Genomic DNA, 57,671 nt, shown 5'->3' with positions numbered 1-57,671 from the left:
TGCAGGTGGTCCAATTATTCCTGCAAACTTTAAAGCAGATACGCGTGGTTTAGGTGTAGTAAAGGAAAACATTGAAAAAGCAAAAGTTGTAGGGCGTATGATTGCTAGCGATTATTCGTGCGCGATGGTAACGGCTCAACTTTTAGAAACAGATCCTCAAACACAACAAAAATTAGACACATTAGCTTTTGCACAAAAGCTAGAAAGTGATTTAAGAGAGCCTTTAAGTACAGACAAAGTAAGTATTCATATTATTGGCTTTGCAAAAATGGCTGGTGATATAGCTGAAGGCGCAAAAGGGGTAGTCGTATTTTTTGCCATTGCTATCGCCTTTACCTTTATTATGGTTTGGCTATTTTGTGGCAGTTTAAAGCTAACTATTTTGCCTATCGCGTGTTCTATTATTGCCGTTATTTGGCAATTAGGCCTGCTTTCAAGTTTAGGGTTTGGCCTTGATCCTATGTCTATTTTGGTGCCATTTTTAGTCTTCGCTATTGGCGTAAGTCATGGTGTGCAGATGATCAATGCAATAGGCAAAAAAGTAGGTGAAGGGAAAAGTACTAGGATTTGCTGTCAATCAAGTTTTAGAACGTTACTTATTCCAGGTGGTATTGCACTTTTATCAGACACTGTTGGCTTTTTAACATTATTGACCATTGATATTGGTATTATCCGTGAGCTGGCAATAACAGCCAGTTTAGGTGTTGCGGTTATTATATTTACTAATTTAATTTTATTGCCTGTTTGGGCTTCTTACATGAAATTTGAAGGCAGTGTGCATATTCAATCAGGTGATGCGGATAAACCAAATCTGCTTGATGCGATTCGTGACATACTCGTTAAAGCAACCGATCCTAAAGTTGCTAAAATGATTATAGGCTTTACTTTGGTGTTATTTGCTTTGGGCTATTGGCAAGCAGATAAAATGCGCATAGGTGATTTACATGCCGGAGCACCTTCCCTTCATCAAGACGCTCGCTATAATCAAGATACTTTCTTAATATCAGATAAATATACAATTTCATCTGACATTTTAAAGGTCATTGTTGAGGCCTATCCTGCAGCGTGTACTGAACATGATGTTATGGAGCGTATTAGTCGCTTTCAATATAAAGTTGAAAATGTAGCCGGCGTGCAATCAGTTGTTAGTTTGAGTTCCGTTGCGCAGTCAGTGAATGCAGGCTATAACGAAGGTAACCTTAAGTGGCAAAGTCTTCCACGAAATTCTGCTAGTTTAGTGCAATCCACTTCAAGAGTAGAAACGAGTACGGGTTTACTCAATGGTGATTGTTCTGTTATGCCTGTTATTATCTTTTTAGATGATCACAAAGCACAAACGATTGACCGCGTAATTGAAAACGTTAAACAGTTTTCAATAGAAGAGGGCACTGATAAATTAGCCTTTAAATTAGCGTCAGGGCCGGTTGGGGTAATGGCTGCAACAAATGAGTCAGTATCTGAAGCACAAATACCAATGATGATATACGTTTATGGTGCAGTAATTATTTTATGTTTATTAAGTTTCAGAAGCGTAAAAGCAACGATTGCTGTGGTATTACCACTTTATATTGTATCAACACTTGCTCAAGCACTTATGGTTCAACTAGAAATAGGCTTAACGGTTTCTACATTGCCGGTGATTGCTTTAGGAGTCGGTATTGGTGTTGATTATGGCATCTATATCCTGTCATCAATGATGGGGCAGCTTAAACAAAACGTGCCACTGAGTGTTGCTTATCGCAATGCATTGGTTGAACGTGGTAGTGCCGTGTTATTTACGGGTATTACGCTTGCAATTGGTGTTAGCACATGGATTTTCTCTGATTTGAAATTTCAAGTAGACATGGGAATACTGCTTACCTTTATGTTTTTAGTAAATATGTTAGGTGCAGTACTGTTATTACCTGCGATTGGAAGTTTACTCTGGACTGACCAGAAGAAATAAAGTGAATAATTTTGCTCCTTAATGGCCAGTAATGGCCATTTATATCTATAATTTGTGAATAGATGACCAAATAGCTGAAAAGCTTAAAATGTTTTCATCGAAAAGGCTGTTTATTAGCTGTAAAAGGGTTAGAATTTAGCTGACTCCACGCTAATAAATGGCTGTACAAATATTCTGCCACTAGGCAGTAATAGATTAAGGAACATACAATGACACGAAATGAAGGCCAAGCCTCGGTTATCCTAGATAATGTTTGTAAGCTGATCCAAAAAAAAGTTCACGCTGATAATGTGTTACTCGTTGAAAAATTCGCCAAAGCCTTGTACAGCAACATGTCTAAAGAGGATTTGGCTAATCGTAACGATAGTGACTTATATGGCGCTGCACTAAGCCTTTGGAATTCGCTAGAAAAGAATACAACTGATAATGCTGTTATCCGCGTTTTCAATCCCGAAGTGGCTAAAGATGGCTGGCAGTCATCGCATACAATTGTTGAAATTATTGCTAAAGATATGCCTTTTTTAGTAGATTCAGTGCGTATGGCCATGACTCGTGAAAATATCGCCTCTCACTTATTACTTCATAGCCCACTTAAAATTCAACGTGACAAAAACACGAAAATATCGGGTTTATCTAATTTAAAAGCAGAGCAAGAATCGACGTCGACTAAAACGGTTTTCTTTATTGAAATTGATCGTCAAACAGATTCTTCTGTAATTGAGTCTTTCAAAAAAGAATTAGAATCAGTACTTGTTGATGTATCCGTTGCAGTTGAAGATTGGCAGCCTATTCGTAAAAAATTAATTGCGGTCACCAAAGAGCTACCTAAGCGTCGCCACAATAAAAATGAAAACGAAGTTGCCGAAACGGTAGAGTTTTTAGATTGGTTAGTTAAAGATAATTTCACACTAATGGGCTATCGCGAATATGAATTAAGCCCTGTGCAAGGTGATTACCAATTAAAAGGCAAAATGGACACTAGCCTTGGCTTGATGAAAAATTCAACTGAAGAACACACACGATTATTATCAGAATTACCAGAAGTAGCACGCCAAGAAGCGCGTAGCAGTAATTTATTAATTTTAACAAAAACCAATTCACTTTCTCGTGTACATCGCCCCGCTTATATTGACTATGTTGGTATAAAACGTTTTGACGATGAAGGGAATGTAATTGGCGAAGACCGTTTTATTGGGTTGTTTTCTTCAAGTTTTTATAATAATAGCGCCGCGGATGTCCCTGTATTAAAGAGTAAGATTAACCGCATCATGGAGATATGTGACTTTGCTAAAGGCACGCATGCTTACAAAGCGGTTTTAAATATTTTAGAAACCTATCCCCGCGACGAGCTAGTTCAAGCGCGTGAAAACGAACTACTTGAAGTTGCCATGGGGGTTTTACAAGTACAAGAGCGTGACATGTGTCGCTTATTCGTTCGTAAAGATGCTTACGGCCGATTTTTCTCATGTATGGTTTATGTTCCTCGAGAACGTTACAACACAGCGCTTCGTCGTGAAACGCAAGATATTTTAGGCAACGCATTTAATTCTGACAACAAAGTCGAATTTACTACTTACTTTTCTGAGTCAACACTGGCGCGTACCCATTACACTGTTCGTGTGACCGATAACAATATTGAATATAACGTGAAAGACATCGAAAATAATTTAATAGAAGCTGCGCGTACTTGGGAAGACAAGTTGCAGTCTGCGCTTTTAGAATCAGCTGGTGAAGCACGCGGTAACGATTTAAACCGTAAATACTGTAATGCGTTTGCACGTTCATATAAGGATGAAGTGCTTCCCAGTGCCGCAGTTGTAGATATTGAAAAACTAGAATTATTGACCGACGAAAATAAACTAGAAATGTTGTTTTATCGTCCACAAGAAGAAGCTAATAGCAATATTGTACGATTAAGCTTATTCCATAAAGATGAGCCAATTCATTTATCTGATGTTATGCCAATGCTTGAAAACTTTGGTCTACGTGTTGTTGGCGAAACGCCATATTCAGTTAAAACCAGTGATGGTCGTATTAATTGGATCATGGATTTTTCTATGCTAATAGACAGCAAAGGAATGGCTGACTTTGATAAAATTTCAGCACGTTTTCGCGCTGCATTAACAAATGTTTGGGGCAACCGTCTAGAAAACGATGGTTTTAACCGTTTAGTTTTAATGGGTGGCCTAGCAGGTCGTGAAGCTTCTATTTTACGTGCTTATGCTAAATATATGCGTCAAATTGGTGTTACGTTCTCGCAAACGTATATTGAAAGTACTTTTGCTAATTACCCAAATATTGCTGCGCAAATAGTTAATTTGTTCGCTAAAAAGTTCTCAATTAAAGCCCCGGCTAGTGCTAAAACACTTGAGAAATTAATAGCACAAATTTACCTAGAACTTGAAAATGTTGCCAACCTTGATGATGACCGAATTATACGTTTATACGTTGATATGATTGTTGCAACGCTTCGTACTAATTATTATCAAAAAGATGCACAAGGTCAGTTTAAATCTTATGTCTCATTTAAGATTCAACCTAGTCTAATTCCTGATGTACCATTGCCACTTCCTGCATTTGAGATTTTTGTTTACTCCCCACGTGTTGAAGGCGTGCATTTACGTTATGGTAAGGTGGCTCGTGGTGGACTTCGTTGGTCTGATCGTCGTGAAGATTTCCGTACAGAAGTCCTTGGTCTGGTAAAAGCGCAACAAGTTAAAAATACAGTAATTGTACCTGTTGGCTCTAAAGGTGGTTTTGTATGTAAACAGCTACCGACTGAACGCGAAGCGTTTATAAAAGAAGGCCAAGAATGTTATAAAATATTTATTCGCGGCTTATTAGATATTACAGATAACATTGAACGTGGTGAAATAATGCCAGCTCGAGATGTTGTTCGTCATGACGAAGATGATGCTTACTTAGTAGTTGCGGCTGATAAAGGGACAGCCACCTTCTCAGACATTGCAAATGGTATTGCGAATGAATATAACTTCTGGCTAGGTGATGCGTTTGCTTCAGGTGGTTCTGTTGGTTATGACCACAAGAAAATGGGTATCACTGCTAAAGGTGCATGGGAATCAGTTAAGCGTCATTTCCGTGAAATGGATATCGATTGTCAAACTACCGACTTTACAGTGGTCGCCATAGGCGATATGGCAGGGGATGTGTTTGGTAATGGTATGTTGTTGTCTAAACATATTCGTTTACAAGTTGCATTTAATCATATGCATATTTTTATTGATCCTAACCCAGATGCAGCGACATCTTACCCAGAGCGCGAACGTCTATTTAATATGCCGCGCTCATCTTGGGAAGATTATAACAAAGACCTTATTTCTGCAGGTGGAGGTATTTTTTCTCGCGCGGCTAAATCAATAACATTAAGCCCTGAAATGAAAAAAATGCTTGGCACTAAAAAAGCAAGTATGACACCAAACGAATTAATGAAAGCATCATTAATGATGAACTTCGATTTACTGTGGAATGGCGGTATCGGAACGTACATTAAAAACTCTAAAGAAACTGATGCAGATGTTGGAGATCGTGCAAACGATGCACTTCGCATTAATGGTAATGAGTTGGGTGCAAAAATTATAGGTGAGGGCGGTAACTTAGGCGCAACTCAACTTGGCCGTATAGAGTTTGCAGCAAAAGGCGGGCGTGTCAACACTGACTTTATCGATAACGTAGGGGGTGTTGCGTGTTCTGATAACGAAGTTAACATTAAAATTTTACTTAATGGCTTAGTTGCAGAAGGTGATTTAACCCGTAAACAACGTGATGAGCTACTTTATTCAATGACTGATGAAGTCTCTGAATTAGTGCTTAAAGATTGTTATCGTCAAACGCATACGATTTCAATTACGCAATCGAAGGGCACGTCTACTCTTAAAGAAAAAATACGTTTTATTCATGCGCTTGAAAAAGACGGCAAGCTAAACCGTGCTATCGAGTTCATTCCTAGTGATGAAGAATTGGCAGAACGTGCAGCCGCAGGTAAAGACTTAACTCGCCCTGAGCTTTCAGTGCTCGTGTCTTACGCTAAAATGGTATTAAAAGAGTCTTTAGTAAGTGATGAAATTACTGAAAACCCATATTACCGCCAGCTGCTCGTCAAATCGTTTCCACGGCCATTACGTGAGAAGTTTAACGATGCGATGAACAACCATCCACTTCGTAAAGAAATTATTGCAACTAAACTTGCTAACAATATCGTTAATGATATGGGTTTAAACTTCATGGTACGTATGCATGAAGAAACTGGCGCAAGCGAAGCTGAAATAGCAATGTGTTATTCAATTGCCAGTGAAATTTTTGAAATGCGCGATACATGGTCTTCTATAAGCGCATTAGATAATAAGATACCAGCAGCTGTACAAACTGAGATGCTTTACCAACTTCGTCGTACTGTGCGTCGAACTACACGTTGGTTCTTACGTCATCGTAATAAGGCGCAAACGATTGAGCAAGGAATTGAGTATTTTGCACCAACATTCAAAGATTTAAGTGAAAACTTAAATACTTATATCGTTGAGAAAGAAAATGATCGCATAGTACAAGAAGCTAATAAGCTAATTGAAAGTGGTGTACCGGAAGCTATCGCTAAGCGAATTGTGGCATTATCAAGTTTGTTCTCGGTAATGGACTTAGCGGAAATTGCGAATAGTTCGGGCCGAGGTATCTCAATGGTATCTAATACGTACTTTAAACTTGGTGCGCGAATGGGTCTGCATTGGTTCTTAGATCAAATTACCCATCAACCGGTTGCAAACCATTGGCAAGCGCTTGCTCGTTCTTCTTACCGTGAAGAGCTAGATTGGCAACAACGTACGTTAGCTGAAGTAGTATTAAATAGCTTTGAAGCTGATGAAAAAGATGTTGATAGTCAAATAGATGAATGGATGGATAACCAAGAGTTATTATTACTTCGTTGGAAACAGATGTTGGCTGAATTTAAAACTTCACAAAGTCATGATTTTGCTAAGTTCTCTGTAGCACTTCGTGAATTAATGTTATTGAGCCATAATTGTAATACTTCAGGCAAATAATTTAGCCTTTCATTTGTTTTTATTTCACAAAAAATAAATGAATTGATTATTTTGTTATACAATACCTCAGCCTTGTCTGAGGTATTTTTTTGTCTGTATTTTAATAGAGGATTATATTCATGTTTTACGATTTAGCTCGCCGTTTTATGTTTACCCGTGATGCGGAGTGGGCGCATGAGTTTGCTCTAAGTAACCTACGTCGCTTCGCTAACACACCGTTAAGTGCCGCTTGGTCGCAAAGTATTGCAGACAAACCAGTTAATTTTTTAGGCCTTGAATTCAAAAACCCAGTTGGGCTTGCTGCAGGGCTTGATAAAAATGCTGAATGTATAGATGCATTTAGCCAAATGGGCTTTGGTTTTATCGAAGTCGGTACGGTTACACCGCGCCCTCAAGTGGGTAATGATAAACCTCGTATTTTTAGGTTGCCAGAGTCAAATGCAATTATTAATCGCATGGGGTTTAATAATAAAGGCGTTGATAACTTAATCGCTAACGTAAAAGCGGCAAAGTACAGTGGGATACTCGGTATCAATATTGGTAAAAATAAAGATACACCTAATGAGCAAGGTAAAGATGACTACATTTATTGTATGCGTAAAGTATTTGAGCATGCCTCATACATTACGGTAAATATTTCATCACCAAATACCCCTGGACTTCGTGATTTACAATATGGTGCAGCGCTTGATGATTTACTGCAAAGCCTTAAAAGCGAGCAACTTGATCTAGCAGCTAAACACAATAAGCAAGTTCCGATGCTGATAAAAATTGCGCCGGATCTGGATCAAATACAAATAAAGCAAGTAAGTGAGTCACTTTTAAATAATAAAATTGATGGTGTGATTGCAACTAACACTACACTTGAACGAGCTGCAGTTATGGGGCAGCAATATGCAGAAGAGGCCGGCGGTTTGTCAGGTCACCCTGTTAGAATGCGCTCTACAGAGGTCGTAAGCGAATTAAAGCGTTTAACACAAGGTAAGTTGCCAATCATCGGAGTAGGCGGTATTGACGATGCTACATCTGCAAAAGAAAAGTTAGATGCAGGCGCAAATTTAGTTCAAGTTTATACTGGGTTCATCTACAAAGGTCCACAATTGGTAAAGACGATCGTTAACGGCTTATAAGGATCAGTTATCTAAGCTTTTGATCGTTCGATAAATGTTCTAAACAAATATTTAAAAAATGGTCAGAAGCCGTTATACTCTAAGCAACGTCTAATTATTTTAATAAACCCAAGGAGGAGTAAATGTTACAAGCATCAAAGCAATGGCAGTGGATTGCTTGTCCTGATAAAAACCGTTTATTACTTGATTTAAATGACGATATGCAATTATGTACGCCTTATAAGTTAAGACAGTTAACGGATTCTGTTTTTAAGAATCCACGCTTTAGCCTCGAAGATGCGGCATTTTACGAGCAAGTTTATAATTACCTTGATGGATTTGAATTGTGGACTGCGGCTCAAGTTTGTCAAATATCGCTAAATGCGACCGCTGTTAAGTATCACTTAAAGCCCGTTTTAGCAAAAAGTTGGTTTTTTGAAGAATACACCGGGACAGAGCCAAGCGTAGAGGCAATAGTAAAATTAACATCTAAAGCGCAATCGGGTGATTTCTTAATTGTAGAGCACTGCTCTGATGCATCTATTTGTTTGAATTTAAGTGAAACATTTAAATTGGACGAAAACTTATCTTTAGCACAATTTGAAGTAATCCGTATTTTGAATAATCGAGTCCACCCCATCCTAAATCAGCAATACCAAAGTCAAACCGCCTAAGGTCTGCTGATCTTTGCGGATTGAAATTTGTTCAAACTAGGGGCTATTTAATCGCGGCGCGAGATTTGTAACCTAGTGGGCTCGGTAACTGCTCCTTCGTTACCATACTGGCTTACATCCATGTAAGAATAAGTAAAACCGAGCAAAGCTTCCGCGTCCTGCTCACGCCCCTTACCTACATCCACTTAGGCAACAAAGAGTAAATAGCCCCTAGGAAGAACCGTTTGGGCAGCGCCTGTTTGGCATTAATGCTACGTTATCGCCCATTTATGGGGAATGACCACACTGCATAGGCTCTGCCTTGCCTAAATACCAAACAGACTGCTGCAAATTTAACCTTGAAAGTTCAACAGACCCTCATCAAATTTAAGTTTTTAAGCGTGTCTTTATGGCGTGTATGTCACTCAACCTATGTTATAATCCTGCGCAATTAGCTATTAAGGGTTATTACTTTGCAATTTATCGCACTTACTTCTATCGGAATCGAAAATTTATTGGTTGATGAATTAACAGAACTTGGCGCAACTGTGTCTAAGCAAACTGTTGGTTCTGTTCGTTTTGAGGCTGACTCATTACTGGCGCAAAAGGTTTGTTTATCAAGTCGTTTTGCAACGCGTGTGCTTATGCTTATTGAAGAAAAAGAAGGCGTAGATGACAAAAATAGCCTGTATAATTTTGCGCGATCGCAACCTTGGCAAGAGTGGTTTGGACCTACTCAAACATTCGCTGTCGACTTCAACGGTACCAATGACTCATTAAAAAACACACAATTTTCTGGTCTTGTAATAAAAGATGCGATTGTTGATTATTTTAATGATTTATACGAGCAGCGTCCCAACGTTGATAAGCAAGACGCTAACGTACGTGTTGTTGCACGACTAAATCGTTACGGCGTTTCTATGTATATTGACTATTCTGGCCCTCGTTTGTCTGAACGTGGTTACCGTCAAGGCCAAGGTAAAGCGCCAATTAAAGAGCATTTAGCGGCTGCACTAATTAAGCGAAGTGGTTGGCTTGATAATGTAAAACAGCCTTTATTCGATCCATGTTGTGGTGCGGGTACTATTTTAATCGAAGCGGCCGGCATGGCACGAAACGAAGCGCCGGGATTATTCCGTGAAGGCTTTGCTTTTGAACGTTTACCCAGTTTTAGAGCCGCTAAGTTTAAAGAACTTAAAGAAGAGTTACTTGCTAACATTACCGACCCTAAATTGTGGTTAATTGGCCACGATTACGATGAACAAGTTTTAAGTAAAGCGATTGATAATGCCAAACGGGCTGAGCTTGATGATGTTATTAAGTTTAAGCAAAGTGATGCCACTAAGCTTACAGCCGTTGCTAAGTTACCTGGTGTGGTAATTTCAAACTTACCTTATGGTGAGCGTATTGGTTCTATGGCTGAGCTTGTTGATTTACACCGTAATTTAGGTGTTGGCTTTAAAAAGCACTTTAATCATTGGAAACTTGCCTTATTGGGTATGGACGAGAGCTTATTTAAACTTTTAAAACTTGTGCGTCTTAAGCGTTATAAGTTTAAAAATGGCCCACTTGATGTTGAACTCAACTTATATCAATTAGATGATAAGCAAGTAAGTTTGACCACCGATGATAAAAAAGCGCTTAATTTTGAAGGCTCTACGTCATTCGCAAATAGATTGAAAAAGAATAAGCAAGGCTTAAAAAACTGGCTTAAACAAAATAAAGTAGACGCTTATCGTGTTTATGAAGCGGATATCCCTGAGTACAATGTTGCTGTAGATATTTACGGTGATTCAGCGGTTATTTTTGAATATGCAGCGCCTAAAGAAATTGATGAAAAAACATCAGAAAAACGCCTGCAAGACGTAATAACATTGACTTCGCAACAACTTGATATCTCGCCTGAAAATATTGCTGTAAAAGTGCGTAAAAAGCAAAAGGGTGAAGACCAGTATACGGCCATGTCTAAACAAAACCGAACTATGGTAGTTGAAGAGTTTGGTGCTAAGTTTAAAGTTAATTTATTTGACTACTTAGACACAGGTTTATTTTTAGATCACCGTTTAATGCGTCGTTATATTCAAGAAAATGCAAAAGATAAACGCTTTTTAAACTTGTTTGCATACACAGGTACTGCCTCTGTGCATGCTGCACTTGGTGGCGCTAAAGCAATTACAACAGTTGATTTATCTAAAACCTATTTAAAATGGGGCCAAGATAACTTCGATTTAAACAATATCAGTAATACACGTTACCGTTTTGAACAAGCAGATTGTTTAAAGTGGTTAGAGCATGCGACAGCACAATATGATTTGATATTTTTAGACCCTCCAACGTTCTCAAACTCAAAACGTATGAAAGACGCGTTTGATGTGCAAAGCGATCACATTAAATTATTAACGTGGGTTAAAAAGATTTTAAGTCCATCAGGTACTTTGATTTTCTCTAATAACAAACGTGGTTTTGTAATGGATGAAGTTGGCCTGATTGGTTTAGGTTTAAAAGCCGTTAATATCTCAGATAAAACACTATCACCAGACTTCAAACGTAATAAAAAAATCCATAATAGCTGGCTAATTACGCATGGCTAAATGGATTTTATATCATACTGATGGTTGCCACTTGTGCGAGCAAGCTGAGCAACTTATCACTGATGTACTAAATGACAACAGTGAGTTATTACTAATCGATATTATGACTGATGAGCAGCTTATTGCTGAGTATCAAATTACTATTCCTGTATTAAAAAGTGAAAAAGGCGAGAAATTATATTGGCCTTTTACTTTACACTCTGTGCGCGAATTTTTAGCACAAGCAGAATAAGAGCAAATAAGAACTATGGATTTAATTAGAATTTTAAAAGCACAACTTGCTTTTGGTACACATGCTTTGCTTAACAAAGCAGATGCGGTTATAGAAAGTGGCGAAAGAGTGTGTGTTGTTGGTCGAAATGGCGCGGGCAAGTCAACGCTGCTAAAAGTACTTGATGGACAAGTTGTTTTAGATGATGGCGAAATAAATCAACTCGGTGGCATTCGAATTTCTCGCTTAGAGCAAGATCCACCAAAAGGTGCAAGTGGCACTGTATTTGATTACGTTGCGCAAGGTATGCCAGAAATTGCTAACTTACTCATTGACTTTCATCATGTTAGTAACGAATTGCAAACACAGTGTACTGATAAGTTATTAAACAAGCTTGAACGTTTATCAAACCAACTTGAAGCCGCTGATGGCTGGCGCTTTGATAGCCGAATTCAATTAGTCTTAACACAATTAGAGCTAACGCCAGAGGCTAAACTTGAGTCCCTTTCTGGTGGTTGGTTACGCAAAGTGGCACTTGCGCGTGCACTTGTAAGTGAGCCTGATTTATTGCTACTAGATGAGCCGACAAACCATTTAGACATGGCAAGTGTCATGTGGCTTGAACAGTTTTTAAAAGAATTTAAAGGCGGCATTGTATTTATATCACATGACCGTGCGTTTATTCGTGCTGTTGCTACGCGTATTTTAGATTTAGATCGCGGTAAACTTATTTCTTACCCAGGTGATTACGCGACTTATCTAGAGCAAAAAGCGCATGATTTAAAAGTAGAAGAAGCGCAAAATGCATTATTTGATAAGCGTTTAGCAGAAGAAGAAACGTGGATCCGCCAAGGTGTTAAAGCGCGTAGAACACGTAACGAAGGGCGTGTTAGAGAGTTAAAGCAGCTACGTAATGAGCGTAAACAACGTGTTGATCAAGTTGGTAAAACTGACTTTAATATTGAAACAGCAGACCGCTCTGGTAAATTAGTATTTGAAGCTCAGCACCTTTGCCATGCATTTAAAGACAAAGTTATTGCTGATGATTTTTCGACACTTGTTATGCGTGGTGACAGAATCGGCTTAGTAGGTCCAAATGGTATTGGTAAAACAACACTATTAAAACTAATGTTTGGTGATTTAGAACCAGATAGCGGCATAACTAAGCAAGGTGTTAATTTAGAATTTGCTTACTTTGATCAGTACCGTGAAAAACTTGACGAAGAAGCAACAGTTCAAGATAACGTTGCCGAAGGTAAACAAGAAGTGATGATGGGCGGTCGTTCACGTCATGTTTTAGGTTATCTGCAAGACTTTTTATTCCCGCCAGCACGCGCTCGTACACCGGTTAAAGCACTCTCTGGTGGTGAAAAAAATAGACTGCTATTAGCTAAACTGTTTTTAAAACCATCTAATATACTTGTTCTCGATGAGCCAACGAATGACTTGGATATAGAAACATTAGAGTTACTCGAGGACATTATTAATCAATACCAAGGTACAGTGCTGATTGTAAGCCATGACCGAGAATTTATTGATAATACATGTTCTAGTGTATGGGCATTTGAAGGCAATGGTAAAGTAACAGATATCGTTGGTGGTTATAGCGACTATGAAGCCTATGTTAGTTACTTAGCTGAACAAGAAAAAAAAATTCAGCAACAACCAGTAAAAAAAGTTGAAAAAGTAGTAACTCCAGCTGCCAAACCTGCAGCTAAGACAAATAAACTCTCTTACAAATTAAAACTTGAATTAGAGCAACTACCGAATAAAATGGAAAAACTAGAAGCTGAAATTGAAGCTCAACAAGCTGTAGTGAGTGACGCAGACTTTTTTAAACAAGAGAGTGATGTAACAACTAAAGCATTGAACCATTTAGCACAACTTGAGTCTGACCTTGAAGCTGCCCTTGAGCGCTGGGAAGAACTTGAAGAATTACAGAATCAGTAGTAAGGACTAAAATGAAATATAAATTACTCGCTGCCAGTATTTTAGCGACATTAAGCACTTCAGCAATAAGTGCGACATATCAATTAACTGAGTTAGGGTCTTCTGAAAACGCTAAACACTCTTACGTTACCGATGTTAGTGAAAGCGGCCATATTATTGGTGTCGCTAATGGTTCATATAATTTACCAATTGATACAAGCTATATAGATTTTTCAGAAAGTATTATCAAGAATAGTTACAGTAATACAGAAGATGCATTTGAGTTAAGCGATAAAGTAATTACCTTTACGCTTGATGATATCGAAAACAATGATGCTGTTGCGACTAACTCTGACGCTCATAGTTTTATGATTAGCTTTTTATCATCGATTTCTACAAATTTTGAGTATCAGAAAATAAGTTCATTAATAGGCGTTAATTTTAATGATTCTACTTTAACAGAGCAGCCTTTATTTGATATAGCTTCAGTTGATTACGATGGATTAACACGCTCTACTACGAATTTGTATAATGCTGTTAGCGAAGATGGTGTTTCAGTTGGTTGGGGCAGTGCACCCTACGATAAAGTTTTATTCACTCCTGATGGAGATGACGAAGCTGAAACATGGTTCACTCATGAATTTATTGAACGAGGCATCGTAATTGGCGCAGATGGTTTACAAGTTCCGTTAATCCCTGAGTTTAATGAACATGGCGGTACAAGTCGTGCTAACGATATTATAAAGACAAACAGCGGATACACGGTTGTTGGAAATATATCAATAGATATTCCAGCGGATAGGTTAGAAAATATTGAAGATAGTTGTGATAATGAAGATGAACCTATATCAGTATGTGTTAATTTATTAAATTCTAATATATCACGAGGCTTATTTAATAAGCGTGCTGTAAAATGGGAACTTGATGAATCGTTAAATATTACTTCTGTCGAAGAGCTTGGTTTAGCACTGACACCTGATGAAGGTGAAACTGAAGATGATGCATTTATAAGTACTGCACTTGCGGTTAATAGTAATGGTGTTGCTGTAGGTTCATCGCATACGCGATACTACAAAGATGATGACATTATATTAACCATGCCCGTTTATTATAAAGATGGTGCGGTAGTTGATTTTATAAATCAAGAAGATGATTGGCAAGGCGGTAAAGCATTAGCAATAAGTAATAATGATGTTATTACGGGTTATGCTATTAAACGAATTGAAGGAACACTTCGAAATAAGTTTTTTTATCATGATATAGCAACAGGCAATACGGTATTTCCTACTGACTATTTTTCTAGTTCAAGTTCTTATGGTAATGATATAAATAGCCAAGGTTATATTGTTGGGGAAGGTGAGGTAGGTGTTTCAGATAGCTCACGTCGTAAAGAGGCATTTGTATATAAGATTGGCGAAGATAAAATAACCAACCTAAATGACTTATTACCATGCTATGAAACTGATGGTGAGACAAATTATGCTTATACAATGGCTGAAGCTAAAGTAATTAACGAAAATAATGAGATTTTTGGTGTAGCAACCAAAACAGTTGAAAAACGTGATTCGTTAGGTGGAATTGTTACTGATATTGAAGGCAATATTGAATTTGAAAGTGTCGCAGTTGCAGTAAAGTTAACTCCTATTGCTAATGGTGAAGTTGAAAACTGTGCACCTCCTGAAGCAGAAGTTTATGAACGTAACTCTGCGAGCTTTCCTTGGTTCACATTATTATTACTCCCCTTAGTTGGCATAAGACGTATATTCCGTTTTTAATTAACTAAAGTGATTCGCATAAAAAAATCCCAACTTCATTAAGTTGGGATTTTTTTCGTCTATAGTAATTAGAGCTTATAAATATTTGGTTATTTGTTGCGTGTTGCCCACGCTTTGACTACCGAACGTCGCCAAATAATATCTATACTAAAGTAAGCAATTATGCTCGCGATAGAGGCGCATACCAATGAGCCAATTAAAAAAGCGGGTCCAATAGTTTCTATACTTTCTAGAAACCAAGCCCAGCTAGGTTCAAAGGCAAAGTGTTGCTCTGGCTGGTTTAAAATTAATGTACCAACTAAATACGACCCGTAGAATATAGGGGGCATAGTTAATGGATTTGTAAGCCAAACTAAAGCAACCGAAATAGGTAAGTTAACTCTAAATACAATAGCTCCAGCTGCGGCTAAGACCATTTGAAAGGGAACAGGGATGAAAGCAAAAAATAGCCCAACAGCAAATGCTCCTCGAGCGGACCGTCTATTTAAGTGCCAAAGATTTGCATCTTGCAAAAGGTGCCCAAAAATTCTTAGATATTTATGATGTCTAATTTTATTTGGATCAGGTAAAAATCTTTGGATCGTTTTTTTAGCCATTTAAAGCAACCATTTACATCAGTGTGGATAAGTCTTGGGTTTGTAATTGGCTGTATCGCAACCGTATTTTATTATCAAACTCTCGAATTTATAATATTCACAATATCAGTCCTTATTGTGAGTTTGTATTTTAAGCCGTTTTTAAATGTATTGTTAGGCTTTATTTGCGCTATTTGCTGTGTATCACTGCATTATTATACTTTTTATAATTTTGAAAGCCCAAAACAGGATGAAAAGTATGCATATGCAGCTGAGCTAATTGTCGAAGATATAATTTCAAATAAGCAACCTCAATACATAAGAGTAAAAATAATAGAATTTGATACTGCTCAATACGCATATTTTAGGGCACCGAGTGCAATGCTGAGTGTGAATTCTGAACAAATACTTTTTGTTGGTGATACTTTTAAAGCAACAATAGCTATAAAAAACTTTCGAAGTACTAAAAATTTTAATGTATTTGATAACGAGAGATATGCTTTTACACAACGAATATTTTTTAAAGGAAAAATACTCAATAAAGAACTTATTGTTGCGCGTAATAAAAAACACAGCCACCTTATAAATTATAGGGAATATATAAAAAGGACTTACAGTAATACAAAACTTAAATGGCTATATTATGCACTATTAACGGGTGATAAGTCGTTAATGAGCTTTACAGATAAGCAATTAATGCAATCATTGGGGTTGAGCCATTTACTGGCAATATCCGGATTACACATCGGGTTAATATTTGGTTTTTGCTATATAATTACGCGATTTTTATTTAAACAAATAAAATACGCTGGTAAGCAGACTAAAAACCTGTCTGTTATTTATAGTCTAGTTGGCTTTATTGGATCGTTTATCTATGTATATTTGAGTGATTTTTTAGTTTCAGCTACACGCGCCTTAATCATGCTTGGGTGTTATTTAGCACTCTACTTTTTGGCAAAACAACCATTACGTTGGCGAAGTATTTTATATGCACTTGTTATTCTGCTTATAATTAATCCTTTTAATGTATTAAACGCTGGGCTGTATTTCTCGTTTATTGCTGTGGTTATTATATTTCTAGTTGTTAAGCAAATACCGATTTTTAATACATCATTTCTAAATAAGGTCGTTGCATTAACTGTCGTTCAAATTGCTTTATTTATTGGTTTATTACCACTTTCATTATACTTCTTTAATGGCGTGAGCTTAGTTGGTTTAGTACTGAACTTAATTGCTATCCCATTACTTTCTTTAGTCGTTATGCCTTGTCTAATTATTATCACATTTATTAGCAGCTTACTTGATATAGGCATAATTATTAGTGTTTTTGATGAAAGCTTAAGTTATTTATTCGAATGGCTATTGAAAATACCTAGTTATATTCGTTGGTTAAATATAGGTAATATTGACGCTATTGTTGTTGTTTTTTCATACATTACTATTTCGATTTTTTATTTAGTCCCATATAAATGGCTAGCAGGTATCCCATTAAGTGTCATATTGTTTAACTACTTAATAGTGGATAAGCCAAAATGGCAATTACATGTTTTTGATGTAGGACATGGATTAATGGTGCTAATAGAAAAAGATAAACATGCACTAATTTATGATTTTGGGCCTAGTTATTTTAATCGTTTTAGTCGTACCCGTAGTATTTTACTGCCCTTTATTGAGTCAAACAATCTTACTGTATCAACAGCTATTTTAAGTCATGAAGATAACGATCATGCGGGCGGTGTAGATCATTTTATAAAAGCAGGCTACGAAACTCGTTTTACCACATTTCATCCCAATAACTTACAAGACATTTGCAAAGTAACCAAAATAGATATTTTTGGCCTTCAAATTGAAAGCTTTAAAACGTTAAACTTCAAAAATGAGAATGATGATTCATGCGTTATTCGTGTTGCTGATAAAACCCACAGTGTCTTATTAACGGGTGATATATCTAAACAACGAGAGTTGCAATTATTGCAAGAGAACTATTTTTTAAAAAGTACCGTTATGCTAAGCCCACATCATGGGAGTGATACATCGTCTAGTAATGAGTTTATAAGTGATGTAAATCCTAAAATTGTTATTCATTCTAGTGCTTACAAAGGACAATGGCACTTCCCGAAGGAGGAGGTTGTTGATCGTTACGACAAAATAAAGGCAACTCAATATGTGACAGGTCAACAAGGACAAATAAGTATTGAATTTTACAATGATAATGTTCGAGTAAAAGCGGCTCGCGAGGATGAAAGTTACTGGTTTATCAAAAATTGACGTTTTGTTTTAGTGTGCCTAAGGATACAATAGAGTCTGTAATTGTATGAAGAGAGTGTTATGGATCAAAGTACTACACAAATTTATAAACGGTTAATTTCTTACGTCGGTGCATATAAGAGTGTAGCCTTCGTCGCTATTATAGGAATGATTGGCTATTCAGGAATGGACGCGCTATTTATTCAATTAATGAAACCATTTATTGATGAAGGTTTGAACCAACGAAATAGCGATGTATTAAAGTATGCTCCATTTGTTGTTATTGCACTGGTGATTGGGCGTGGTATTTTTAATTTTATGTCATCGTATTGTTTGAGCTATGTAGGTTCACAAGTTGTACGATCTTTACGCCAAGAGTTATTTGAGCACATATTGCATTTACCCGTTTCTTTTCATGACAAAAACTCCACGGGCGATTTAATTTCAAAAATCACTTTTGACACAGAGCAAGTTCAACAAGCAATAACTAAAGCGCTACTTATTGTTGTACGTGAAGGGGCCTTTGTCGTCTTTTTACTTGGTGTAATGTTTTATACCAGTTGGAAGCTCTCACTTATATTTCTAGTCATCATCCCTCTCGTCGCTATTATTGTAGCGGTTGTATCGAAACGTTTTCGTCATATTTCTAAAAGTATCCAATCAGCTATGGGGCAGGTTACACGTAGCTCTGAACAAATGCTTAGCGGACATAAAGTAATTCACGGGTTTGGTGGACAAGAGCAAGAAATAAATAAATTTTCTAAAATTAATAATCATAACCGTCAGCAGCGCATTAAAATGGATGCGACAAAAGCCTTAAGTGTATCCATTATTCAAATACTCGCCGCAAGTGCTATGGCTGTTATTTTATTGGTGGTATCGATGCCTTCTATGATTGATACTATAAGCTCTGGGGATTTTGTTGTTTTGATATCATCAATGATGATGTTGCTGCGCCCACTTAAACAATTGGCTAATGTTAATAGCGATATGCAACGTGGCATTTCTGCATCTCAAAGTATATTTTTAATACTTGATGAAAATGTAGAGAAAGATACTGGCACAGTCGCTGTTGATAAAGTTAAAGGGTTAATTGAAGTAAAAAATGTAACCTTTAAGTACCCAACTAAAGATGAAGCCGTATTAAACGATTTGTCGCTAACGATTAAAGCGGGTGAAAGTATTGCCTTAGTAGGGCGCTCAGGCTCGGGTAAATCAACTATTTCTAATTTATTGCCACGTTACTATGATTTAGATCTGCCGAGTGAAATATTACTTGATGGCATAGCCCTGCAGGATTATAAATTAACAGACTTGCGTCGCCAATTTGCTTTGGTTTCTCAGCAAGTCGTGTTATTTAACGATACGATTGCCAACAATATTTGTTATGGCATAAAGCATGATGTAACTAATGACGAATTAGTACAAGTAGCAAAACAAGCGCATGTTTGGGAGTTTGTTAAAGATCTTCCAGAACAATTAAACACCATGGTAGGTGAAAATGGCGTAATGCTTTCTGGTGGTCAACGCCAGCGAATAGCTATAGCGCGTGCAATATTAAAAGATGCACCTATTTTGATTTTAGATGAAGCAACATCAGCACTTGATACAGAGTCTGAAAAGCTTATTCAGCAAGCGTTAGAAACGCTAATGAAAGACAAAACCTCAATTGTTATTGCGCATCGCTTATCTACTATTGAAAACAGTGACCGAATTTATGTTATTGATAACGGTCGTGTAATAGAAAGTGGCGATCACAATAGCTTATTAGCAAATGATGGTACGTATTCAGCCCTTTGCAAAATGCAGTTTGGTGATCAGGCGTGAGCAAAATAGAACAAAGTTGGTATAAACCATTTGGTCTAATTACTTTATTGTTATTACCATTGAGTGCTCTGTTTTGGATTGTATCGACATTTCGAAAATGCTTGTACAGCGCTAAAATAATTAAAGCGTTTGAGTGTAAAACGCCTGTTATTGTAGTCGGCAATATAAGTGTAGGCGGCAATGGTAAAACACCTTTTGTTTTGTGGTTGTATGAGTATTTGACCGAGCAAGGTTTATCAGTGGGTATTATTAGTAGAGGCTACGGTGGGCAATCAGATAATTACCCGCTGTTAGTCACTTCAGTTGTTAACGCCCAACAGGCTGGAGATGAGCCTGTACTTTTATACCACCGTTTAAAATGCCCAATAGCGGTTGGTCCTAATAGACAACACAATATCGATTTATTAGAAAATAACTATACGCTAGATGTCATTATTTCTGATGACGGAATGCAGCATTATAAAATGCCACGTAGCATTGAGTGTTGTATTGTTGATAGTGAACGCCGTTTTGGTAATGGCTTTGTTATGCCAGCAGGGCCACTTCGCGAAACAACTAAACGCTTACAAAATGTGGATATAGTAATTGAAAATGGTGGTGAGGCTAATAATAGCTACACGCTAAAAGTAAGTAACTTACGATTAGTTAATTCAAGTGATGATGTAAAACACACAGTGACTCATGCACATGCAATAAGTGCAATTGGTAATCCTAAACGGTTTGAAAACTCACTTGAAGCACAAGGCATTACGTTATTATCGACTCATCATTTTAGAGATCATTATGCTTATACCGCCGATGATTTTGCCCAGTTTGGCGATGATTACATTATACTGACCGAAAAAGACGCCGTTAAATGTCAGTCCTTTGCCAAACCTAATTGGTATTATTTACCAGTAGATGCACAACCTACCGATAGCGTTATAAATAAACTAAATTCATTATTAAAAGAAAAAGGAATACTCAATGGCCTTTGATACAAAACTACTCGAGATAATTGCTTGCCCAGTAGGCAAGGGTAAATTACGTTTTGATAGAGAAAATAACGAACTAATTAGCACGGCAGCTAAACTTGCTTATCCTGTAAAAGATGATATTCCAGTATTGCTTGAAAATGAAGCGCGTGAGTTATCTTTAGAAGAGGTTGAAAAGTGGAATTCGTAGTTGTTATACCTGCGCGTTTTGCATCAACCCGACTACCAGGAAAACCACTTGCCGATATATGCGGTAAGCCAATGGTTCAACATGTTTACGAAAAAGCATGTTTATCAGGTGCTAGCAAAGTTATTGTAGCAACCGATCATCAAAAAGTATTTGATGCAGTAAGTTTATTTACTAGCGACGTAGTAATGACTCGCGAAGATCACCAGTCTGGTACTGAACGGTTAGCAGAAGTAGTTGATTTACTTAAACTTGATAACGATACAATTGTGGTTAACGTACAAGGCGATGAGCCATTACTTGCACCAGAAAACGTATCTCAAGTTGCTGCGCTATTAAGTGATTCAACAGCACCAATGGCAACGTTAAGTGTTGCTATTGAAGAGCGTGATGAAGTATTTAATCCTAATGCCGTTAAAGTGGTGAGTGATATAAATAAAAATGCCCTGTATTTCTCTCGTGCAAGTATACCGTTTGATAGAAATACAATGATGGATGATAGCACGGCTCTTAATTTATCACCGTTCCAACGCCATGTAGGTATTTATGCGTACAGAGCGGGTTTTATTAAACAATATATAGAACTGAGTGTATCACCACTTGAATTGCTTGAATCGCTTGAGCAGTTACGTGTTTTGTATCATGGTTATAAAATCAAAATAGAACAAGCTCAAATAGCTCCCCATGCAGGTGTCGATACGCCCGATGACTTAGCTAAAGTGATAGCGCATATTAAAAGTAAAAACGTGTGAGTGAGCAAGTAAGTAAGATATTAAACGTTGTTTATACACATAACGATTTTTATATTTTAGAAAAGCCAGCAGGTCTTAATTTTCATTCAGAGGAGGGGCCTGGTTTTGTTGTGTTAGCCGAACAACAATTATCGCAAAAGCTTTATGGCGTTCATCGTTTAGATAAAGTGACATCAGGGCTTATTATTTTAGCAAGAAACAAAGCCTCTGCAGCCGCCTTTACTGTTATGTTTACTGAGCATGCGATTAATAAATTTTATTTAGCGATTAGTGATGCTAAACCTAAAAAGAAGCAAGGGTGGATAAAAGGCGATATGGCTAAATCTCGCCGTGGCTCATTTAAGTTACTAACGAGTACACTTAACCCTGCAATCACCCGATTCTATTCTCTGAGTTATAAGCCAGGATTTAGAGGGTATATTTTAAAGCCTTATTCAGGAAAGACGCATCAATTAAGAGTGGCACTAAAAAGTGTGGGCGCAGCTATTTTTGGCGATGCAATGTATTCAGGCACGCCTTCTAATCGTACCTATTTACATGCATATGCGTTAAGCTTTTTATGGCAAGGTGAACAAATACAGCTAACTTTATTACCCGATAGTGGTGATGAGTATTTGGCGTTAATTAAACATCAAGATTTTCAAGCATGGCAATCGCCATGGCAACTGGATTGGTAAATGAGCGAAAAAGTTACAGATATACGTTTTGGCGGGATCAAACGTCTATATGGTCATCAACAGTTTGATTGGCTTCAAGAAGCACACTTTTGTGTAGTAGGTATTGGTGGTGTAGGAAGCTGGGCGGCTGAAGCGCTCGCGCGTACTGGTGTTGGTAAAATAACATTGATTGATTTGGATGATATTTGCGCCACTAACGTAAATAGGCAAATTCATGCGTTAACGGGCACTATTGGTCAAGCTAAAGTCGATGCAATGAAAGCGCGCTGCGAGCTTATTAACCCAGAATGCCAAATTAATGTAATAGATGATTTTATTACACTTGATAATATTCAAGAACATATTCAAGATTTTGATTATGTGATTGATTGTATTGATGCGGTTAAAGAAAAGGCGGCATTAATAGCGCATTGTAAACGTAATAAACTCCCTATAATTACAACCGGTGGTGCTGGCGGGCAAACTGATCCTAGCCAAATAACTTTTGGTGATGTAGCTAAAACTACGCAAGACCCATTACTTGCAAAAGTGCGCTATATTTTGCGCAAGCAGTATAATTTTAGTAATAACCCTAAGCGTAAGTTCAATATTGATTGTGTTTACTCAACAGAGCAATTGGTTTACCCAGGAAGCGATGGCAGTGTATGTCATGCTAAGCAAAGTGCTGATGGCTCGATGAATATGGACTGTAATAATGGTTTTGGATCTGTGACTATGATCACAGGAAGCTTCGGCTTTTTTGTTGCGGCAAAAGCTGTTCGAAAATATTTGGATAAAAAGCAGCGTCTACTTACAACGCTTGATTGTGATAGAGCTTAGAGCACTTTTTGTTGTGCCATGGTTTTTATTTTTTCAATCATGGCTTTAATTCCATTGCCACGAGAAGGGCTTAAGTGACTAATTAAGCCTAATTTTTCAAACTCTTCATACGCATCAATTTTAATTACCTGCTCTGGTGTTAAACCGTTATACAGCGCTAATATTAAGGCTAGTAAGCCTTTTACAATACGTGTATCTGAGTCACCTATAACGACTAAAGAGCTCTCTGTTAAATCAAACTCTACAAACATCCACACTTTACTTTCGCAGCCTGGTACAAGGGCATCATCAATTTTCAGCGATTCTGGTAATATAGGTAATGTTTTACCCAACAGCATTATTTCACGATATTTTTGCTGCCAAGCGGGTGCATTTTTTATAGATTCAGTGACTTTTTTAAACGTATTTGTCATGAGTTATCCTAATTAATTCTATTAAAGTGACGTTTAATCCAATAAAGCGATACATTTTTTAAGCGAATGGATAAATATATCTACATCTTCAAAGGTATTGTAAAAGGTTAAACTAGCTCTAACTGTTCCATTAACGCCTAAATGTGCCATTAAAGGTTGTGTACAATGGTGTCCGCTCCTTACTGCAACCCCATATCCGTCAAGTAAAGTTGCCAAATCGTAAGGATGTTCATTATTAAAGTTAAAACAGAGCGTACCAATATTGTCAGATAGGTTGCTATATATTGTAATACCCTCAATCATTACCAATTTTTTTGCTGCATAATTAAATAATTTTTGCTCGTAGCGCTGAATTTTACCGTGGTCTAATTCATTTAAATAGTCTAATGCAGCACTAAAGCCTAAAACGCCGGAAATATTCGGTGTGCCGGCTTCAAATTTTGCAGGTGCTGGGCGATAAGTACTGTGGGTTAAATATACTTTATCGATCATTTCACCGCCTGATTGATATATATCTAAGGCGTTTAATTCCTCATATCGACCATAAAGTACACCTAAGCCTGTTGGACCAAGCATTTTATGGCTTGAGCAGACATAAAAATCACAGTTTAATTTCCGTAAATCAGGCTTTAAATGCAGTGCACCTTGCGCACCATCGACTAAAACAAGTGAATTTACCTCTTTTGCTACTCTAATCAATGGCGATAAGTCAGTGATATTACCAAGTGTGTTAGATACTTGTGTAATAGCTAATAGGGTAGGCCTTATTTGTTTTATAAAGTCACAGCATTCTAGCGTGTTTAATGTGCCATTTTTATTAAGCGGCAGCGATACTAACTTAGCTCCTGTTTGTTGACTCACTATTTGCCAAGGCACTATGTTTGCGTGATGCTCAAGTGGAGATATCATTATGGTATGACTTTTATCTAAACGCTTTTTTAAGCCGTTAGCGACCAAGTTTATTGCCTCTGTAGCGCCTTTTGTCCAAACAATCTCGTTGCTGAACACATTAAAATACTGAGCCATTTTATCTCGTGCTTGCTCGTATAAATTAGTAGCTTGTTCGCTGAGCGAGTGACGGCCACGGTGTACATTTGCGTTTTGAGAAGTATAAAACTCAGTAATTGCATTAATAACTGATTGAGGCTTTTGCGAGGTTGCAGCTGAGTCTAAATAAACAAGCGGGCAGCCGTTTATAGTTTGATTTAAGGTAGGGAAGTCACTTCGAATTTTATTTATGTCAAACTCTAAAACAGTCATTAGCTTCATCAATGTAGTCATTTTAAGGCGAGAATTGTAGACACTTTTTTATTATTCTCAAGTAACAAATAATAAAAAAGGCCGCAAAGCGGCCTTTTAAAATATTCAAACAATACTAAAGCGGATTAGCGCTTATCAGTTGATACGTAGTCACGTGCTGTGTAACCAGTATAAAGCTGACGAGGGCGGCTTATCTTATGACCAGGTTGAGATAACATCTCGTCCCAGTGAGTGATCCAACCAACAGTACGTGCCATTGCAAAAATAACAGTGAACATACTTGTTGGAATACCAATCGCTTTTAAGATAATACCTGAGTAGAAATCAACGTTAGGGTACAATTTCTTCTCTACGAAGTACGGGTCTTCTAGCGCGATTTTCTCAAGTTTCATTGCAATATCAAGCAATGGATCTTGGATATTAAGCTCAGCTAAAACTTCATGACACGTTTGACGCATTACTGTAGCGCGTGGGTCAAAGTTTTTGTAAACACGGTGGCCAAAGCCCATAAGGCGGAACGGGTCAGCTTTATCTTTAGCTTTTGCTACATATTCATCGATACGGTCAACAGAACCGATTTCTTCTAACATGTTTAAACATGCTTCATTAGCGCCGCCGTGAGCAGGGCCCCAAAGAGAAGCAATACCAGCAGCAATACAAGCGTATGGGTTAGCACCAGACGAACCTGCAAGACGTACTGTAGACGTTGATGCATTTTGTTCATGGTCAGCATGAAGCATGAATATTTTATCCATTGCTTTAGCTGTTATAGGGTTAACTTTGTATTCTTCAGCAGGTACAGAGAACATCATATGTAAGAAGTTTTCTGCATAACTTAAATCATTACGTGGGTATACAAACGGTTGGCCGATGTTTGTTTTATAAGCCATTGCAGCAATAGTTGGTAACTTAGCAACTAGCTTAACTGCGCTTGTTTTACGTTGTTCTGCATCAGTAATATCAAGGTCTTCATGATAAAAAGATGATAACGCACCCACTACACCACAAAGCATTGCCATTGGGTGAGCGTCAAAGCGGAAACCTTGGAAAAAGTTAGCAATCTTCTCGTCAAGCATAGTGCTTGTAGTGATTTCATTCTTAAAAACTTCGTATTGCTCTTTAGAAGGTAATTCACCATTTAACAGTAAATAACATAACTCAATGTAGTTTGAGTCGTCAGCTAATTGTTCGATTGGGTAACCACGGTGAAGTAAAATGCCTTTACCACCATCAATGTAGGTGATTGCAGATTCACAAGAACCAGTCGACATGAAACCTGGGTCATAAGTAAAGTGACCATGTGAACCTAACGTACGTACGTCGATTACATCTTGGCCAGCAGTGCCTTGATAAATTGGAAGTTCGATTGGATCTAGCCCATCAATTTGGACTGTGGCTTTTTTATCTGCCATCGTTATGTATCTCCTATTAAGATATCTATTCTGATTTTTAGATTTTTAAAGTTCTGAAATCTGTTTTAAGCACATCTTCGCATTTTAACGTGAAAGAGGGGTGTAAAGTCAATTTTTATAAACATTATGCATATATGTATAATAAATATTCTGTATTAATTAAATATAATACCATTGGCTAATTCGCAAACATCTATAAATAAACAAGAATTGTAAAAAGCCCTGTGGGTATATATACTAACAGTGGTTTTAAACCGCATTGTATTTGGGTAAACATTTTTTTACAGCTTAACTTTTGCTTAAATGTGAACTTTAACTGTTTTAATACGTTTACTTTGATAGTTCCACCAGTAATATTTGGTGGGTTTTTAGAAAAGCAAGTAGATGAGCTCCACTGCGAGCAAGATGGGCAAGTAACTGTGAAAAAGCAAAGACCTGTAAATCTAGATCTAACAACTATATCTATGCCGGCAACGGCTAAAGCGTCAATATTCCACCGCGTCACCGGTGTTGCATTGTTTTTTGCTTTAACGTTTGTCATTTGGGCTTGGTCTGAGTCTCTCTCTTCAGCTGAAAGTTTTGAATTCGTCAAGGGTCTGTTTAACGGATTCATTGCCAAATTTATAGCTTGGGGCACTGTTTCTGTATTAGGTTATCACCTTATTGGTGGTATCCGTCATATGATTATGGATATGGGACATTGGGAAGAACTTGAATCAGGTAACCTCAGCGCTAAAGTTTCAATGGCTCTTGGTGTTGTGTTTGCCGTATTGGCAGGGGTGTGGATATGGTTTTAAATCAAGCAACTCTTAAACGTGATGGTGTACAAGATTTCGTATCTTTACGTACCACGGCATTAATAATCAGCGCGTATGCGATTTTTATTATCGGCTATTTTTTAGCGACGCCAGAAGTCACTTTCGAAGCCTGGACAGGCCTCTTCTCTAACCTAGCAATGAAAGGGTTTACATTAATTACCCTTGTCTGCGTTATGGTTCATACCCGCATTGGCCTTTGGCAAGTTCTTACAGACTATGTTAAGTGTGCGAAGTTACGTGCTGTTTTAGGTTTTATATTAAACCTAATGGCCGTTGCGTACGTAGCTATTGGTCTAATTGTATTATGGGGTGTTTAAGTGAAATATTCTGTTCGTGAATTTGACGCCGTAGTAATTGGTGCAGGTGGTGCAGGTATGCGTGCCGCTCTAGCAATTACTGAATCTGGCAAAACGTGTGCATTAATTTCTAAAGTATTTCCAACTCGCTCACACACTGTATCTGCACAAGGTGGTATTACAGTAGCGCTTGGTAATTCACACGAAGACAACTGGGAATGGCATATGTACGATACCGTTAAAGGTTCCGATTTTATCGGTGACCAAGACGCAATCGAATACATGTGTCAAACAGGCCCAGAAGCTATTACTGAATTAGAAAACATGGGTCTACCATTTTCTCGTTTTGAAAATGGCCGTGTTTACCAACGTCCTTTCGGTGGTCAATCGAAAAACTTTGGTGGTGAACAAGCCGCGCGTACAGCCGCTGCAGCTGACCGAACTGGTCACGCGCTATTACACCTTCTTTATCAACAAAACGTAAAAAACAAAACAAATGTATTCTCTGAATGGTATGCACTTGATTTAGTTAAAAACGATAATGGTGATGTAGTAGGGTGTACTGCAATTGAAATTGAAACAGGTGAAATTACTTATTTCAAATCTAAAGCTGTAGTGCTTGCCACTGGTGGTGCAGGTCGTATATTTGCATCAACAACGAATGCCCACATTAACACTGGTGATGGTGTTGGTATGGCAACACGTGCTGGTATTTCTATGCAAGACATGGAAATGTGGCAGTTCCACCCAACGGGTATAGCTGGTGCTGGCACGCTAGTTACGGAAGGTTGTCGTGGTGAAGGCGGTTATCTTTTAAATAAAGATGGCGAGCGCTTCATGGAGCGTTATGCACCAAACGCGAAAGACTTAGCGTCTCGTGACGTTGTTGCGCGTTCAATGATGACTGAAATCCGTGAAGGTCGTGGTTGTGATGGTCCTTGGGGTCCTCACCTTAAGTTAAAACTTGACCACTTAGGTGAAGAAACACTTAATTTACGACTTCCAGGCGTATGTGACCTAGCTAAAACATTTGCTCACGTTGATCCTGCTAAAGAGCCAATTCCAGTAATCCCAACGTGTCATTATATGATGGGTGGTGTTCCTACTAACGTAAATGGCCAAGCGCTACAAATCGATGCTCAAGGCAAAGAAACAGTAGTTGAAGGTTTATTTGCAGTAGGCGAGATTGCCTGTGTATCTGTACACGGTGCAAACCGCTTAGGCGGTAACTCGTTACTTGATTTAGTTGTATTTGGTCGTGCTGCTGGTAACTTCTTAGGTAAGTACCTTAAAGATGTTGAAGTATCAAAGTCAGCTTCAGAATCAGACTTAGAAGCGTCTCTGGCACGTTATAATCGTTGGGAAAGCTCAACGGCTGGTCAAGGTGAAGATCCAGTTCAAATCAAAAAAGACCTACAGCAATGTATGCAGCTTAACTTCTCGGTATTCCGTGAAGGTGATTCAATGGCTACAGGTCTTCAAGAACTTAAAGAAATTCGTGAACGCCTGCAACATGCTCGTCTTGATGATAAATCATCAGACTTCAATACGCAGCGTATCGAATGTCTTGAACTAGATAACTTAATGGAAACAGCTTACTCAACTGCAGTAGCTGCAAACTTCCGTACAGAAAGCCGTGGCGCACATTCTCGCTTTGACTACCCAGATCGTGATGACGAAAACTGGTTATGTCACTCAGTATTTAATCCTGTAACGGATGAAATGAGCAAGCGTGATGTAAACTATGCGCCTAAAACGCGTGAAGCTTTCCCACCTAAAGCACGTGTTTACTAGGAGATAGACGATGGCACAAGTACAATTTTCAGTTTATCGTTATAATCCAGATGTTGACAACGCTCCTCGTATGCAAGAATACACCTTGCAAACAGAGGAAGGTCACGACATGATGGTGTTGGATGCACTTATTCTTTTAAAAGAACAAGATCCTACATTATCTTTCCGTCGTTCATGCCGTGAAGGTGTGTGTGGATCTGATGGTGTTAACATGAATGGTAAAAATGGTTTAGCATGTATTACTCCTTTATCTACGCTACAAAAAAATGGCAAAGGTAAAATCGTAGTACGTCCATTACCAGGTTTACCTGTGGTTCGTGACCTTGTTATTGACATGAGTCAGTTCTACACTCAATACGAAAAAGTAAAACCTTATTTAATTAATGATCAGCCTGCTGCAGGCGAACGTCTTCAAACCATCGAAGAGCGTGATAAATTAGATGGGCTTTATGAGTGTATTTTGTGTGCATGTTGTTCGACATCGTGTCCTTCGTTCTGGTGGAATCCAGACAAGTTCATTGGTCCAGCAGGGCTTCTTCACGCTTACCGTTTCTTGGCTGATAGCCGAGATACAGCAACTGAAGAACGTTTAGCGGATTTAGACGATGCGTTCAGTGTGTTCCGTTGCCACAGTATCATGAACTGTGTTAGCGTTTGTCCTAAGGGTCTTAACCCGACTAAAGCAATTGGGCAAATCAAATCTATGTTATTAAACCGAGCGGTTTGATTACTTAGTAAACGTAAGATGGCTAATACAGATTATTAGCCATCTTGTTATGATAACTATTAATTTCTGCGCTAAAGAAAAGGGCTTATAAATGCACGAAGGTGTGATGAAGGCATGGCTAGAATCTTCACATTTAAACGGCGGTAACGTTGCTTATGTAGAAGAGCTTTATGAAGCGTATTTAGACGATGCGACTTCTGTGCCAGAAGAATGGCGAGAAGTGTTCGAACAATTACCTAAAGTTGATGGTGTGGATGTTGAAGTAAAACATTCAGAAGTTCGAGCGCAGTTTGCACAGCTTGCCAAAAACAAACATAGAGAAGTAGTGGTAGCAGAGGGTAGTGGCGGTGACCTTAAACAGGTCAAAGTTCTACAACTTATTAATGCTTTCCGTTTTCGTGGACACCAAAATGCAAACCTAGATCCATTAGGTATTTGGGAACGAGAACGTGTACGAGATTTAGAGCTAGATTACCACGACTTATCAGCAGCTGATTTTGACCGCGAATTTAATGTAGGATCGTTTGCCGTTGGCCGCGATACTATGCCTTTAGGTGAACTATACCAAGCACTAAAAACTACATATTGTGGTTCGATTGGCGCCGAGTATATGCACATCACATCGACAGAAGAAAAACGTTGGTTACAACAGCGTTTAGAATCTGTTCAGTCTAGGCCTAAATTCGAAAAAGAAGAAAAGCTGCGTATCCTAAAAGGATTAACGGCAGCTGATGGTCTTGAAAAATATTTAGGGGCTAAGTTCCCAGGTGCTAAGCGTTTCTCACTTGAAGGTGGCGATGCATTAGTTCCAATGTTAAAAGAGCTTATTCACCGCGCTGGTGAAAGCGGCCAACAAGAAGCTGTTATTGGTATGGCTCACCGTGGTCGTTTAAATGTGCTTGTGAACGTACTAGGTAAAAATCCATCAGAGTTGTTTGATGAGTTTGCTGGTAAACACAAAGAAACATTAAGTTCTGGTGATGTTAAATACCACATGGGTTATTCATCTGACTTTGCTACTAAAGGTGGCAATGTTCATATGGCGCTTGCGTTTAACCCGTCTCATCTTGAAATTGTAAATCCAGTAGTTATGGGCTCAGTTCGTGCTCGTTTAGATCGCTTAGGTGATAGCTCTGGTATTAAAGCGCTACCAATCACAATTCATGGTGATTCTGCGGTTACAGGTCAAGGTGTTGTACAAGAAACATTTAATTTATCACAAACTAACGCGTTTAGTTGTGGTGGTAGTATTCGTATTGTTGTAAATAACCAAGTTGGTTTTACTACATCAAAACAAGACGACGTTCGCTCTACTGATTACTGTACTGATATTGCTAAAATGGTTCAGTCACCTATCTTCCACGTTAATTCTGATGACCCTGAAGCAGTTGCATTTGTTACTCAACTTGCACTTGATTTCAGAAACCAGTTTAAGCGTGACGTAGTAATCGATTTAGTGTGTTACCGTCGCCATGGTCACAACGAAGCTGATGAGCCTAATGCTACGCAGCCTTTAATGTACCAAAAAATTAAAAAGCATCCAGTTCCACGTTTAATCTATGCCGATCAACTTATTGCTGAAGGTTCTTTTTCTGAACAAGAAATAAAAGCCTTAGCCGATGAGTATCGTAACGCATTAGATGAAGGAAATTGTGTTGTTTCAGAAATTCAGCCAGAGACATCACATTCTTCAGATTGGGCAAAGTATGTTGGCCATGAATGGGATGTTGATTACGATGCCAGCGTACCTGTTGAAGAGCTTAAGGCACTTGGTGAGAAAATTGCTTCTTATCCTGAGCAATATAAAGCACAGTCACGCGTTAAAAAGATTTACGATGATCGTAAGTTAATGGCTTCTGGTGAGAAGCCTCTTGATTGGGGTATGGCAGAAACACTTGCTTATGCAACAATTGCAACTGAAGGTACTGACATCCGTTTGACGGGTCAAGATTCAGGTCGTGGAACATTCTTTCATCGTCATGCTGTTGTTCACAGTCAATCAGATGGTGCTACTTATACACCTCTACAGCACTTAAGTGAAGATCAAGGTACTTTCCAAGTATTCGACTCTGTTTTATCTGAAGAAGCTGTCGTTGCTTTTGAATATGGTTATGCAACAGCTGAGCCTACGTCATTAGTACTTTGGGAAGCGCAATTTGGTGACTTTGCCAACGGTGCACAAGTTGTATTTGACCAATTTTTAAGTTCTGGTGAGCAAAAGTGGGGCCGTTTATGTGGTCTGACAATTTTGTTACCACATGGCTACGAAGGTCAAGGTCCAGAGCATAGTTCAGCACGCTTAGAGCGTTTTCTGCAACTATGTGCTGATCACAACATGCAAGTATGTGTTCCGTCTACTCCGGCACAAGTTTACGCTATGCTTCGTCGTCAATCAGTTCGACCACTTCGTCGTCCACTGATTGTTATGACGCCTAAGTCGTTACTGCGTCACCCTCTTGCTACTTCATCGCTTGAAGAGCTTTCGCACGGTGTTTTCCATAATATGATCGACGAAGTTGATGATATTAACCCTGAGAAAGTAGAACGTGTTGTATTTTGTAGTGGTAAAGTTTACTACGAGCTATTACAAGAGCGTCGCAAACTTGAACAAGATAATGTTGCTATTGTTCGTGTTGAGCAGTTATATCCGTTCCCACACGACGAAATGCAAACAATTATGGAGCGTTACCAACACGTAACTGATTTTGTATGGTGTCAAGAAGAGCCACAAAACCAAGGTGCATGGTACTGTTCACAACATCACTTTATTGATGCAATCCCACAAGGTGCTAAATTAAAATATGCAGGGCGTAAAGCGTCTGCATCACCAGCGTGTGGTTACATGTCAGTACATACTAAAGAACAACAAGCGCTCGTTGCCGACGCGCTTACTATAGAAAATAAAGGATAAGCAATGAGCACAGAAATTAAAGTTCCTGTTCTTCCTGAGTCGGTTGCAGATGCTACCGTTGCTACATGGCATGTAAGTGTTGGCGACAAAGTAACTCGCGATCAAAACTTAGTAGACATTGAAACAGATAAAGTGGTTTTAGAAGTTGTTGCACAGCATGACGGTGTAATTACAGAAATATCACAAGAAGAAGGTGCAACCGTACTTGGCGATCAAGTTATGGGTTTACTTGGTGATGCTGATGCAGCGCCAGCAAGTGAAGGTTCATCTAAAGAAGAATCAGCACCCGCTAAATCAGAAGACGCGCCAGCGGCGCAATCAGCACCAGCACCAGAAGGTAAAGAAGTGGACATTAAAGTACCTGTACTTCCAGAATCAGTTGCAGACGCAACAATTGCTACATGGCATGTACAACCAGGTGACGCAGTAACACGCGACCAAAACTTGGTAGATATTGAAACAGATAAAGTTGTTCTTGAAGTAGTAGCTCAAGAAGATGGCATCATGGGTGATATCATTCACAACGAAGGCGATACTGTACTAGGCGAGCAAGTAATTGGTTCGGTTAAAGCAGGCGGTGCACCAGCGGCTCCAGCTGCAAAAGCAGACGCAGCGCCAGCAGCAGATTCAAGCGAAAGCTCTGATGTGTTAACACCATCAGTTCGTCGTTTAATTGCTGAGAAAGGCCTAGACGCTTCTAAAATTAACGGCACGGGTAAAAATGGCCGTGTAACTAAAGAAGACGTTGATACATTCTTAAAAGCACCAGCACCAGCGGCTAAAAAAGCAGAAGCTTCAGCTCCTGCAGCACCGATGGGCGACCGCACTCAAAAACGTGTTCCTATGACTCGTTTACGTAAAACGATTGCTACACGCCTTCTTGAAGCTAAAAATTCAACTGCAATGTTAACAACATTCAACGAAGTGAACATGGAACCAATCATGAGCCTTCGTAAGCAGTACCAAGAAGTATTTGAAAAGCGCCATGGTATTCGTTTAGGTTTCATGTCTTTCTACGTGAAAGCGGTAACTGAAGCACTTAAACGCTTCCCTGATGTTAATGCATCAATTGATGGTGACGATATTGTTTACCATAACTATTTTGATATCAGCATTGCAGTATCTACTCCACGTGGACTAGTTACTCCGGTACTTAAAGATTGTGACAAACTATCTGTTGCTGAAATCGAAAAGGGTATTCGTGAATTAGCACTTAAAGGTCGTGATGGTAAGCTAACGCTTGCAGATATGACTGGCGGTAATTTCACTATCACTAATGGTGGCGTATTTGGTTCATTACTATCTACACCTATCATTAACTTGCCACAGTCTTCAATCTTGGGTATGCATAAAATTCAAGACCGTCCAATGGCTGTAAATGGTAAAGTTGAAATACTACCTATGATGTATTTAGCACTTTCTTATGATCATCGCATCATTGATGGTAAAGAATCTGTTGGTTTCTTAGTAACTATTAAAGAGTTACTTGAAGATCCAACACGCTTATTGCTAGATGTTTAATCTAGTTGTATGAAATGTAAGCTGTGAATGAACATTCACAGCTTTTTTTTTGCGCCTTTGGTCGTACTGGGGTTTTCATGTTAAGCCTTGGGATCTATACTAGGTGCGCAATTTGGGATAGTTGTTTATTTTCAAAAATATTCAGCTCTTTTAGTATAAAAAATTGGATAAAGCATCATGAATTTGCATGAGTATCAGGCAAAACAACTTTTTGCCGAATATGGTTTACCAGTTTCTCAAGGTTTCGCTTGCGATACACCTGAAGAAGCTGCAGCAGCTGCTGAAAAAATCGGCGGTGATATGTGGGTTGTTAAAACTCAGGTTCACGCAGGTGGACGTGGTAAAGCTGGCGGTGTAAAGCTAGTAAAAACTATCGACGAAGTAAAAGCGTTTGCAGCTAACTGGTTGGGTAAAAACCTAGTTACTTACCAAACAGACGAGAAAGGCCAGCCAGTAGCTAAAATTTTAGTTGAAAGCTGTACTGACATTGCTAACGAATTGTACCTAGGTGCAGTAGTTGACCGTGCATCTCGCAAAGTAGTTTTCATGGCGTCTACTGAAGGCGGCGTTGAAATTGAAACTGTTGCAGAAGAAACACCAGAGCTTATCCACAAAGCTGAAATCGACCCGTTAGTAGGTCCTCAAGCTTACCAAGCACGTGAACTAGGCTTCAAATTGGGTCTTAACCCAGTACAAATGAAGCAGTTTGTTAAGATCTTTATGGGTCTTGGTAAAATGTTTACTGATTTTGATTTCGCACTACTTGAAATCAACCCGTTAGTAATTACAGACGAAGGTAACCTTCACTGTCTTGACGGAAAAATCGGTATTGATGGTAATGCACTTTACCGTCAACCTAAAATCCGTGAGTTCCACGATCCATCTCAAGAAGATGCACGTGAAGCACACGCAGCAAGCTTCGAGCTTAACTACGTTGCTCTAGATGGCAATGTTGGTTGTATGGTTAACGGTGCAGGCCTAGCAATGGGTACTATGGACATCGTAAACCTACACGGCGGCAAACCGGCTAACTTCCTAGATGTTGGCGGCGGCGCGACTAAAGAACGTGTTTCTGAAGCATTCAAAATCATTCTTTCTGACGACAATGTTAAAGCTGTTTTAGTTAACATCTTTGGCGGTATCGTTCGTTGTGACATGATTGCTGAAGGCATCATTGGCGCAGTTAAAGAAGTTGGCGTAAACGTACCTGTAGTTGTACGTTTAGAAGGTACTAATGCTGAACTAGGTCGTGAAGTTCTAGCTAAGTCTGACCTTAACATCATCGCTGCTGAATCACTAACAGACGCTGCTGAGAAAGTTGTTGCTGCTGCGGAGGGCAAATAATGTCTGTATTAATCAATAAAGATACAAAAGTTATCTGTCAAGGTTTCACTGGTGGCCAAGGTACTTTCCACTCTGAGCAAGCGCTTGAGTACGGTACACAAATGGTTGGTGGTGTAAGCCCTGGTAAAGGCGGTCAAACGCACCTTGGTCTTCCTGTATTCAACACAGTTCGTGATGCTGTTCAAGAAACTGGCGCAACTGCTTCAGTTATCTATGTACCAGCTCCTTTTTGTAAAGATGCAATTTTAGAAGCTATCGATGCTGGCATCGAGCTGATTGTTTGTATCACTGAAGGTATCCCTACACTTGATATGGTTGACGTTAAAGTTAAACTAGATCAAACAGGTACTCGCATGATCGGTCCTAACTGTCCAGGTGTTATTACTCCTGGTGAAACTAAGATTGGTATCATGCCTGGTCACATCCACAAACCTGGTAAAGTAGGTATTGTTTCTCGCTCTGGTACTTTAACGTACGAAGCGGTTAAGCAAACTACTGATGCTGGTTTTGGTCAGTCTACGTGTGTTGGTATTGGTGGTGATCCAATTCCAGGTACTAACTTTATCGACGTTTTAGAAATGTTCGAAAAAGATCCACAAACTGAAGCAATCGTAATGATTGGTGAAATTGGTGGTACTGCAGAAGAAGAAGCTGCAGAGTACATCAAAGCTAACGTAACTAAACCTGTAGTATCTTACATTGCTGGTGTTACTGCACCAGAAGGTAAGCGTATGGGTCACGCTGGCGCAATCATCGCAGGCGGTAAAGGTACTGCTGATGAGAAATTTGCTGCATTAGAAGCTGCGGGCGTAAAAACTGTACGTTCACTTGCTGAAATCGGTAAAGCACTTAAAGAGAAAACAGGCTGGTAATTGCTTGTTCCCTCTGAAAAGGCCCGCTTATGCGGGCCTTTTTGTTATTGGGTTAAATTTAGAATGGATAACTAATGTGCTGAAAGAAGCGCACAGACAAATCTTGTCGTTGTTTATTTATAGCAAGCTCTTCACATAAAGCGTGAACCGTTTTTTCTACTTGGTTCATGAAGCGCCCATACCCAATCTCATGCTTATCTTGGTTTGTCGCAACGACAACGAAATGGATGGTTTCTACTAGTTTAGTTTCATCATAAAAATATTTAATCTGACTTTCATTTGATTCAACATCAAAACTTAATTTCTGCAATTCTACATTGCCTTCATTTTTATCTATTTTACTGTTACGGATAATTGGTATTGCACCATTGGCAACCATTGCGCCATGCGTTAGTTTATTAATTTCACATGCGCGTTTAAAGCTATCAGCAAAGTAGTCATAAAACTTTTTAAAATCCTGATCGTTTACCATTGTTTGAAACTGTGTTTTGATTGCACGAGAAATTGGAATAGTAAAAGTCGTGTAAGTCATTTCAGCATAGTCACCCGGTATATTGCATTGCCTCGACTGATAACGAGGGTAGAGGCTTCTTAGCTTATAACCATAACTTTCTTTATTGCCTTTGTCTTTAGCAAACAAATCGTAAGTAAGATGCTGGTGATCGCGAAGTTTAAATTGAGGTTGATTTAGAAATAATTGCTCTTGTAAAAGGGTCAATACTTTTTGTACTTTATTGTGAAACAAAGCTGAATTCGCACGTAAGTCTTCACCGGTGGCTAAAAAAAGTAAACGTATTTTTTTACTTTTCGTGTTTGGTGTGTAATAAAGTTTATGCGCTTCGTGATAGCGAGGATTATAAAAAAACAGCATCTGCTTATCCGTTTCTAACTGGTATGACTCATCATGAAATCGTACAACCGGTAGCTTATCGTTGGCAAGTAAATGTACATTATGAAGCTCATATTCATCACAACATGCAAATAGTTGACGCGCAATGCGCTCATAGCAACAATCTATAGTGCTAAAACTACTGTAAAACGCTTCACTAGGTGTTATTTCAGCCAATAAATAGTGATTAGCGCGTGCGTTTGTTGGAATATATACGCGGTGTTGATTAAGTGTAGCCATCTTCGGATCCTTATAAAGTAGGTTATTCGATTACTATAATCGGTTTTGATGACTTAAATATTGCGTTAAAACAAATTTTATTCATAAACAATGGAACCTGTGGATTAAAGTTAATCAATATCTAAAATAAACCTTAATCTATTGCTGTATGTTAGTGTATGTTTTTGTAATAATGCATTAGTTTTGTTATTACGTAATATTAGAGGATCACACTCCTATGGCGGAAATTGAGAATCGCCCAAGTAACTTTATTAGAACCCGAATTGATGAAGACTTAGCAAGCGGGAAACATGCTACAACGCATACACGTTTTCCACCTGAACCAAATGGTTTTTTACATATTGGTCATGCAAAATCAATTTGCTTAAATTTTGGTATCGCAAAAGACTACAACGGTTTATGTAACCTACGTTTTGACGATACAAACCCTGAAAAAGAAGACATTAACTACGTAAATTCTATTAAAGAGGATGTACAGTGGTTAGGTTTTAATTGGGATGGCGATATAAAGTATTCTTCTAACTATTTTGATACTTTATATGGTTACGCAGTTGAGCTAATAAATAAAGGCTTAGCGTACGTTTGTTTTTTAACTGCAGACGAAGCGCGACAGTACCGTGGTACATTAAAAGAGCCAGGTAAAAACAGTCCATATAGAGACACGTCAGTTGAAGAAAACCTAGCGTTATTTGAAAAAATGCGTGCTGGTGAATTCAAAGAGGGTGAATGTGTTCTGCGTGCTAAAATTGATATGGCAAGCTCATTTATGGTGCTTCGCGATCCAATTATTTACCGTGTGCGTTTTGCTCACCATCATCAAACAGCTGATAAGTGGTGCATTTACCCTATGTATGACTTCACACACTGTATTTCTGATGCGCTTGAAGGTATTACACATTCGTTATGTACATTAGAGTTTCAAGATAACCGCCGTTTATACGACTGGGTACTTGATAACATCAGTTTAGAATGTCACCCGCAGCAAATTGAGTTCTCACGTTTAAATCTTGAATATACAATTATGTCTAAGCGTAAGCTTAGTGATTTAGTGGTTAATAACCATGTAGAAGGGTGGGACGACCCACGTATGCCTACAATTGCAGGTTTACGTCGTCGTGGCTATACACCAGGTTCAATTCGTGAATTTTGTTTGCGTATTGGTGTAACAAAACAAGAGAATATGGTCGAAATGGGCATGCTTGAAGCGTGTATCCGTGAAGACTTAAACGAAAATGCACCACGTGCAATGGCTGTACTCGATCCTGTTAAAATAGTTATTGAAAACTACGATGCAGACAAGGTTGAAATTTTATCTGTGGCTAATCACCCAAATAAAGAAGAAATGGGTCGTCGTGATGTACCGTTTACGCGTGAAATTTATATCGAACGTGAAGACTTCAAAGAAGAAGCAAATAACAAATTCAAACGTTTAGTACTTGATAAAGAAGTACGCTTACGTGGTGCTTATGTTATTAAAGCGCAGCGTGTTGAAAAAGACGAAAATGGCGAAATCACAACTATCTTCTGTACTTACGACAGCGAAACACTTGGTAAAAACCCAAGTGATGGACGTAAAGTAAAAGGCGTTATTCACTGGGTTTCAGCACCAGAGTCTATCACTGCAGAAGTGCGTTTATACGACCGTTTGTTTAGCGTACCAAACCCAGCAGCTGCTGATGAGTTCGAAACAACACTAAACCCAGAGTCATTGGTTGTTTTGCCAAACGCTAAATTAGAGCCATCGCTTGCTGATTCTCAAGCAGAGCAGGGCTTTCAGTTTGAGCGTACGGGTTATTTCTCTCGTGATTCTAAATCAGAGAACGTTGTATTTAACCAAACAGTGGGTCTTCGTGATTCATGGTCTAAAACACAGTAGCTACGTTTAATAATGAGCCTGTATTTATACCGGCTCACTATATACTATCGTAATTTAGACACAAAAAAACCTGCAATTAGCAGGTTTTTTATTGCTTTAAAAAGCGCTATTAGCTGTTTGCGTCGCTAAACTCTTTACACGCTGCTTTATCATTACACTCACCGTATAAATACAAAGAATGATTTGTAAGGGTAATCCCATTTTCTTCAGCAATCTCAAGTTGACGACGTTCAATCATATCATCTTCAAACTCTACCACTTTGCCACATTTCAAACATACTAAATGATCGTGGTGCGTACTTCCAGAGAGTTCAAATACTGATTTTCCACCTTCAAAGTGATGACGGCTTACAATACCTGCATCATCAAATTGGTTAAGTACGCGGTATACAGTCGCAAGACCAATTTCTTCACCTAGATCCAAAAGAATTTTGTAAACATCTTCAGCACTGATGTGTTGGTTATCTGGAGATTGTAAAATCTCTAATATTTTAATACGCGGTAAAGTTACTTTTAAACCGGCTTTTTTAAGTTCCAAGTTATGATCAGTCATTAAATCTGTCTCAATTTTATTTGGTTATACTAGACATCTTGCAAAGATGTACACGACACATTAGCAATAAACAGGATAACGTGCCTAAGCGTTAAGTGCAAAGAACAATTGATTTATATTGCTATTAAAGCTTAAATCGCTAACTGTTTGATAGTTATTTAAACAGCTCGCGATATATGTAGAAAATTAGTCAGCTAATTCACTTAAACACATTTCTTCATACACTTGAGCCGACCATGCTTTAACACGTTGCTCAGTTAGCTCTGGTTGACGGTCTTCATCGATACCCAAGCCTACAAAGTGCTTCTCATCAGCCATGCCTTTAGACGCTTCAAAGTCATAGCTTTCGCTTGGCCAATGGCCCACAATAATAGCGCCACGCTCAGTAACTATATCGTTGATCATGCCCATTGCATCTAAAAAGTACTCTGCGTAATCTTCTTGGTCTCCACAACCAAAAATAGCCACAAGCTTACCTTCGAAGTCCACTTCCTCAAGCTCAGGGAAAAAGTCGTCCCAGTCACATTGCGCTTCGCCGTAGTACCAAGTCGGAATACCGAATAAGATTAAATCAAATTCAGCTATCTCTTCTTTAGAGCTTTTTGCAATATCATGAACAGCCACTAGCTTTTTACCCAATTCTTTTTGGATCATTTTTGCTACGTGTTCTGTGTTACCTGTGTCACTTCCGAAAAAAATGCCTACACTTGCCATGGATTTAAAACCTTTTATGTATCAATAGCCAATCTTTCTTGTAAAATCGTTTCAATCAGCGCACTGCGGCTAATATTTTGTGCATCTGCCATATCACTTAATGCTTGATATAACTGTGATGAAACTTTAAATTCAACACGTTTTAAACCACGTGCTTTATCTCTTTTTATTTGATTACGTTTATTTACCTTTAACTGCATATCCCGTGAAAGGGGATTGGTTTTAGGCCTGCCTGGGCGTTTTTCGTATTCAAATAAATCGAGTGTAGTTCTATCTGTTTCTGACTTCGCCATGCTTAACCTACACCTGCGCCTTGCCAAAATACTTGAATAAGCCCTTTAGCAATAAAGCCTGAACAACCTAAAAAGAGCACGCCCCAGACAATGTATTGTCCGAACTTTGGTACATTACCACTTTTTAGTACGTCTTTAATTGCCATGCCGATGAATATGAAAATACCGGCTAAGCCAAAATACAACCCTAGGGTATCAAATTCGTTAATTAACTGACTGACCATCAACGTATAACCTTTAAATTAAACGGCGCGTACTATAGCATATAAATATTGATATATTTAGTGCGCAGAATCAAAAACACGCGATTAAAATTACTTTAAATCGCAGTTAAAAAGTCATTTATCGCTTTATTAACAGCAAGGGGCTTTTGAGCATGAAGCCAATGACCTGCTCCATGAATAATTTTAGCCTTGGTGTTTTTAAAGCGTGTTGTAATTGCAGTACGATGTTCGGGCAAAATATAGTCAGAATCGTTGCCTTTAATGAAAATAGTATCGCATAAACAAGAATTGTTTTCATTAACATTGGATGTGATTGTCGAATATTTTTCATTGAGCACATTTAAGTTAAATCGCCACGCAAAACGACCTTCTTCATTTTTAGCGAGGCTTTTAAGTAAAAATTGTCGAACTCCAAGCTCTTCGATAAAAGGCTGCATAATTGCATCAGCTTGTTTTCGATCGTCGATTGATTGTGCTGAAACTGCTTTTAATGCTTGCAGTATTTTTGTGTGGCGAGCGGGGTAACTAACAGGTGCAATATCAAGTACAACCAATTTATTTACCAGCTCAGGATGGGTAAGTGCTAATTCCATTGCCACTTTACCACCCATAGAGTGGCCAACTAAATGGGCCTTGTCTATGTTTAAACGGGCTAATAACTCAACAATATCTTGTGCCATTGCTGGGTAATTCATTTCATCGCTATGAGGTGACAGACCATGGTTACGCAAATCAACGTTTATAACATTAAAGTGTTCACTTAATGGCTTTGCAATAACATTTAAGTTTTCTAATGATCCAAAAAGCCCGTGGATCAAAATAACGTTAGGACCTTGCCCTTGTTGCTTGTAATTTAACTGCATACTAGCCTCCTGAAAATTTGGCCATAGTTTGCCGAGCATTGCTCTAAAAAGCAAAAAATACAGCGACTATTTATTCAATTGGGCTTTTGTTTGTTAAATCAACAACAATCAAGTAAATATTAATATGTTTACGGGAGTGCTTGTTGTAACTCGCATTTCTGATTGGTTTGGGTATAATCACACGGGAGAAAGAAATGTGACCCGTAATGACAGGAATAACATGAAACAAATCGACATAGACGACGAATTATATCAATATATTGCAAGCAATACGCAAAGTATTGGTGAAAGTGCATCCACTATTTTACGTCGTTTATTAAATCTGAGCGGCGAAAAAATTCTAACCGCAAACGTAGAACTAACTCAAAACAATCAAACTGCGACTACGTCCACTGCTACATTAAAAAGCTCAGACCCAACGGCTGCTGAGACTACAAAAAAACAAACACCTGTAGCTCACGCACCTGTGCAGCAAAAAAGTGATAATATTTTTAATGTACTAAATAAAGAAGAGCTGGCAATGCAAAAGGGCGTTGTTGGACGTTTTTTGTTTATTTTAAGTGCATTTTACCGTACACATAAAACTGACTTTTCGGCTGTATTAGATATAAAAGGCCGCGACCGTGTTTACTTTGCTACCAGCAAAGAAGACTTAGTTAATAGCGGCAGTAGCATGAATCCTAAAAACATAACTGATAGTGAATATTGGGTTATGACGAATTCTAATACAACGCGTAAAAAAATGATGCTTCATGAAGTGGCTCTTTGCCTTGGTTACAGTGCAGAGCAAGCTGAAAAAATTCGCGATTACCTGTAAGGAAATATAATGGCTATTCACTCAGGCGCAGGTAAAACTGCTCCACAATCGGCACTGGTTAATGTTCCAAAATTAGTATCTGCCTATTATTTAAATGAACCAGATCTTGAGCAGAACCCTGAGCATTGCGTTGCTTTTGGTACATCAGGCCACCGTGGGTGTTCTTACGATGTTAAATTTAACGAATCACACATTTTGGCGATTACTCAAGCTATTTGTGATTACAGAAAACAAAATGATATTTTTGGTCCGTTATTTTTAGGTAAAGATACGCACGCATTGAGTGAGGCTGCATTTAATTCAGCTATTGAAGTTTTAGTTGCTAACGAAGTGCAAGTGATAACGCAAGAAAACGGTGACTTTACACCAACACCTGTAATCAGTCATGCCATCGTAAGTCATAACAAGCTACACCCAAATGAGCTTGCAGACGGGATTGTAGTTACCCCGTCGCATAACCCTCCTGAAGATGGTGGCTTTAAGTACAACCCACCTAATGGCGGACCTGCTGATACCGACGTCACTAAATGGATTGAAGACAGAGCTAATCAACTTTTATTAGAAGATTTAGTTGAAGTTGAGTTATTCCCATTCGCTAAAGCATCGCGTTCAGGTTTTATCCGCTACGAAGATTTAATGACTCCTTATATTGATGATTTAGCAAATATCGTTAATTTAAAAGCAATTAGCGATGCAGGTATCAAAATTGGTATCGATCCACTTGGTGGTTCGGGTATTAATTTTTGGCCTGTTATTGCTAAAAAATATAATTTAGATTTAACCGTTGTTAATGATGTTGTTGACCCACGTTTTGCTTTTATGCCACTTGATAAAGATGGCAAAATTCGTATGGATTGTTCATCACCTTATTCAATGGCGAATCTTATTGCATTAAAAGATGATTTTGATGTGTCTATTGGTAACGACCCTGACTACGATCGCCACGGTATTGTAACGCCAGATGGTTTAATGAATCCAAACCACTTTTTAGCAGTGGCAATCGATTACTTACTTAAACACCGTGATTGGAATGAAACCGTAGAAATTGGTAAAACATTGGTTTCTAGCTCTATGATTGACAAAGTAGCTGCTCGTAACAGCCGTAAAGTTAAAGAAGTACCCGTAGGCTTTAAATGGTTTGTTGAAGGCTTAAGTAAAGGCAAACTTGCGTTTGGTGGCGAAGAAAGCGCCGGTGCGGCATTCTTACGTTTTGATGGCTCTGTATGGTGTACAGATAAAGACGGCTTCATAATGGGGCTACTCGCTGCAGAAATACTTGCTGTGACAGGTAAAACGCCATCAGCGCTTTATAAAGAATTAGAACAAGAGTTTGGTTCTCCAATTTATAAACGCCTAGATGCACCTGCTACAAGCGGTCAAAAATCACGTTTAAAAGCATTGAGTGCTTCTGATGTTAAAGCAGATACACTTGCTGGCGAGCCTATTTTGCAAAAATTGACTCATGCACCAGGTAACGATGCGGCAATTGGTGGTTTAAAAGTGGTCACTGAAAATGGCTGGTTTGCAGCGCGTCCATCGGGTACTGAAGATATTTATAAAATATACCTTGAATCATTTAAAGGTGAAGCGCATTTAGCGTTACTTGAAAAAGAAGCTAAAAAGCTTGTAGATTCAGTTATAAGCTAACTTAATCTAATAATTTTAAAACGGCTGATTTATTCAGCCGTTTTCGTTTCTATACCTTGTGTATTTATAAAAATATATGCATAAGAGTCTACTCTCACATTATTTTTAAAGGGCTTATTATATGTCAGCCAATCCATCTTACTTAAATGAATTAAAACAAACTGGCGATTTTTTAACGCTTAGTCGTGACAACGAATGGCATTTAGATGCAGGTGAGTTTGTTTTAGATAATGGGACTCGTGTAAATATACACGATACCGGTGTAATTGAGTTTCAACCTGCTGTTAAAACAAGCAAAGATGTAATTTATTCAAGCGCTGTACACGGTAACGAAACTGCGCCAATTGAAATTTGTGATACGCTCATTAAACAAATTATAAAAGGCGAGCTGATACTTAAGCAGCGTGTTTTGTTTATTTACGGTAATCCACAATCAATTAATATTGGCCTGCGTTTTGTAGAAGAAAACTTAAATAGATTATTTAATGGTCACCATACAGTTGAAGGTGTACCAATGAATAATGAGCGAAACCGCGCTGCAAAGCTTGAGCAGTACGTAAGCGATTTTTATGCCCGTGGTGAGCAAGGCAGCAGCCGAAGTCATTACGACTTACACACCGCAATTAGAGGCTCTAAAAACGAAAAATTTGCTGTGTATCCATTTTTACATGGTAAGCCATGGAAAAAGTCGCAGTTACAATTTTTATTGAGCTGTGGTGTAAATACCGTGCTTATGATGAAATCTCCTGCAACAACATTTAGCTATTATTCGTCATTTATACACGGTGCTGACTCTTTTACGGTAGAGCTGGGTCAGGTTAAACCATTTGGCCAAAATGATATGGCCCGCTTTGAAAAAACAAAGCAAACCTTAACTGCATTAATTAGTCAAAATGAAGTTAAATATCCTGAATTTAATGCAAACGATTTTGAATTGTTTGCAGTGCACCGCACAATTAATAGAACGCAGCACGATTTTAGTTTTCCTTTTTCTGACGATGCTGAGAACTTTACTGGCTTTGCGAAAGGTGAACCACTTGCAACCGACGGTGATACAGCGATTTACGCTGACGTTGAAGGAGAGGCTATTATTTTTCCAAATGCGAGCGTAGCATTAGGGCAAAGAGCACTCCTTACTGTTATTCCAATGGATATTGATAGTAATTTCATCTAATTTAACTCATCAGACCACTAGTAACTTAAAGTTAACTATATGATTACTATTAATTAAAGTAACCGTATCGTTAACTTGCCACTTATTTAGCCAGTATTTGCTTTTGTTTCGTCCCAGATTTGTTGAATAACACTTTACGTTAACGTAAAGTGTTGGCAGCTTTAATTAAAGATAGTGCAGATGTTGCAAAGTTTAACCAGCAACAATCACCCACAATAATAATTTAAAGGGGCACTGTTTTACCGACAACAAAAGAAGGTAGGTTATGAGTAATCCAAATAACGTATCGCTGAATATTAACCACGCGCTTGAATTTATTGATGGCCAAGCACTTAATATTCCAACCCTTAGTATTTTAACTGAGGACGGCGACATCCATCCTAGTGCAACCGCACCTGACATTTCAAAACATACCGCTATTAAGTTATATGAAACAATGCGTTTTATACGTTTGTTAGATGAACGTATGCAAGGCGCGCAGCGCCAAGGCCGTGTTAGTTTTTATATGCAATGCCTAGGCGAAGAAGCCGCAGTTACAGCCTCTGCTGCTGCACTTGATCAAGACGATATGATCATGGCGCAATATCGTGAACAAGCTGCATTGCATTACCGTGGTTTTACACTTGATCAATTTATGAACCAAATGTTTTCAAATGAATTGGATTTAGGCAAAGGTCGCCAAATGCCAATCCATTATGGCTCTAAAGCGCTAAACTACATGACGATTTCATCGCCATTGGGTACGCAAATACCACAAGCAACGGGTTATGCATATGGCCAAAAAATAAAGCACATCGACGCTAAAACAGGCGAGCTTGCCAGCACAATTGATAATGTGACTATTTGTTACTTTGGCGAAGGTGCTGCATCAGAAGGTGACTTTCATGCCGGTTTAAATATGGCCGCTGTTCACAGAGCGCCGGTTATATTTTTTGCACGTAATAACGGCTATGCCATATCTACCCCTGCTGATGAGCAATTTAAAGGCGATGGTATCGCCTCGCGTGGTGTTGGTTATGGTATTAAAACAATTCGTGTTGATGGCACAGATGCACTTGCTGTGTATGCAGCGACTAAAAAAGCACGTGAAATAGCCTCAACACAAGGTGAACCTGTACTTATTGAATCAATTGCTTATCGATTAGGCGCGCATTCTACGTCAGACGATCCAAGTGGTTATCGATCTAAAGATGAAGAAGCAAATAATCAAACCTGTCCTATTGATAAATTTAGAAAATGGCTGGTCAAACAAGACTGGTTAAACGAAGAAGACGATATAAAAGCAAAAGAGTCGATTCGTGAAGAAATTTTAGCAGCGCTTAAACGTGCTGAAGTTGTTGCAAAGCCCGCTTTAGAAGAACTGGTATCTGACGTTTACGATACACCAATTCCATTATTGCAACGCCAGTACGAGCAATTAAAAGAACATATAAAACAGCATCCAAATGCTTACCCAGTAACCGCAGGGAGAATTAAGTAATGGCTAAAATGAACATGCTCCACGCAATTAACTCTGCCCTCGATATTACGATGGATGAACACCCTCAAGCCTGTATTTTTGGTGAAGATGTTGGTTACTTCGGTGGTGTATTTAGAGCAACATCAGGCTTGCAAGAAAAGTACGGTAAACATCGTGTTTTTAATACGCCTTTAACCGAGCAAGGTATTTTAGGTTTTGCTAATGGTTTAGCGGCATTTGGTGCACCTGCATTGGCAGAAATTCAATTCGCTGATTATATTTTTCCAGCGTTCGATCAAATAGTAAATGAAGCTGCTAAATTTCGTTATCGCAGTGGTAATGAATTTAATGTGGGTAACTTAACTATTCGTACGCCTTATGGCGGTGGTATTGCAGGTGGCTTATATCACTCGCAATCACCCGAAGCTTATTTTGCGCATACACCGGGCTTAAAAGTGGTTGTACCGCGTAACCCTTATCAGGCTAAAGGTTTATTACGTGCTGCAATTAAAGATGATAACCCGGTCATATTTTTTGAGCCTAAGCGTTTATATCGTGCATCAACAGGCGAAGTACCTGAAGAAGATTACAGTATTGAACTAGGCACGGCTGAAGTAGTACAAGAGGGTACCGATATTACGCTTTTAGCGTGGGGTGCTCAAATGGAGATTATTGAAGCGGCTGCACAGCAAGCAAGCGAGCAAGGTATAAGCTGTGAAGTAATAGATCTTCGTAGTATTTTACCATGGGATGTTGAAACGATTGCTAAATCGGTTATTAAAACCGGCCGTTTAATCGTGAGTCATGAAGCGCCCATAACTAATGGCTTTGGTGCCGAGATAGCAGCAACAATACAACAAGCGTGTTTCTTGCATTTAGAGTCGCCAATTTTACGTGTATGTGGCCTAGATACACCATACCCGTTGGCACTTGAAAAAGAATACGTACCGGACGCACTAAAAGTGTTGGCTGCAATTAAACAATCAATGGATTTTTAGGGGTTACCATGGCTAAAGATTTTATATTACCCGATATTGGTGAAGGCATTGTTGAATGCGAAGTTGTTGAGTGGCTAGTTCAAGAAGGCGATACCGTATCTGAGGATCAGCCAATTTGTGATGTGATGACAGACAAAGCATTAGTACAAATTCCGGCAGTGCATGATGGCATTATTTCAAAGCTATATTATCAAAAAGGTGAAATTGCTAAAGTACATGCACCTTTATTTGCTATGGATGTAAGTGGTGATAGTACGAGTAATGAAGTAGTAGAAGAGCCAGTTCAAGCTGAAAATCAAACTAATAACAATGTATCTGATGTAGTTGAGGACTTTATACTCCCAGATATTGGTGAAGGTATTGTTGAGTGTGAGATTGTTGATTGGTTAGTCGCAGAAGGCGATGAAATAGAAGAAGACCAAGCTGTTTGTGACGTAATGACCGACAAAGCATTAGTACAAATTCCGGCAAAATATACAGGCACAGTGCAAAAGCTATATTACCAAAAAGGTGAAATAGCAAAAGTACATAGCCCGTTGTTTCAAATGACAATTGCAGGCAGTGCAGTAAAGCCAAATGTTGATATAAACCAAGCGGTCGTAAAGGCTCAAACTAATGCTGTCGCTGAAAAAGTTGCCACTGTTAAAACGCAGCAAGCTGTAAAAGTTATCAATCAAAAAGCGGTGGCGTCGCCTGCGGTTCGCCGTAAAGCACGTGAACTTGATGTTGATTTAACGTGCGTTCCAGGTAGTGGTAAAAATGGTCGAATTTACAAGCAAGATATTGAAGAGTTTGTAAAAGGCGAAGTGCCAAATACTATTGATACTTCACCGCTTAATAGCGATGCTTCTCAAAGTGCAGTGCAAAACCAAACACAGAATCAAAGCGGTGGCGTACGAGTAGAGCAAATTAAAGGCATTAAAGCGGCCATGGCCAAGCAAATGGTGGCTTCGGTTTCAACTATTCCGCACTTTACGTTTAGTGATGAAATAGACTTAACACAGCTTATAGCTTTGCGCAGCTCCTTAAAAGAGCAGTACAAAGCACAAGGCGTAAAGCTCACCATGATGCCATTTTTTGTAAAAGCACTCTCGCTAGCAATGAAAGAGTACCCTGTACTGAATTCAAAAGTGAATGATGATTGCTCAGAGCTTACCTATTATAGCGATCATAATATTGGTATAGCGGTTGATTCAAAAATTGGCTTGTTAGTGCCTAATATTAAATCGTGTCAGAGTAAAAGCATTGTAGATGTGGCAAATGATTTAACTCGCTTAACTCATTCAGCGCGAGAAGGGCGTGTTGCACCGGATGATTTAAAAGGTGGGACGATTAGCATCTCTAATATTGGTGCAATTGGCGGCACTATCGCAACCCCTATCATTAATAAACCAGAAGTGGCTATTGTTGCGCTTGGTAAACTACAGCATCTACCACGTTTTGACGAAAGTGGGCAAGTTGTGAGTAAAGCTATTATGCAAGTGAGTTGGTCTGGCGATCATCGCGTTATTGATGGCGGGACTATTGCTCGTTTTAATAACCTATGGAAATCGTACTTAGAAAATCCATCGGTAATGATGATGGCTATGAGTTAATAATATAATTGTTTAAAACTGATAAAAAACCAGCAATTTGCTGGTTTTTTGTTTTAAAATAAATTGCTTTATATTAAGATTTATTTGTTGAACAAGTTTAATCAACACTCAATGGATTGTGGTTTGATATAAGGATGTTTGAAATAATATTGACTTTTACTTAGTCAATTTATAAACCCCCTCATACTATCTTAATTTGAACTCTGCAATTTTGTTTTAATGTAGGTACGAATATCAAATCCACTTATAAAAAATAATAAGGATTACAATGAAAGATCTTTTCTTTTTCGATTCAATGATAACCCCTAAAATAATCACTTTTATCTACTGGCTAATTTTATTTGCTTCATTAGTTTCAGGGATTACTGCTATGTTTACAAGTTATGGTGGTGGCTTTATTACTGGTATTGGCATTATTGTTTTCGGAGCAATTGGTGCAAGAGTTTGGTGTGAGTTTGTGATTGTGTTATTCAAAATAAATAGTAATTTACAAAAAATAGCTGATAAAGAAAATTAATTAAAACCAAGCTCAGCAATTGCTGAGCTTTTTTGTATATGGCAATTTTAACTTAAAAAATAAATGCCATAGCCAACGGCCAAAGCAGGGATAGATGTATAAAGCGTAGCTATCACTGCTGCTCTAGGAGCCATTGCTATTGCTGGAAATAACGCATCACCATCGTTAGAAATCGCGTTTCCTGCTAAAGCACTAAAGGGAATAATGCCTTGAATATACAATGTAGTGACAATTATTTGCGGGCCACAGCCAGGTAAAAACCCAATAACAACTGCAATAAGCGGTGCTAAATAGGCGTAATGTACAAACCACGTTTTTAAGTTCAGTCCTGCAATATTGACTAAAATTTCAAATAACATAAAAGAGGCTACTACCCATGCAGTTACAAAGTGTGTGTCTTGTAATACTTTAATTATTTTAGAAGGAGGATTACAGGTATCATCTTCTGAGGTCACTTCTTTATAACTTTCACCCTTTGACGAAAATGCCCAAATACTGACAACAAAGAGTGACATTGCGGCACCAAAAATACTGATCACAGTATCTATATTTGTGCCAAATTTTGTGAAGTCGACATTAAATGCAATTAAGAAAGCAATCATTAAGCTAGGTACAATTGTTATCATCCACACAGGTTTACTAATTTTAATAATATTAGTGGGTAAAATTTTAATTTGATGTTTTTGTTCTTGCGCTGTTGGGCGTAAAAAATCTTTACTATGCATTGCATTAACAAGCAATCCACTTACTATACCGACAGTTAATCCTATTCCCATAATGATTAAACCTTCAGTAGGGCGTGTGGCAAGTAGCAAAAAAGCAGCATCGCCCATCGTTGCTGTTAGCACAGCAACAATAGAGCCAAAGCTCGCTTGACCTTTAGTAAACTGCGTAACAACTATAATAGCGCCACCACAGCCAGGTAATGCACCTAAAACAGCAGCAAAACTAATTTCTAAAATAGGCGACTTAGCACTTAAATAACTCAGCTCTAGTTGAGGTAAATGCTCTATAGCGTAGTAATAAATCAAAAGGGTAGCAGCAACAAACACACTCACTTGAAAAAAAGCATCGCTTAATGCAGTCACAGTAATTTCACGTAAGGTAGGTAATGCTAAGCAAACCAATATAAATAAAGGTAGCAATAAACGTTTGTTTTGGCCTATAAACTGTCTTGACGCGGGAGTTATTAAACCAAAGTGAGAGAGTAGAATCATACAATGCGACCTAATAAATTATCTAAGTCACACTGTATATTTTAATTAAACGATAATCAATATCATTTGCATTAATTAAGTCGAATGCTTGTTTGAATTTCCGATTAAAATAAAACAATGTGCGTATCCATTTATGTGTCAATATCACCTACTTGTGGGTTATAACCACAATAGGCTACCTAACCTAAAAATAAAAAACACATCGCTGTAAATTTAACCTTTGATGGTAAACACGACTTATATTATTTACGTTGAAATTCTGAATTTGTATTCCACGTCGGCCATTGCTCTTGCTCAGAAATATCAAAACCTACTTTATAAAACAATTGTAAGTCTTGAACAGCACCCGATAAATCCCATTCATCTCTATAACGATCACATGGTTGATGATAACAACCGCGAAGTACTAAACTCATGCGTTTACGGTAATTAGCTGTCTCTTCGTCAGCTGCGACTGTGCCGCCACCTGCGTACATGGCTGGAATCCCCATATTAGCAAATGCAAAGTGATCAGAGCGGTAATAGCCACCAGATGATGGTTTAGGATCGCCTGATATTGTTCTGCCTTGCTCTTTAGCTGCAGTTGCTAAAAACTCATCCATTTGTGACTTGCCAATACCAACCACATTCATGTCTTTTACTTTGCCTAATAAATTTAAGCTATCCATGTTTATGTTAGCGACTGTTTTATTAGCTGCAATCACTGGGTTAGCTGCATAGTATTTAGAACCTAGTAAGCCTTGCTCTTCAGCAGTTACTGCTAAAAATGTCATTGAGCGGCTAGGGTGCTTAGGTAATTTAGTAAAGGCTTCAGCTACTTCAATTAGCCCAGCTGTACCCGTTGCGTTGTCATGAGCACCGTTATAAATTTGATCGCCTTTACGTGTTTTGTCTGTACCTAAGTGATCCCAGTGAGCTGAGTAAATAACATGCTCATCTGGTTGCTCGCTTCCTGGTAACGTGGCAATAAAGTTATACGACACTGATTTTTTAATCGTATTTTTAACATTAACAGAAGCAGTTAAATCGCCCATATCAACATGGTAAGCACCTTTAGCAGCATTTGTTTTAACGGTATCAAAATCTAAACCTGCTTTAGTGAAAAGCTCTTTTGCTACGTCAGTTGTAACCCAGCCTTCAACAGCTACACGATCCATATTGTTGTTTTCTTTTTGAAAACCAAACTGCTCACCGCTCCACGAGTTTTCAACTACTGACCATGGGTATGACGCAGGTGCTGTTTCGTGAATAATAATTGCGCCAGCTGCACCTTGTCGACTTGCTTCTTCATATTTGTATGTCCAACGACCGTAATAAGTCATTGCGTCGCCAGTAAATAAAGCAGGGTCTTTTGTTGCAAAGCCCGGATCGTTAACCAGCATTACAACCGTTTTGCCCTTAACGTCTAACCCTTCGTAGTCATTCCAATTGTACTCAGGTGCATTAACGCCGTAGCCCACAAATACGAGTTCAGAATTTTCTATGCCTTCTTGTGCGCTAATGCGGCTGCTACCCATAACCATGTCTTTTTTATATTGATAGTCTTTACCACCAATACTAAGGACCATATTCGAATCAGCTTCTAAAGAAACCAATGGCACTTCTTGTAAGTAACTGTCGCCATTACCGGGTTCTAAGCCTAAAGCTTTAAACTGCGCAGTTAAATAATCAAGCGTTAGCTTTTCGCCAGGTGATGAAGGAGCACGGCCACCAAACTCATCCGATGCGAGTACTTTTACATGTTTAGCCAATTCATCAGCTTGAATACTGTTATAACCATTTGTTACATCAGTAGGGGTAATACTTGTTGTTGCGCAACCTGCTAAAACAGCCGTAGCGAGGAGTGTGAGAGAGAAATAATGTTTCATGTCAGCTCTTTTTTTGTTTTAAGTTGTGATTAGTATATTAACTTCTATTAAGCAGAACCAGTTTTTGCGGTAAACTTCTCGTAAATTATAGGCATAAATTGTTAAAGGTTTAAATGAAGCGTTTTACTCCCCCCGAGCAGTGGCAAATCAGTAGTTTAGAAACAGGTGCATTTGCGCATTTACGTGAGCTATTTAAAGTTAACGAACTAGCAGATTGGCCGGCGCCGCAGTGGTTTTCTCCATTTTTAACCGCTATTAATGAGAATAATATTCCTATTACTTTTGAAGATGATGCAAAGGTAGACTTTGGCGAGCGGTATTACGAGCAAGTAATTTTTGAAACGGGTGTTGTACCTACACGCAGTGAAAACTGGCATGACTTATTTGGTGGGTTTATATGGTGTTTATTTCCTAAAACCAAAGCGTTAATAAACCATAGGCATGTGCAAGATATAGCTGAGCATGGACTGCAACAGCGTACCAAGCATCGTAATGCACTAACGCTTTTTGATGAATGTGGCGTTGTATTAGCTATAAGTGAGAGTAAATGGCAGCAGTGGCTTTGCGATCACCAATGGAAAACTGCATTCGTTGAACACAGACATGAGTGGGGTAAAACAATAAAACCTTTTATGTTTGGTCATGCTAATTATGAAATGCTAACAAAGCCTTATATAGGTTTAACGGGTAAAGCGTTATTTGTTTGTGTACCTAATGAAATATTTTGTAAAGATTTAGTAACTCAATACCAGTACCTTGACCAAGCCCTTTATGAGATGATTAATACAGATAACTGCTTAGCCGATAACAAAAAGCTTTCACCACTGCCTTTATTAGGTGTGCCTGGCTGGCATGACGAAAACAAAGACGACTCTTTTTACAACAATACAGATTATTTTAGAGCGAAACGAAGGATGCGAACATGATAGAAGTTGCTGGGCTTAAAAAGAAATTTAAGCTAACTAAAGATCACAAAAAAAATAAAATAGATGACATCGATCCTCGTGAAGATAAAGACTACTTTCACTCAGTACGAGACGTTAATTTTAGTTGCGCTAAAGGTGAGGTACTTGGATTGCTCGGCCCAAATGGTGCGGGTAAAACGACGACACTTAGAATGATTTCAACCGCGTTAAAGCCCGATGAAGGCTCAATAACGATTGCCGGAAACGATATTGTAAAAAAACCGCTATTGGGACGTAAGTCTATTGGTTTTTTATCAGGCTCTACAGGGTTGTATGGCCGCTTAACTGTAAAAGAAAATATAGAGTATTTTGCAAAGCTTCATGGCATGAACAAAAGCGATATAGCAACGCGTTGTGATGAGCTATTTACATTGCTTGATATGCACAAATTTGTAGATAAACGGGCAGAAAACCTTTCAACAGGTATGAAGCAAAAAGCAAATATAGCGCGTGCAGTTGTTCATCGCCCAGCAGTTGTGGTACTTGATGAGCCAACAACGGGCCTTGATATAATGACAACACAAACAGTTATTAAATTTATCAAAGGTTTAAAGGCGCAGGGGACACCTGTTATTTTCTCAACCCATCATCTAGATGAAGTAGCCCTTTTATGTGACCGTGTCGCTGTAATTAACGAAGGTATTAGCTGTTTTGACGGGACAGTAGAAGAGTTTAAACAAGCAGGCAATAGTGATGAGCTTAACCAAGCGTTTATGAATATATTAACGGAGAAACATGATGTTTGAGGTATTTAAAAAGGAATTAAGAGAGTTATTACGCGATAAAAAAACGCTATTATTTGTAGTCGCGCTCCCTGTTGCTATATTTCCGTTATTGTTTGCCGTAATGGCATTTATAAGCTCGCAAGCTGCAATGGACGCTGAGCAAAAAGTAAATACTTACGCGATTATCAACGGTGAATACGCACAAGAATTTACTGACAAAGTGTTTTATCACAAAAGTTTTGAGCTTTATAAAGGGGATAAAACCTTTAACAATATTGATGAGCTTAAAGCAGGCGTAATCGCTGGCGATATTGATATGGGTATTTATTTACCAAGTCATGCTGTGCAAACATTGGACGATGGAAAACAAAGCCAGTGGCAGGTTGTTTTTAACGATTCAAAATCTATCAACTTTTTATTCGAACGCGTTAAAGAACTCGCAAAAGAATACAGTGACGTGCTCCAAACTCAAAAGCTAATCAGTTTTGGTATTGAAGAGTCTGTTCAAAAATCTATTCTTAATCCGATTGAAGTCATAAAAGTGGATACAGCCGATAAACGTGAAAACCTTGGCGAAAAAATTGGCGGGTTTTTACCTTATTTACTTATTCCATTAGTATTGATGGGGGCAACTTATCCCGCTATTGATTTAGGCGCTGGCGAAAAAGAACGCGGCACGCTAGAAACACTCCTACTTACACCTATTACGCGTACAGAGCTGGTGCTAGGTAAATTTATAACCTTGTTAACTACATCCATTGCCTCCACAACCATAACGGTCTTAAGTATGGGCTGCTGGATAGCACTGGCGCTCGCATTTGCCGATCTTGATTTTATTAAAGCGGCATTTAGTACATTAGCAGTTACCGACTTACTGATGATATTTTTACTATTATTACCGGTTGCAGCTATATTTTCGGCCTTAGCTCTGGCTATATCTATCTATGCTCGCACGTTTAAAGAAGCGCAAAACTATATGGCACCACTTAGTATGGGCGTATTTTTCCCGATTATTATTTCAATAATGCCAAATATGGAACTCACTGCTAAAACAGCATTTATTCCAGTTACAAACGTGGCTTTAGCGATTAAAGAAATAGTAAAAGGGACTGTTGATTACACATTCATAGGCTTAATATTTTTAGCCACTGCAATCATTGCTGCAGGGCTACTGGCCTTTTGCGTTAAGTGGTTTAATCGCGAAGATGTACTTTTTAGATGATATAAAGTTATCCTGGCTTTGGTAATTTATTACCAAAGCCAGTAATCGTATATTTAGGTTTTATAGCAGCGTTTAGCTGCTATTTTTATATGTTGATTTTAATTATGGAAATCATCAATAATACCAATACCCTTAATTACGTGATCTATTTTTAAGTAAGAAAATAGTGTTGATAACAAAGCAAAAACTTCTTTATTTAATTGTTATCACTAATTGCTCTACCTCCTGCATCCATGCAGTCGCATAACAGAAATTTTAACGCAGTTAAAGTCAGATTTAATCCCTGAAGTTGATCAAGTATTATTGCGGATTGGTATAAAAAATCTTTTAAACAGCTGTTTATGAATGTTGCTCTCATGGTCATTAGTTCCCAATGTTCAGATCTGTTCAGAACGTATTAACGTACTCTATGCTTATAATTACCTCGGTGTTTATTAATTTAAGTTAGGCGTGTTGAACTTTTGTGGGTGAAATCTCAAAAATAGACCTGTTTTTTAGTCAGGGCAAGAGCATGAAAAAAGTCTATGCGTTCAGTACCGTTTCAAGGTAGGCTGTACTGCGCATAGCTTTTTTCTGTTTTGCGGGCATGCCTTTACTAAAACTTTTTTCTGCTTTTAGCTGATTAAATGCGATGTGTCTCAGCCCCGCAAATACAGGTGCTGCACCTTCGCGCCTAATTCGACACTCATCTTCTTTAAATCCTACATCTAAACGCCAATGTAATCCATTTTCTATTTGCCAATGTTGTCGTGCTCCTCTCGCGAGTTCTTCCGCTGAACTAATATAGTATCTATAGCATAACTCATTGCTTAATTTACCTTTTTCTTTTCTATAAGAAACAATAACACCCACTGTTTACACACCTTCCCAGTGTATCGTTTCTGATAAACCGCTCACGTTATGGCTCACTGCACAGCACCAAAATTCTTCTCTATTTTTTGATAATCGGCTTCGTTAAACAAGAGCCCATCAGATGCTTGTCGTGCTACCTCAGGTAATAACACATCTTCTATTTGTGACAGTAGCCTTTTATGGTTTGCTTTTACAGCAAGTAAGTAATCGGCTTCTTTACCAACTATTTTTTTGCAATTGATTTTTGACATCCCATAGCGTCAATCGTTACTA

General features: G+C 38.5%; 48 protein-coding genes (1 of these 48 running past the window's edge). 34 read left to right on the top strand and 14 right to left on the bottom strand.

The features are described from left to right. The 8 genes from DC53_RS18880 to DC53_RS18915 all read left to right on the top strand — a co-directional run. Nucleotides 1–1,945: the 3' portion of an efflux RND transporter permease subunit gene (locus DC53_RS18880; RefSeq protein ID WP_033028383.1), read on the top strand. The gene continues 377 nt to the left of window position 1, outside the view; the window shows 1,945 of its 2,322 coding nt (coding positions 378–2,322); its start codon lies beyond the left edge, outside the window; its stop codon occupies nt 1,943–1,945. Nucleotides 1,946–2,154: 209 nt separating this feature from the next. After that, nucleotides 2,155–6,996, top strand: a complete 4,842-nt coding sequence (locus DC53_RS18885) for an NAD-glutamate dehydrogenase (protein ID WP_033028382.1) — start codon at nt 2,155–2,157, stop codon at nt 6,994–6,996. Nucleotides 6,997–7,115: 119 nt separating this feature from the next. Beyond that, nucleotides 7,116–8,126, top strand: a complete 1,011-nt coding sequence (pyrD, locus tag DC53_RS18890; protein ID WP_007375732.1) for a quinone-dependent dihydroorotate dehydrogenase — start codon at nt 7,116–7,118, stop codon at nt 8,124–8,126. Between the two features lie 122 nt (nt 8,127–8,248). Beyond that, on the top strand, nt 8,249–8,779 hold the full coding sequence (locus DC53_RS18895) for a cell division protein ZapC (RefSeq protein ID WP_007375733.1): 531 nt from the start codon (nt 8,249–8,251) through the stop codon (nt 8,777–8,779). A 452-nt stretch (nt 8,780–9,231) separates the two neighbouring features. Next, complete coding sequence (rlmKL, locus tag DC53_RS18900; protein ID WP_007375734.1) at nt 9,232–11,349, top strand: bifunctional 23S rRNA (guanine(2069)-N(7))-methyltransferase RlmK/23S rRNA (guanine(2445)-N(2))-methyltransferase RlmL; 2,118 nt, start codon at nt 9,232–9,234, stop codon at nt 11,347–11,349. Then, nucleotides 11,342–11,581 carry a glutaredoxin family protein gene (locus tag DC53_RS18905; protein WP_002961779.1) on the top strand — a complete coding sequence of 80 codons (240 nt, stop codon included), beginning with the start codon at nt 11,342–11,344 and terminating at the stop codon, nt 11,579–11,581. Before rlmKL ends, DC53_RS18905 begins: the two co-directional genes overlap by 8 nt. Before the next feature lie 15 nt (nt 11,582–11,596). After that, nucleotides 11,597–13,510, top strand: a complete 1,914-nt coding sequence (uup, locus tag DC53_RS18910) for an ATP-binding cassette ATPase Uup (RefSeq protein WP_033028381.1) — start codon at nt 11,597–11,599, stop codon at nt 13,508–13,510. Nucleotides 13,511–13,521: 11 nt separating this feature from the next. Further along, nucleotides 13,522–15,264, top strand: a complete 1,743-nt coding sequence (locus tag DC53_RS18915; RefSeq protein ID WP_033028380.1) for a DUF3466 family protein — start codon at nt 13,522–13,524, stop codon at nt 15,262–15,264. An 89-nt stretch (nt 15,265–15,353) separates the two neighbouring features. Here the strand turns inward: DC53_RS18915 and DC53_RS18920 are convergent, their stop codons facing one another. Beyond that, nucleotides 15,354–15,860, bottom strand: coding sequence for a DUF2062 domain-containing protein (locus DC53_RS18920; protein WP_033014898.1), 507 nt, complete (start codon nt 15,858–15,860; stop codon nt 15,354–15,356). Between DC53_RS18920 and DC53_RS18925 the strand changes: the two genes are divergently transcribed. From DC53_RS18925 to tcdA, 7 genes are read left to right on the top strand one after another with little or no spacing between them, the layout of a single operon-like run. Continuing rightward, nucleotides 15,840–18,107, top strand: coding sequence for a DNA internalization-related competence protein ComEC/Rec2 (locus tag DC53_RS18925; protein ID WP_033028379.1), 2,268 nt, complete (start codon nt 15,840–15,842; stop codon nt 18,105–18,107). The two genes, DC53_RS18920 and DC53_RS18925, sit on opposite strands and share 21 nt — an antisense overlap. 60 nt (nt 18,108–18,167) lie before the next feature. Beyond that, complete coding sequence (msbA, locus tag DC53_RS18930; RefSeq protein WP_033028378.1) at nt 18,168–19,913, top strand: lipid A export permease/ATP-binding protein MsbA; 1,746 nt, start codon at nt 18,168–18,170, stop codon at nt 19,911–19,913. Further along, nucleotides 19,910–20,890 (top strand): tetraacyldisaccharide 4'-kinase, encoded by a 981-nt coding sequence (gene lpxK, locus DC53_RS18935; protein WP_033028377.1) that lies wholly within the window; start codon nt 19,910–19,912, stop codon nt 20,888–20,890. Before msbA ends, lpxK begins: the two co-directional genes overlap by 4 nt. Continuing rightward, complete coding sequence (locus tag DC53_RS18940) at nt 20,880–21,077, top strand: Trm112 family protein (RefSeq protein ID WP_007375741.1); 198 nt, start codon at nt 20,880–20,882, stop codon at nt 21,075–21,077. Before lpxK ends, DC53_RS18940 begins: the two co-directional genes overlap by 11 nt. Next, nucleotides 21,065–21,826: a 3-deoxy-manno-octulosonate cytidylyltransferase gene (gene kdsB / locus DC53_RS18945; RefSeq protein WP_008133700.1), complete on the top strand. Its 762-nt coding sequence runs from the start codon at nt 21,065–21,067 to the stop codon at nt 21,824–21,826. The genes DC53_RS18940 and kdsB overlap by 13 nt, the downstream gene beginning before the upstream one ends. Further along, the gene (locus tag DC53_RS18950) at nt 21,823–22,503 is read left to right on the top strand and encodes a TIGR01621 family pseudouridine synthase (protein WP_007375743.1); all 681 of its coding nucleotides are present in this window, start codon (nt 21,823–21,825) and stop codon (nt 22,501–22,503) included. The genes kdsB and DC53_RS18950 overlap by 4 nt, the downstream gene beginning before the upstream one ends. Next, nucleotides 22,504–23,322 (top strand): tRNA cyclic N6-threonylcarbamoyladenosine(37) synthase TcdA, encoded by an 819-nt coding sequence (gene tcdA, locus DC53_RS18955; RefSeq protein WP_033028376.1) that lies wholly within the window; start codon nt 22,504–22,506, stop codon nt 23,320–23,322. Here tcdA and DC53_RS18960 read toward each other — a convergent pair. From DC53_RS18960 to DC53_RS18970, 3 genes are all read right to left on the bottom strand, one after another. Next, entirely contained in the window at nt 23,319–23,735 is a 417-nt protein-coding gene (locus DC53_RS18960; RefSeq protein WP_007375745.1) for a SufE family protein, read from the bottom strand. The genes tcdA and DC53_RS18960 overlap by 4 nt on opposite strands. A gap of 33 nt (nt 23,736–23,768) precedes the next feature. Further along, nucleotides 23,769–24,995 (bottom strand): aminotransferase class V-fold PLP-dependent enzyme, encoded by a 1,227-nt coding sequence (locus DC53_RS18965; RefSeq protein ID WP_033028406.1) that lies wholly within the window; start codon nt 24,993–24,995, stop codon nt 23,769–23,771. Between the two features lie 125 nt (nt 24,996–25,120). After that, nucleotides 25,121–26,407 (bottom strand): citrate synthase, encoded by a 1,287-nt coding sequence (locus DC53_RS18970; RefSeq protein WP_007375747.1) that lies wholly within the window; start codon nt 26,405–26,407, stop codon nt 25,121–25,123. 419 nt (nt 26,408–26,826) lie between these two features. Between DC53_RS18970 and sdhC the strand changes: the two genes are divergently transcribed. The 8 genes from sdhC (at nt 26,827) to sucD (ending at nt 36,690) form a co-directional block, all read left to right on the top strand. Next, nucleotides 26,827–27,204: a succinate dehydrogenase, cytochrome b556 subunit gene (sdhC, locus tag DC53_RS18975; RefSeq protein WP_076914908.1), complete on the top strand. Its 378-nt coding sequence runs from the start codon at nt 26,827–26,829 to the stop codon at nt 27,202–27,204. Continuing rightward, entirely contained in the window at nt 27,195–27,542 is a 348-nt protein-coding gene (gene sdhD / locus DC53_RS18980; RefSeq protein ID WP_007375749.1) for a succinate dehydrogenase, hydrophobic membrane anchor protein, read from the top strand. The genes sdhC and sdhD overlap by 10 nt, the downstream gene beginning before the upstream one ends. Beyond that, nucleotides 27,543–29,315: a succinate dehydrogenase flavoprotein subunit gene (gene sdhA / locus DC53_RS18985; RefSeq protein ID WP_033028375.1), complete on the top strand. Its 1,773-nt coding sequence runs from the start codon at nt 27,543–27,545 to the stop codon at nt 29,313–29,315. It begins immediately after the preceding gene. A gap of 10 nt (nt 29,316–29,325) precedes the next feature. Further along, nucleotides 29,326–30,042, top strand: a complete 717-nt coding sequence (locus tag DC53_RS18990) for a succinate dehydrogenase iron-sulfur subunit (protein ID WP_007375751.1) — start codon at nt 29,326–29,328, stop codon at nt 30,040–30,042. A 91-nt stretch (nt 30,043–30,133) separates the two neighbouring features. Further along, nucleotides 30,134–32,953 (top strand): 2-oxoglutarate dehydrogenase E1 component, encoded by a 2,820-nt coding sequence (sucA, locus tag DC53_RS18995; RefSeq protein ID WP_033028374.1) that lies wholly within the window; start codon nt 30,134–30,136, stop codon nt 32,951–32,953. 3 nt (nt 32,954–32,956) lie between these two features. Continuing rightward, nucleotides 32,957–34,474, top strand: coding sequence for a 2-oxoglutarate dehydrogenase complex dihydrolipoyllysine-residue succinyltransferase (gene odhB, locus DC53_RS19000; RefSeq protein WP_007375753.1), 1,518 nt, complete (start codon nt 32,957–32,959; stop codon nt 34,472–34,474). Between the two features lie 177 nt (nt 34,475–34,651). Then, the gene (gene sucC / locus DC53_RS19005) at nt 34,652–35,818 is read left to right on the top strand and encodes an ADP-forming succinate--CoA ligase subunit beta (RefSeq protein WP_007375754.1); all 1,167 of its coding nucleotides are present in this window, start codon (nt 34,652–34,654) and stop codon (nt 35,816–35,818) included. Then, the gene (sucD, locus tag DC53_RS19010; RefSeq protein WP_002961811.1) at nt 35,818–36,690 is read left to right on the top strand and encodes a succinate--CoA ligase subunit alpha; all 873 of its coding nucleotides are present in this window, start codon (nt 35,818–35,820) and stop codon (nt 36,688–36,690) included. Before sucC ends, sucD begins: the two co-directional genes overlap by 1 nt. Nucleotides 36,691–36,748: 58 nt before the next feature. Here the strand turns inward: sucD and DC53_RS19015 are convergent, their stop codons facing one another. Beyond that, nucleotides 36,749–37,819 (bottom strand): DUF3083 family protein, encoded by a 1,071-nt coding sequence (locus DC53_RS19015; RefSeq protein ID WP_033028373.1) that lies wholly within the window; start codon nt 37,817–37,819, stop codon nt 36,749–36,751. A 217-nt stretch (nt 37,820–38,036) separates the two neighbouring features. Here DC53_RS19015 and glnS point away from each other — a divergent pair, with 217 nt between their 5' ends. Next, nucleotides 38,037–39,695 (top strand): glutamine--tRNA ligase, encoded by a 1,659-nt coding sequence (gene glnS, locus DC53_RS19020; protein ID WP_033028372.1) that lies wholly within the window; start codon nt 38,037–38,039, stop codon nt 39,693–39,695. A gap of 109 nt (nt 39,696–39,804) precedes the next feature. Here the strand turns inward: glnS and fur are convergent, their stop codons facing one another. The 5 genes from fur to DC53_RS19045 form a co-directional block, all read right to left on the bottom strand. After that, entirely contained in the window at nt 39,805–40,248 is a 444-nt protein-coding gene (fur, locus tag DC53_RS19025) for a ferric iron uptake transcriptional regulator (protein WP_002962922.1), read from the bottom strand. A 186-nt stretch (nt 40,249–40,434) separates the two neighbouring features. Continuing rightward, nucleotides 40,435–40,962: a flavodoxin FldA gene (gene fldA, locus DC53_RS19030; protein ID WP_033028371.1), complete on the bottom strand. Its 528-nt coding sequence runs from the start codon at nt 40,960–40,962 to the stop codon at nt 40,435–40,437. A gap of 14 nt (nt 40,963–40,976) precedes the next feature. After that, nucleotides 40,977–41,255 (bottom strand): LexA regulated protein, encoded by a 279-nt coding sequence (ybfE, locus tag DC53_RS19035; protein ID WP_002962928.1) that lies wholly within the window; start codon nt 41,253–41,255, stop codon nt 40,977–40,979. 2 nt (nt 41,256–41,257) lie between these two features. Then, nucleotides 41,258–41,479, bottom strand: a complete 222-nt coding sequence (locus tag DC53_RS19040; RefSeq protein WP_002962930.1) for a DUF2788 domain-containing protein — start codon at nt 41,477–41,479, stop codon at nt 41,258–41,260. A gap of 95 nt (nt 41,480–41,574) precedes the next feature. Next, nucleotides 41,575–42,342, bottom strand: a complete 768-nt coding sequence (locus DC53_RS19045; protein WP_007375758.1) for an alpha/beta fold hydrolase — start codon at nt 42,340–42,342, stop codon at nt 41,575–41,577. 220 nt (nt 42,343–42,562) lie between these two features. Here DC53_RS19045 and seqA point away from each other — a divergent pair, with 220 nt between their 5' ends. The 7 genes from seqA (at nt 42,563) to DC53_RS19080 (ending at nt 50,549) form a co-directional block, all read left to right on the top strand. Continuing rightward, entirely contained in the window at nt 42,563–43,159 is a 597-nt protein-coding gene (gene seqA, locus DC53_RS19050) for a replication initiation negative regulator SeqA (RefSeq protein ID WP_007375759.1), read from the top strand. A gap of 9 nt (nt 43,160–43,168) precedes the next feature. Beyond that, nucleotides 43,169–44,806 (top strand): phosphoglucomutase (alpha-D-glucose-1,6-bisphosphate-dependent), encoded by a 1,638-nt coding sequence (gene pgm, locus DC53_RS19055; protein ID WP_007375760.1) that lies wholly within the window; start codon nt 43,169–43,171, stop codon nt 44,804–44,806. A gap of 121 nt (nt 44,807–44,927) precedes the next feature. Next, nucleotides 44,928–45,980 carry a succinylglutamate desuccinylase gene (astE, locus tag DC53_RS19060; RefSeq protein ID WP_033028370.1) on the top strand — a complete coding sequence of 351 codons (1,053 nt, stop codon included), beginning with the start codon at nt 44,928–44,930 and terminating at the stop codon, nt 45,978–45,980. Nucleotides 45,981–46,245: 265 nt separating this feature from the next. Next, complete coding sequence (locus DC53_RS19065) at nt 46,246–47,460, top strand: thiamine pyrophosphate-dependent dehydrogenase E1 component subunit alpha (RefSeq protein WP_033028369.1); 1,215 nt, start codon at nt 46,246–46,248, stop codon at nt 47,458–47,460. Continuing rightward, the gene (locus tag DC53_RS19070; protein WP_033028368.1) at nt 47,460–48,437 is read left to right on the top strand and encodes an alpha-ketoacid dehydrogenase subunit beta; all 978 of its coding nucleotides are present in this window, start codon (nt 47,460–47,462) and stop codon (nt 48,435–48,437) included. Before DC53_RS19065 ends, DC53_RS19070 begins: the two co-directional genes overlap by 1 nt. An 8-nt stretch (nt 48,438–48,445) precedes the next feature. After that, a complete protein-coding gene (locus DC53_RS19075) occupies nt 48,446–50,032 on the top strand; it encodes a dihydrolipoyllysine-residue acetyltransferase (protein ID WP_033028367.1) in 1,587 nt (528 codons plus the stop codon). 268 nt (nt 50,033–50,300) lie between these two features. Continuing rightward, nucleotides 50,301–50,549 carry a DUF4282 domain-containing protein gene (locus tag DC53_RS19080; RefSeq protein WP_024596863.1) on the top strand — a complete coding sequence of 83 codons (249 nt, stop codon included), beginning with the start codon at nt 50,301–50,303 and terminating at the stop codon, nt 50,547–50,549. A gap of 47 nt (nt 50,550–50,596) precedes the next feature. Here the strand turns inward: DC53_RS19080 and DC53_RS19085 are convergent, their stop codons facing one another. Both DC53_RS19085 and DC53_RS19090 read right to left on the bottom strand, forming a co-directional pair. Then, on the bottom strand, nt 50,597–51,766 hold the full coding sequence (locus DC53_RS19085) for a putative manganese transporter (RefSeq protein WP_033028366.1): 1,170 nt from the start codon (nt 51,764–51,766) through the stop codon (nt 50,597–50,599). Between the two features lie 242 nt (nt 51,767–52,008). Then, nucleotides 52,009–53,634 (bottom strand): M28 family metallopeptidase, encoded by a 1,626-nt coding sequence (locus tag DC53_RS19090; RefSeq protein ID WP_033028365.1) that lies wholly within the window; start codon nt 53,632–53,634, stop codon nt 52,009–52,011. A gap of 113 nt (nt 53,635–53,747) precedes the next feature. Here DC53_RS19090 and DC53_RS19095 point away from each other — a divergent pair, with 113 nt between their 5' ends. From DC53_RS19095 to DC53_RS19105, 3 genes are read left to right on the top strand one after another with little or no spacing between them, the layout of a single operon-like run. Then, on the top strand, nt 53,748–54,560 hold the full coding sequence (locus DC53_RS19095; RefSeq protein WP_033028364.1) for a DUF3025 domain-containing protein: 813 nt from the start codon (nt 53,748–53,750) through the stop codon (nt 54,558–54,560). Next, nucleotides 54,557–55,345, top strand: coding sequence for an ABC transporter ATP-binding protein (locus DC53_RS19100; protein ID WP_033028363.1), 789 nt, complete (start codon nt 54,557–54,559; stop codon nt 55,343–55,345). Before DC53_RS19095 ends, DC53_RS19100 begins: the two co-directional genes overlap by 4 nt. Next, complete coding sequence (locus DC53_RS19105; RefSeq protein WP_007375771.1) at nt 55,338–56,546, top strand: ABC transporter permease; 1,209 nt, start codon at nt 55,338–55,340, stop codon at nt 56,544–56,546. The genes DC53_RS19100 and DC53_RS19105 overlap by 8 nt, the downstream gene beginning before the upstream one ends. 522 nt (nt 56,547–57,068) lie before the next feature. Here the strand turns inward: DC53_RS19105 and DC53_RS21330 are convergent. Further along, nucleotides 57,069–57,398: an ISAs1 family transposase gene (locus tag DC53_RS21330; protein ID WP_050484112.1), complete on the bottom strand. Its 330-nt coding sequence runs from the start codon at nt 57,396–57,398 to the stop codon at nt 57,069–57,071. 53 nt (nt 57,399–57,451) lie between these two features. Continuing rightward, nucleotides 57,452–57,649, bottom strand: coding sequence for a hypothetical protein (locus DC53_RS21325; RefSeq protein ID WP_050484111.1), 198 nt, complete (start codon nt 57,647–57,649; stop codon nt 57,452–57,454). Between the last annotated feature and the right edge of the window lie 22 nt (nt 57,650–57,671).

The organism is Pseudoalteromonas fuliginea (genome assembly GCF_000690055.1).
GTDB lineage: Bacteria > Pseudomonadota > Gammaproteobacteria > Enterobacterales > Alteromonadaceae > Pseudoalteromonas > Pseudoalteromonas fuliginea.
This window is presented reverse-complemented; position numbering and strand designations above follow the sequence as displayed.

Excerpts from the sequence above, each read along its gene's own strand:
- odhB (WP_007375753.1), top strand. The coding sequence starts at position 32,957 with ATGAGCACAGAAATTAAAGTTCCTGTTCTTCCTGAGTCGGTTGCAGAT.
- DC53_RS19100 (WP_033028363.1), top strand. The coding sequence starts at position 54,557 with ATGATAGAAGTTGCTGGGCTTAAAAAGAAATTTAAGCTAACTAAAGAT.
- DC53_RS18940 (WP_007375741.1), top strand. The coding sequence starts at position 20,880 with ATGGCCTTTGATACAAAACTACTCGAGATAATTGCTTGCCCAGTAGGC.
- glnS (WP_033028372.1), top strand. The coding sequence starts at position 38,037 with ATGGCGGAAATTGAGAATCGCCCAAGTAACTTTATTAGAACCCGAATT.
- DC53_RS19015 (WP_033028373.1), bottom strand. The coding sequence starts at position 37,819 with ATGGCTACACTTAATCAACACCGCGTATATATTCCAACAAACGCACGC.
- tcdA (WP_033028376.1), top strand. The coding sequence starts at position 22,504 with ATGAGCGAAAAAGTTACAGATATACGTTTTGGCGGGATCAAACGTCTA.
- sdhD (WP_007375749.1), top strand. The coding sequence starts at position 27,195 with ATGGTTTTAAATCAAGCAACTCTTAAACGTGATGGTGTACAAGATTTC.
- msbA (WP_033028378.1), top strand. The coding sequence starts at position 18,168 with ATGGATCAAAGTACTACACAAATTTATAAACGGTTAATTTCTTACGTC.
- ybfE (WP_002962928.1), bottom strand. The coding sequence starts at position 41,255 with ATGGCGAAGTCAGAAACAGATAGAACTACACTCGATTTATTTGAATAC.
- DC53_RS18960 (WP_007375745.1), bottom strand. The coding sequence starts at position 23,735 with ATGACAAATACGTTTAAAAAAGTCACTGAATCTATAAAAAATGCACCC.
- DC53_RS18885 (WP_033028382.1), top strand. The coding sequence starts at position 2,155 with ATGACACGAAATGAAGGCCAAGCCTCGGTTATCCTAGATAATGTTTGT.
- fur (WP_002962922.1), bottom strand. The coding sequence starts at position 40,248 with ATGACTGATCATAACTTGGAACTTAAAAAAGCCGGTTTAAAAGTAACT.
- seqA (WP_007375759.1), top strand. The coding sequence starts at position 42,563 with ATGAAACAAATCGACATAGACGACGAATTATATCAATATATTGCAAGC.
- sucA (WP_033028374.1), top strand. The coding sequence starts at position 30,134 with ATGCACGAAGGTGTGATGAAGGCATGGCTAGAATCTTCACATTTAAAC.
- DC53_RS19085 (WP_033028366.1), bottom strand. The coding sequence starts at position 51,766 with ATGATTCTACTCTCTCACTTTGGTTTAATAACTCCCGCGTCAAGACAG.
- DC53_RS18920 (WP_033014898.1), bottom strand. The coding sequence starts at position 15,860 with ATGGCTAAAAAAACGATCCAAAGATTTTTACCTGATCCAAATAAAATT.
- DC53_RS18965 (WP_033028406.1), bottom strand. The coding sequence starts at position 24,995 with ATGACTGTTTTAGAGTTTGACATAAATAAAATTCGAAGTGACTTCCCT.
- DC53_RS18990 (WP_007375751.1), top strand. The coding sequence starts at position 29,326 with ATGGCACAAGTACAATTTTCAGTTTATCGTTATAATCCAGATGTTGAC.
- DC53_RS19075 (WP_033028367.1), top strand. The coding sequence starts at position 48,446 with ATGGCTAAAGATTTTATATTACCCGATATTGGTGAAGGCATTGTTGAA.
- pgm (WP_007375760.1), top strand. The coding sequence starts at position 43,169 with ATGGCTATTCACTCAGGCGCAGGTAAAACTGCTCCACAATCGGCACTG.
- DC53_RS19105 (WP_007375771.1), top strand. The coding sequence starts at position 55,338 with ATGTTTGAGGTATTTAAAAAGGAATTAAGAGAGTTATTACGCGATAAA.
- DC53_RS21325 (WP_050484111.1), bottom strand. The coding sequence starts at position 57,649 with ATGTCAAAAATCAATTGCAAAAAAATAGTTGGTAAAGAAGCCGATTAC.
- astE (WP_033028370.1), top strand. The coding sequence starts at position 44,928 with ATGTCAGCCAATCCATCTTACTTAAATGAATTAAAACAAACTGGCGAT.
- DC53_RS19090 (WP_033028365.1), bottom strand. The coding sequence starts at position 53,634 with ATGAAACATTATTTCTCTCTCACACTCCTCGCTACGGCTGTTTTAGCA.
- DC53_RS18970 (WP_007375747.1), bottom strand. The coding sequence starts at position 26,407 with ATGGCAGATAAAAAAGCCACAGTCCAAATTGATGGGCTAGATCCAATC.
- fldA (WP_033028371.1), bottom strand. The coding sequence starts at position 40,962 with ATGGCAAGTGTAGGCATTTTTTTCGGAAGTGACACAGGTAACACAGAA.
- DC53_RS18905 (WP_002961779.1), top strand. The coding sequence starts at position 11,342 with ATGGCTAAATGGATTTTATATCATACTGATGGTTGCCACTTGTGCGAG.
- pyrD (WP_007375732.1), top strand. The coding sequence starts at position 7,116 with ATGTTTTACGATTTAGCTCGCCGTTTTATGTTTACCCGTGATGCGGAG.
- DC53_RS19070 (WP_033028368.1), top strand. The coding sequence starts at position 47,460 with ATGGCTAAAATGAACATGCTCCACGCAATTAACTCTGCCCTCGATATT.
- sucC (WP_007375754.1), top strand. The coding sequence starts at position 34,652 with ATGAATTTGCATGAGTATCAGGCAAAACAACTTTTTGCCGAATATGGT.
- DC53_RS19065 (WP_033028369.1), top strand. The coding sequence starts at position 46,246 with ATGAGTAATCCAAATAACGTATCGCTGAATATTAACCACGCGCTTGAA.
- DC53_RS18895 (WP_007375733.1), top strand. The coding sequence starts at position 8,249 with ATGTTACAAGCATCAAAGCAATGGCAGTGGATTGCTTGTCCTGATAAA.
- DC53_RS19095 (WP_033028364.1), top strand. The coding sequence starts at position 53,748 with ATGAAGCGTTTTACTCCCCCCGAGCAGTGGCAAATCAGTAGTTTAGAA.
- uup (WP_033028381.1), top strand. The coding sequence starts at position 11,597 with ATGGATTTAATTAGAATTTTAAAAGCACAACTTGCTTTTGGTACACAT.
- sucD (WP_002961811.1), top strand. The coding sequence starts at position 35,818 with ATGTCTGTATTAATCAATAAAGATACAAAAGTTATCTGTCAAGGTTTC.
- DC53_RS19080 (WP_024596863.1), top strand. The coding sequence starts at position 50,301 with ATGAAAGATCTTTTCTTTTTCGATTCAATGATAACCCCTAAAATAATC.
- DC53_RS19040 (WP_002962930.1), bottom strand. The coding sequence starts at position 41,479 with ATGGTCAGTCAGTTAATTAACGAATTTGATACCCTAGGGTTGTATTTT.
- DC53_RS18915 (WP_033028380.1), top strand. The coding sequence starts at position 13,522 with ATGAAATATAAATTACTCGCTGCCAGTATTTTAGCGACATTAAGCACT.
- DC53_RS19045 (WP_007375758.1), bottom strand. The coding sequence starts at position 42,342 with ATGCAGTTAAATTACAAGCAACAAGGGCAAGGTCCTAACGTTATTTTG.